General features: G+C 60.4%; 53 protein-coding genes and 1 pseudogene (2 of these 54 cut by a window edge). 47 read left to right on the top strand and 7 right to left on the bottom strand.

The features are described 5' to 3' along the window. Positions 1–441, top strand: the 3' portion of a protein-coding gene (locus tag LGQ10_RS13265; protein ID WP_226525807.1) for a Na+/H+ antiporter. Its footprint begins 1206 nt before the window's first position; the window shows 441 of its 1647 coding nt (coding positions 1207–1647); its start codon lies off the left edge, out of view; the stop codon is at positions 439–441. A 121-nt stretch (positions 442–562) separates the two neighbouring features. Here LGQ10_RS13265 and dapC read toward each other — a convergent pair whose 3' ends face one another. The 3 genes from dapC to map are packed head-to-tail and all read right to left on the bottom strand — an operon-like array spanning position 563 to position 5335. Continuing rightward, positions 563–1762 carry a succinyldiaminopimelate transaminase gene (dapC, locus tag LGQ10_RS13260; protein WP_226525806.1) on the bottom strand — a complete coding sequence of 400 codons (1200 nt, stop codon included), beginning with the start codon at positions 1760–1762 and terminating at the stop codon, positions 563–565. A gap of 39 nt (positions 1763–1801) precedes the next feature. Continuing rightward, entirely contained in the window at positions 1802–4504 is a 2703-nt protein-coding gene (locus LGQ10_RS13255; protein WP_058434570.1) for a [protein-PII] uridylyltransferase, read from the bottom strand. Between the two features lie 48 nt (positions 4505–4552). Then, entirely contained in the window at positions 4553–5335 is a 783-nt protein-coding gene (map, locus tag LGQ10_RS13250; RefSeq protein ID WP_058434569.1) for a type I methionyl aminopeptidase, read from the bottom strand. 407 nt (positions 5336–5742) lie between these two features. Between map and rpsB the strand changes: the two genes are divergently transcribed. The 23 genes from rpsB (at position 5743) to ispD (ending at position 32019) form a co-directional block, all read left to right on the top strand. Beyond that, positions 5743–6480 (top strand): 30S ribosomal protein S2, encoded by a 738-nt coding sequence (gene rpsB / locus LGQ10_RS13245; protein ID WP_058434568.1) that lies wholly within the window; start codon positions 5743–5745, stop codon positions 6478–6480. 203 nt (positions 6481–6683) lie between these two features. Next, positions 6684–7550, top strand: coding sequence for a translation elongation factor Ts (gene tsf / locus LGQ10_RS13240; RefSeq protein WP_058434567.1), 867 nt, complete (start codon positions 6684–6686; stop codon positions 7548–7550). 207 nt (positions 7551–7757) lie between these two features. Further along, positions 7758–8501 (top strand): UMP kinase, encoded by a 744-nt coding sequence (pyrH, locus tag LGQ10_RS13235; protein WP_007924076.1) that lies wholly within the window; start codon positions 7758–7760, stop codon positions 8499–8501. Then, positions 8498–9055, top strand: coding sequence for a ribosome recycling factor (gene frr / locus LGQ10_RS13230; RefSeq protein ID WP_226525805.1), 558 nt, complete (start codon positions 8498–8500; stop codon positions 9053–9055). Before pyrH ends, frr begins: the two co-directional genes overlap by 4 nt. A 16-nt stretch (positions 9056–9071) precedes the next feature. Beyond that, entirely contained in the window at positions 9072–9827 is a 756-nt protein-coding gene (gene uppS / locus LGQ10_RS13225; RefSeq protein ID WP_058434565.1) for a polyprenyl diphosphate synthase, read from the top strand. Further along, entirely contained in the window at positions 9827–10633 is an 807-nt protein-coding gene (locus LGQ10_RS13220; RefSeq protein WP_226525804.1) for a phosphatidate cytidylyltransferase, read from the top strand. Before uppS ends, LGQ10_RS13220 begins: the two co-directional genes overlap by 1 nt. Then, positions 10630–11820: a 1-deoxy-D-xylulose-5-phosphate reductoisomerase gene (gene ispC / locus LGQ10_RS13215; RefSeq protein ID WP_226525803.1), complete on the top strand. Its 1191-nt coding sequence runs from the start codon at positions 10630–10632 to the stop codon at positions 11818–11820. Before LGQ10_RS13220 ends, ispC begins: the two co-directional genes overlap by 4 nt. Before the next feature lie 49 nt (positions 11821–11869). Further along, the gene (rseP, locus tag LGQ10_RS13210; RefSeq protein WP_058434562.1) at positions 11870–13222 is read left to right on the top strand and encodes a sigma E protease regulator RseP; all 1353 of its coding nucleotides are present in this window, start codon (positions 11870–11872) and stop codon (positions 13220–13222) included. Between the two features lie 74 nt (positions 13223–13296). Next, positions 13297–15687 carry an outer membrane protein assembly factor BamA gene (gene bamA / locus LGQ10_RS13205; protein ID WP_058434561.1) on the top strand — a complete coding sequence of 797 codons (2391 nt, stop codon included), beginning with the start codon at positions 13297–13299 and terminating at the stop codon, positions 15685–15687. A gap of 45 nt (positions 15688–15732) precedes the next feature. Next, complete coding sequence (locus tag LGQ10_RS13200) at positions 15733–16236, top strand: OmpH family outer membrane protein (RefSeq protein ID WP_058434560.1); 504 nt, start codon at positions 15733–15735, stop codon at positions 16234–16236. A gap of 3 nt (positions 16237–16239) precedes the next feature. Next, positions 16240–17295: a UDP-3-O-(3-hydroxymyristoyl)glucosamine N-acyltransferase gene (gene lpxD, locus LGQ10_RS13195; RefSeq protein WP_058434559.1), complete on the top strand. Its 1056-nt coding sequence runs from the start codon at positions 16240–16242 to the stop codon at positions 17293–17295. Between the two features lie 109 nt (positions 17296–17404). Next, complete coding sequence (gene fabZ, locus LGQ10_RS13190; protein ID WP_007924058.1) at positions 17405–17845, top strand: 3-hydroxyacyl-ACP dehydratase FabZ; 441 nt, start codon at positions 17405–17407, stop codon at positions 17843–17845. Next, positions 17842–18618 (top strand): acyl-ACP--UDP-N-acetylglucosamine O-acyltransferase, encoded by a 777-nt coding sequence (gene lpxA / locus LGQ10_RS13185; RefSeq protein WP_226525802.1) that lies wholly within the window; start codon positions 17842–17844, stop codon positions 18616–18618. The genes fabZ and lpxA overlap by 4 nt, the downstream gene beginning before the upstream one ends. Next, positions 18618–19751 (top strand): lipid-A-disaccharide synthase, encoded by a 1134-nt coding sequence (gene lpxB / locus LGQ10_RS13180; protein ID WP_226526136.1) that lies wholly within the window; start codon positions 18618–18620, stop codon positions 19749–19751. Before lpxA ends, lpxB begins: the two co-directional genes overlap by 1 nt. 11 nt (positions 19752–19762) lie before the next feature. Beyond that, the gene (rnhB, locus tag LGQ10_RS13175; RefSeq protein WP_058436715.1) at positions 19763–20395 is read left to right on the top strand and encodes a ribonuclease HII; all 633 of its coding nucleotides are present in this window, start codon (positions 19763–19765) and stop codon (positions 20393–20395) included. Between the two features lie 210 nt (positions 20396–20605). Further along, on the top strand, positions 20606–24130 hold the full coding sequence (dnaE, locus tag LGQ10_RS13170; protein WP_058436711.1) for a DNA polymerase III subunit alpha: 3525 nt from the start codon (positions 20606–20608) through the stop codon (positions 24128–24130). A gap of 139 nt (positions 24131–24269) precedes the next feature. After that, complete coding sequence (locus LGQ10_RS13165) at positions 24270–25217, top strand: acetyl-CoA carboxylase carboxyltransferase subunit alpha (protein ID WP_058436710.1); 948 nt, start codon at positions 24270–24272, stop codon at positions 25215–25217. Positions 25218–25348: 131 nt separating this feature from the next. Beyond that, positions 25349–26665 carry a tRNA lysidine(34) synthetase TilS gene (gene tilS, locus LGQ10_RS13160; RefSeq protein WP_226525801.1) on the top strand — a complete coding sequence of 439 codons (1317 nt, stop codon included), beginning with the start codon at positions 25349–25351 and terminating at the stop codon, positions 26663–26665. Positions 26666–26939: 274 nt separating this feature from the next. After that, positions 26940–28571, top strand: coding sequence for a CTP synthase (locus LGQ10_RS13155; RefSeq protein WP_058436708.1), 1632 nt, complete (start codon positions 26940–26942; stop codon positions 28569–28571). Positions 28572–28576: 5 nt separating this feature from the next. Further along, complete coding sequence (gene kdsA, locus LGQ10_RS13150; RefSeq protein WP_226525800.1) at positions 28577–29422, top strand: 3-deoxy-8-phosphooctulonate synthase; 846 nt, start codon at positions 28577–28579, stop codon at positions 29420–29422. A 152-nt stretch (positions 29423–29574) separates the two neighbouring features. Beyond that, on the top strand, positions 29575–30864 hold the full coding sequence (gene eno / locus LGQ10_RS13145; protein ID WP_058436707.1) for a phosphopyruvate hydratase: 1290 nt from the start codon (positions 29575–29577) through the stop codon (positions 30862–30864). A gap of 172 nt (positions 30865–31036) precedes the next feature. Beyond that, on the top strand, positions 31037–31315 hold the full coding sequence (gene ftsB, locus LGQ10_RS13140; protein ID WP_022642593.1) for a cell division protein FtsB: 279 nt from the start codon (positions 31037–31039) through the stop codon (positions 31313–31315). Then, positions 31312–32019, top strand: a complete 708-nt coding sequence (gene ispD / locus LGQ10_RS13135; protein ID WP_226525799.1) for a 2-C-methyl-D-erythritol 4-phosphate cytidylyltransferase — start codon at positions 31312–31314, stop codon at positions 32017–32019. The genes ftsB and ispD overlap by 4 nt, the downstream gene beginning before the upstream one ends. Positions 32020–32072: 53 nt before the next feature. Here ispD and LGQ10_RS13130 read toward each other — a convergent pair whose 3' ends face one another. Continuing rightward, positions 32073–32972 carry a LysR family transcriptional regulator gene (locus tag LGQ10_RS13130; protein WP_226525798.1) on the bottom strand — a complete coding sequence of 300 codons (900 nt, stop codon included), beginning with the start codon at positions 32970–32972 and terminating at the stop codon, positions 32073–32075. 106 nt (positions 32973–33078) lie between these two features. Between LGQ10_RS13130 and LGQ10_RS13125 the strand changes: the two genes are divergently transcribed. The 8 genes from LGQ10_RS13125 to rpoS all read left to right on the top strand — a co-directional run bounded on the left by LGQ10_RS13125 (position 33079) and on the right by rpoS (position 40364). Beyond that, on the top strand, positions 33079–34191 hold the full coding sequence (locus LGQ10_RS13125; RefSeq protein WP_226525797.1) for an S-(hydroxymethyl)glutathione dehydrogenase/class III alcohol dehydrogenase: 1113 nt from the start codon (positions 33079–33081) through the stop codon (positions 34189–34191). A gap of 89 nt (positions 34192–34280) precedes the next feature. Next, positions 34281–35126 (top strand): S-formylglutathione hydrolase, encoded by an 846-nt coding sequence (gene fghA / locus LGQ10_RS13120; protein ID WP_226525796.1) that lies wholly within the window; start codon positions 34281–34283, stop codon positions 35124–35126. A gap of 102 nt (positions 35127–35228) precedes the next feature. Further along, positions 35229–35702 (top strand): 2-C-methyl-D-erythritol 2,4-cyclodiphosphate synthase, encoded by a 474-nt coding sequence (gene ispF / locus LGQ10_RS13115; protein WP_058436688.1) that lies wholly within the window; start codon positions 35229–35231, stop codon positions 35700–35702. Next, entirely contained in the window at positions 35699–36757 is a 1059-nt protein-coding gene (gene truD, locus LGQ10_RS13110; RefSeq protein ID WP_226525795.1) for a tRNA pseudouridine(13) synthase TruD, read from the top strand. The genes ispF and truD overlap by 4 nt, the downstream gene beginning before the upstream one ends. Beyond that, the gene (surE, locus tag LGQ10_RS13105) at positions 36745–37494 is read left to right on the top strand and encodes a 5'/3'-nucleotidase SurE (protein ID WP_058435389.1); all 750 of its coding nucleotides are present in this window, start codon (positions 36745–36747) and stop codon (positions 37492–37494) included. The genes truD and surE overlap by 13 nt, the downstream gene beginning before the upstream one ends. A 41-nt stretch (positions 37495–37535) precedes the next feature. Beyond that, entirely contained in the window at positions 37536–38171 is a 636-nt protein-coding gene (locus LGQ10_RS13100; protein ID WP_226526135.1) for a protein-L-isoaspartate(D-aspartate) O-methyltransferase, read from the top strand. A 206-nt stretch (positions 38172–38377) separates the two neighbouring features. Next, complete coding sequence (locus tag LGQ10_RS13095) at positions 38378–39250, top strand: peptidoglycan DD-metalloendopeptidase family protein (RefSeq protein ID WP_226525794.1); 873 nt, start codon at positions 38378–38380, stop codon at positions 39248–39250. A 106-nt stretch (positions 39251–39356) separates the two neighbouring features. Then, a complete protein-coding gene (gene rpoS, locus LGQ10_RS13090; RefSeq protein ID WP_058435387.1) occupies positions 39357–40364 on the top strand; it encodes an RNA polymerase sigma factor RpoS in 1008 nt (335 codons plus the stop codon). A gap of 514 nt (positions 40365–40878) precedes the next feature. Here rpoS and fdxA read toward each other — a convergent pair. The 3 genes and pseudogenes from fdxA to LGQ10_RS13075 form a co-directional block, all read right to left on the bottom strand. Continuing rightward, on the bottom strand, positions 40879–41202 hold the full coding sequence (gene fdxA / locus LGQ10_RS13085; RefSeq protein WP_058435386.1) for a ferredoxin FdxA: 324 nt from the start codon (positions 41200–41202) through the stop codon (positions 40879–40881). A 142-nt stretch (positions 41203–41344) separates the two neighbouring features. After that, positions 41345–43912 carry a DNA mismatch repair protein MutS gene (gene mutS / locus LGQ10_RS13080; protein ID WP_226526134.1) on the bottom strand — a complete coding sequence of 856 codons (2568 nt, stop codon included), beginning with the start codon at positions 43910–43912 and terminating at the stop codon, positions 41345–41347. 335 nt (positions 43913–44247) lie between these two features. Then, positions 44248–44430, bottom strand: a pseudogene (locus tag LGQ10_RS13075) (transcriptional regulator); the annotation flags it as partial. A 454-nt stretch (positions 44431–44884) separates the two neighbouring features. Here LGQ10_RS13075 and LGQ10_RS13070 point away from each other — a divergent pair. The 15 genes from LGQ10_RS13070 to LGQ10_RS13000 all read left to right on the top strand — a co-directional run. After that, a complete protein-coding gene (locus LGQ10_RS13070; protein WP_226525793.1) occupies positions 44885–45916 on the top strand; it encodes a methyltransferase in 1032 nt (343 codons plus the stop codon). Positions 45917–46563: 647 nt separating this feature from the next. Continuing rightward, entirely contained in the window at positions 46564–47307 is a 744-nt protein-coding gene (locus tag LGQ10_RS13065; protein WP_226525792.1) for a helix-turn-helix transcriptional regulator, read from the top strand. Between the two features lie 521 nt (positions 47308–47828). Then, positions 47829–48179 carry a phage holin family protein gene (locus LGQ10_RS13060; RefSeq protein ID WP_058433501.1) on the top strand — a complete coding sequence of 117 codons (351 nt, stop codon included), beginning with the start codon at positions 47829–47831 and terminating at the stop codon, positions 48177–48179. 185 nt (positions 48180–48364) lie between these two features. Beyond that, positions 48365–48886: a hypothetical protein gene (locus tag LGQ10_RS13055; RefSeq protein ID WP_226525791.1), complete on the top strand. Its 522-nt coding sequence runs from the start codon at positions 48365–48367 to the stop codon at positions 48884–48886. Further along, positions 48883–49473: a phage baseplate assembly protein V gene (locus LGQ10_RS13050; RefSeq protein WP_226525790.1), complete on the top strand. Its 591-nt coding sequence runs from the start codon at positions 48883–48885 to the stop codon at positions 49471–49473. Before LGQ10_RS13055 ends, LGQ10_RS13050 begins: the two co-directional genes overlap by 4 nt. Positions 49474–49514: 41 nt before the next feature. Then, entirely contained in the window at positions 49515–49700 is a 186-nt protein-coding gene (locus LGQ10_RS13045) for a hypothetical protein (RefSeq protein WP_226525789.1), read from the top strand. A 4-nt stretch (positions 49701–49704) separates the two neighbouring features. Next, a complete protein-coding gene (locus tag LGQ10_RS13040; protein ID WP_058438786.1) occupies positions 49705–50031 on the top strand; it encodes a GPW/gp25 family protein in 327 nt (108 codons plus the stop codon). After that, positions 50028–50909, top strand: coding sequence for a baseplate J/gp47 family protein (locus LGQ10_RS13035; protein WP_058438784.1), 882 nt, complete (start codon positions 50028–50030; stop codon positions 50907–50909). Before LGQ10_RS13040 ends, LGQ10_RS13035 begins: the two co-directional genes overlap by 4 nt. A gap of 1 nt (position 50910) precedes the next feature. Further along, positions 50911–51516 (top strand): phage tail protein I, encoded by a 606-nt coding sequence (locus LGQ10_RS13030; RefSeq protein WP_226525788.1) that lies wholly within the window; start codon positions 50911–50913, stop codon positions 51514–51516. Beyond that, positions 51513–53054 (top strand): phage tail protein, encoded by a 1542-nt coding sequence (locus LGQ10_RS13025; RefSeq protein WP_226525787.1) that lies wholly within the window; start codon positions 51513–51515, stop codon positions 53052–53054. Before LGQ10_RS13030 ends, LGQ10_RS13025 begins: the two co-directional genes overlap by 4 nt. A 9-nt stretch (positions 53055–53063) precedes the next feature. Then, positions 53064–53489, top strand: coding sequence for a phage tail assembly chaperone (locus LGQ10_RS13020; protein ID WP_226525786.1), 426 nt, complete (start codon positions 53064–53066; stop codon positions 53487–53489). Positions 53490–53588: 99 nt separating this feature from the next. Beyond that, on the top strand, positions 53589–54755 hold the full coding sequence (locus tag LGQ10_RS13015; protein WP_226525785.1) for a phage tail sheath family protein: 1167 nt from the start codon (positions 53589–53591) through the stop codon (positions 54753–54755). Between the two features lie 12 nt (positions 54756–54767). Continuing rightward, complete coding sequence (locus LGQ10_RS13010) at positions 54768–55277, top strand: phage major tail tube protein (RefSeq protein ID WP_058436790.1); 510 nt, start codon at positions 54768–54770, stop codon at positions 55275–55277. A gap of 12 nt (positions 55278–55289) precedes the next feature. Beyond that, on the top strand, positions 55290–55595 hold the full coding sequence (locus tag LGQ10_RS13005; protein WP_058436791.1) for a phage tail assembly protein: 306 nt from the start codon (positions 55290–55292) through the stop codon (positions 55593–55595). Between the two features lie 135 nt (positions 55596–55730). Beyond that, positions 55731–57671, top strand: the 5' portion of a protein-coding gene (locus LGQ10_RS13000; RefSeq protein WP_226525784.1) for a phage tail tape measure protein. It continues 639 nt past the right edge of the window; the window shows 1941 of its 2580 coding nt (coding positions 1–1941); its start codon is at positions 55731–55733; the stop codon falls past the right edge of the window.

Here is a 57671-nt window from a genome sequence, read left to right as displayed (position 1 = left end):
CTGTCCCTGGTAGCGGCCTGCATCGCCTTGCCGCTGTTGCTGCGTGGCATCGTCAAGAGCCCTGACGACAAGCGCCGAGGGGAGGTTCGGGATGCGTGGCGCAAGACCGCCGAGGCGGCGATTCATGCCCTGGAGGCCGAAGATGTGGCCGAAGCCAGCGAGGCTCCGGATGCGGCCCAGGCTGCACTGAGCAGCGAGCTCAAGGGGCGCTTGATGGCCGAGTACCGGCATCAGTTGGAGGTCTACAACGATTCTGCCGAGGCCCAGGCACTGGCCCAGCAGATGGACCTGCTGGAGCGTCACCTGCGGCTCAAGGCCCTGCGGGCGCAGCGGCTGGAGTTGTACCGCCTGAGCCGCCAGCATCAGATCGGCGACGATGTGCTGCGTGAAGTCCTGGCGGAACTGGACTTGAGCGAGGCGAACCTGGGGCAGGTGAAGTGACGCTGGTGTAGGAGCGAGCGGGCGGCGATCCGACTTGCCCGCGATTCAGACGACGCAGTGCACCTGATGCACCGCGTTATCGTTCATCGCGAGCAAGCTTCGCGCCTACAGGTTTGCGAGCTTATTGACGGCGCAACACGAAATCGCGAATCCGCTCGGCGGCCTCGACGCATTCGGCCAGTGGTGCCACCAGGGCCATGCGCACGCGACCGGCGCCGGGGTTGGTGCCGTCCACATCCCGCGACAGATAAGAGCCGGGGACCACGGTCACGTGTTCTTGTTCGAACAGGTCGCGGCAGAACGCTGCGTCGTCACCAGCCACGTTCGGCCACAGGTAGAAACTGCCGTCCGGGCGCTGCACGTCCATGACTGGCGAGAGGATTGCCAGCACCGCATCGAACTTCTCCCGGTACAGCGCGCGGTTGGCCCGAACATGGACTTCGTCGTTCCAGGCGGCGACGCTGGCCAGCTGGGTCTGCACCGGCATGGCGCAGCCGTGGTAGGTGCGGTACAGCAAGAAGCCCTTGAGGATCTCGGCATCACCGGCGACGAAACCCGAGCGCAGGCCTGGCAGGTTGGAGCGCTTGGACAGGCTGTGGAACACCACGCAGCGCTTGAAGTCCTTGCGGCCCAGCTCGGCGCAGGCGCTGAGCAGGCCGGGCGGGGGAGTCTGTTCGTCGAAATACAGCTCGCTGTAGCACTCGTCGGCGGCAATCACGAAGTCATGCTCGTCGGCCAGGGCGATCAGCTTCTTCAGGGTCGCCAGTGGAATCAGTGCGCCGGTAGGGTTGCCCGGTGAGCACAGGAACAGGATCTGGCAGCGCTGCCAGATCTCGGTCGGCACGGCATCGAAGTCCGGGTTGAAGCCGTTTTCGTCCAGGCACGGCAGGTAGTGCGGCTTGGCGCCAGCCAGGAACGCTGCACCCTCGTAGATCTGGTAGAACGGGTTGGGGCTGACGACCAGGGCGTCCTCGCCGCGATTGACCACGGTCTGGGTGAAGGCGAACAGGGCCTCGCGGGTGCCATTCACCGGCAGCACGTTACGTGCCGGGTCGATCCAGCCTTCCGGCACGCCGAAGCGCCGCTCGCACCAGGCGCCGATGGCTTCGCGCAGGGCCGGGATGCCCAGTGTGGTGGGGTACACCGCCATCTGGTCGAGGTTGCTGGCCAGGGCCTCGGCGACAAAGCTCGGCGAACGGTGCTTGGGTTCGCCGATGGACAAGGCGATGGGGCGCTTGTCCGGATTGGGTGTGACGGTGCCGAGCAAGGCGCGAAGCTTTTCGAACGGGTAGGGTTGCAGCTGGTTCAGAGCGTTGTTCATCGATGCAGGATCTCACTCAAAGCGTCGGTTCGTGCCCCGTCAGATGCTCAGACGGGTCATTTCGATAGTCGGTTCGTGGCTGACGCTCAACTGGCGGACGATCGCATCCTGCAGGCGACTGCACAGCTGGGGGTCGGAAAGGGGCTGGTTGTGCGCGTCGGTAATGAAGAACACGTCTTCCACGCGCTCGCCCAGGGTGGCGATCTTGGCGTTCTGCAGCGACAGGTCGAACTCCAGAAAGATCTTGCCGATACGGGCCAGCAGCCCAGGGCGGTCCGGGGCGCTGAGCTCGAGCACCGTGACCGGGCGCTGGGCGTCGGTGTGGATGGTCACCTCGGGGGCGAAAGCGAAATGCTTGAGCTGGCGCGGCACCCGGCGCTGGATGATGGTCGGGTAGTCGTCGGGGTTACGCAGGGCGTCGGTCAGGCCCTTGCGGATCTTCTCGACTCGCTGGGGGTTGTTGCCGATGGATTCGCCGTCGTTGTCCAGGACGATATAGGTGTCGAGGGTGAACTGGCTGCTGGAGGTGATGATCCGGGCGTCATGGATGTTCAGGTTGAGCTGGTCCATGGCGGCTACCGTCACCGCGAAGAAGTCGTGCTGGTCGGGGGCGTAGATGAAGATCTGGGTGCCGCCCTCGAACTCGCGCTGGGTGATTTCCTTGATCAGCACCAGCGGGCCGCCGTCGGCTGGCTGCTGGAGAATGGCGTCGCTGTGCCAGGCTACGTCGCCGGCGGTGTGACGCAGGAAGTAGTCGTCCCCTAGCTGTGACCACAGTTGCTCGACCTCGTCCGGATCGGTGCCGTTGCGCACCAGGATGTCCAGGGCCGCGCTCTGGGTCTGGCGGATCTGTTCTTCGCGATCCACCGGGTTTTCCAGGCCGCGGCGCAGGGCGCGCTTGGTCTCGGTGTAGAGCTGGCGCAGCAGGCTGGCGCGCCAGGAGTTCCACAGGCTGGGATTGGTGGCGTAGATATCGGCCACGGTCATCACATAGAGGTAGTCCAGGCGAGTCTGGTCGACGACGAACTGGGCGAAGTCGTGGATCACCTGCGGGTCGGACAGGTCCTTGCGCTGGGCCGTCGTGGACATCACCAGGTGGTTTTGCACCAGCCAGACGATCAGCCGGGTGTCCCACTGTGGTAGCTGGTGACGAATGCAGAATGCCTCGGCGTCCACCGCGCCGATTTCCGAATGGTCGCCCTGGCGACCCTTGCCGATGTCGTGGTACAGGCCGGCGAGGTAGATCAGCTCCGGCTTGGGCAGCTTGCCCATGAGCTTGCTGGCCAGCGGGAATTTTTCGGAGATCGGCGTGTACTGCAGTTTGCGCAGGTGCTTGATCAGGTTCAGCGTGTGGGCATCCACGGTATAGATGTGGAACAGGTCGTGCTGCATCTGCCCGACGATGAAGCCGAATTCCGGCAGATAGCGCCCGAGGATGCCGTAGCGATTCATTCGTCGCAGGTTGCGGTGGATGCCGATCTCGCACTTGAACAGCTCGATGAACAGGCTGGTGTTGCGGATGTCGTGGCGAAAGTCGTCGTCGATCAGGTACCTGTGCTCGCGCAGCAGGCGAATGGTGTCGGCCCGCACGCCCTTGATCTCCGGGTGCTGGGCCATCAGCACGAAGATCTCCAGCATGGCGAACGGCGTGCGCTTGAACACGTTGTCGTTGATGGCCTCGATGTAGCCATCGTGCAACTGGAAGCGGGTGTTGATCGGCTGGGGCGGTGCTTCGTCTTCGGGGGCGAGGATCACCTCTTCGAAGTGCTGGATGATCAGGTCGCTCAATTGGGCGATGCTCATCACCACGCGGTAGTACTGCTGCATGAAGCTTTCGATGCTCTGCTTGGCATCTTCGCCTTCGAAGCCCAGCAGGGTGGCAATGGAGCGCTGGTGGTCGAGCAGCAGGCGGTCTTCGGCGCGCCCGGCGAGCATGTGCAGGGCATAACGCACGCGCCAGAGGAACTCCTGGGAGGAGGCCAGCAGGGCGTTCTCGTTTTCCAGCAGAAAAGCCTCGCCCGCCAGGGCGCGCAGATTCAGGGTGCCGTACTGGCGGCGAGCGACCCAGAGAATGGTCTGGATATCCCGCAGGCCGCCGGGGGAGCCCTTGACGTTTGGTTCGAGGTTGTACTCGGTGTCGTTGTACTTGTGGTGGCGGGCCTTCTGCTCGGTGCGCTTGGCCAGGAAAAAATCCTTGCTTGGCCACATGTGCTCGGTGCTGGTGACTTCCAGCATGCGCTGGCGCAGGCGCTCCGGGCCGCAGATGGTACGGCTCTCCATCAGGTTGGTGACCACCGTCAGGTCGGCGCGTGCCTCTTCGGCGCACTCATCTACCGAACGCACGCTCTGTCCGACTTCCAGGCCGATATCCCATAGCAGCGTGAGAAAACGCTCGATGGAATCACGAAATATCTCGTGATCGGCATTGTTCAACAGTATCAGCAGGTCGATGTCGGAGTAGGGATGCAGCTCGCCGCGTCCGTAGCCGCCGACCGCCACCAGGGCGATGTCGGCTTCGTCGCTCCAGCTGAACTGGTCCCAGGCCTTCTGCAGGATGTTGTCGATGAACCAGGCGCGGTCCTCGATGAGCCGGCGGATTTCCCGTCCGCTGCGAAAGCGGTTGTCGAGCACTTCCCGTGCCTGGCGGATGGCTTTCTTGAAGGCGGCGATAGGGCTGGCCTTCAATGCCAGTTCCGCCTGGAACTGGCCGCGGTCGAAGAGTTCGGGGTCCACCTGCGGCATCGATTGGCTTTCCTTTCTATCTATAAGGTCGGGACGCGCCGTTGTGGATCAGGCGGACACTCGGGCAATGGTGTCATCGCTGCGCAGCGTGAAGATCTCGTAGCCGGTCTCGGTCACCAGCAGGGTGTGCTCCCACTGCGCCGACAGCTTGCGATCCTTGGTGATGGCGGTCCAGCCGTCGCCCAGGACCTTGGTGTCGGCCTTGCCCTGGTTGATCATCGGCTCGATGGTGAAGGTCATGCCGGCCTTGAGCTCCATGCCGGTGCCCGCGCGGCCGTAGTGCAGGATCTGCGGTTCCTCGTGGAATACCTTGCCGATGCCGTGGCCGCAGAACTCGCGGACCACCGAGAAACCGTTCTTTTCCGCGTGTTTCTGGATTACTTCGCCGATATCGCCCAGGCGGCAGCCTGGCTTGACCAGTTCGATGGCCTTGTACATGCATTCCTGGGTGATCTGCGACAAGCGTTCGGCCCAGACCGGCACGGTGCCGACGTGGAACATGCGGCTGGTGTCGCCGTGGTAGCCGTCCTTGATGACGGTGACGTCGATGTTCAGGGTGTCGCCATCCTTCAGCGGCTTCTCGTTGGGAATGCCGTGGCACACCACGTGGTTGATCGAGGTGCAGATGGACTTGGGGAAGCCCTTGTAGTTCAGCGGGGCCGGGATCGCGCCTTGCACGTTGACGATGTAGTCATGGCAGATGCGGTCCAGTTCTTCGGTGGTGACGCCGGGTTTGACATGCTCGGCAATCATTTCCAGCACTTCGGCGGCCAGTTTGCCGGCGACACGCATTTGAGCGATGTCCTCGGGGGTTTTGAGGGTGACGGTCATACAGGCTCTCTTGACGCTCAGGGGCGCGATAAACACGGAATGGCTCGAAAACCCGCATGCACAAGGCTTGGCCTGCGATGGGCCAGCGAGGTTTTCAGCAGCCGCAAAGGTGCGATTCTAACAGAGGCTCAGTGCAAATCTGAGGTTCTGCTGGCGCTTCTCTCTATACAATGGTGCATTCTGGACCGATTCCAAGAGGTGGGCAAAAAAGGTGGCGGATTGGCGGATGTGAATCCGGGTTCCGTTTTTGCCCTTGCTGTGGTATAAAATGCGCCGCTTTCCGGGGATGCCCCGAAAAGCTCAAACCCACACACGTGTCGACACGATGACCTGGGTGCCCTCAGCACAAGCTGTTGGTTGGTCATTGGGATACGTGGAGGCCTAACCCGACTTATTAAGGAACTATCATGTCCCAAGTCAACATGCGCGATATGCTGAAGGCCGGTGTGCACTTCGGTCACCAAACTCGTTACTGGAATCCGAAAATGGGCAAGTACATTTTCGGCGCGCGTAACAAGATTCACATCATCAACCTTGAAAAAACCCTGCCAATGTTCAACGAAGCTCTGACTTTCGTAGAGCGTCTGGCCCAGGGCAAAAACAAGATTCTGTTCGTCGGCACCAAGCGTTCCGCTGGCAAGATCGTTGCTGAAGAAGCAGCACGTTGCGGTTCGCCGTACGTCGATCACCGCTGGTTGGGCGGCATGCTGACCAACTACAAGACCATCCGTGCCTCGATCAAGCGTCTGCGCGATCTGGAAGTTCAGGCTGAAGACGGTACTTTCGCCAAGCTGACCAAGAAAGAGGCGCTGATGCGCTCTCGCGACCTGGAAAAGCTGGATCGCTCCCTGGGTGGTATCAAGGACATGGGCGGTCTGCCTGACGCACTGTTCGTCATCGACGTTGATCACGAGCGCATCGCGATCACCGAAGCCAACAAGCTGGGCATCCCGGTCATCGGCGTTGTCGATACCAACAGCAGCCCGGAAGGCGTTGACTACATCATCCCAGGCAACGATGACGCCATTCGCGCCATCCAGCTGTACATGGGTTCGATGGCTGATGCCGTGATCCGTGGTCGCAACAACGTTGCTGGCGGCACCGAAGTGTTCGAAGAAGCTGCAGCACCGGCGGCTGAAGCCTGAGTAACTGACGCGTAGCGTTTACTCAGCACGCAAAAAGGGGGCTTGGCCCCCTTTTTGCCAACTCGAAAATCATTTCGTCGTGGCGGCCCGACAGTTTTTGTAATGCGCGGCTGCTATGAAATGGATTCGGGGTAGTGCCCAAGAATTGAGCGCCCGTTCGATCGGGTGGAATGGTTGAAAACCTATCCAAGAGGATTTTGAAAATGGCAGAGATTACTGCAGCGCTGGTCAAAGAACTGCGCGAGCGTACCGGCGAAGGCATGATGGACTGCAAGAAGGCCCTGACCAAGGCCGGCGGCGACATCGAAAAAGCCATTGATGACATGCGTGCCTCCGGCGCGATCAAGGCTGCCAAGAAAGCAGGCAACGTTGCTGCTGAAGGCGCCATCGCCATCAAGGACGACGGCAAAGTCGCCGTTCTGCTGGAAGTCAACTCGCAGACCGACTTCCTGGCTCTGCAGGACGACTTCAAGGCATTCGTTGCTGCCAGCGTTGAAAAAGCCTTCGCTGACAAGCTGACCGATGTAGCTCCGCTGATCGAGGCTCAAGAAGCTGATCGCCTGGTTCTGGTCGGCAAGACTGGCGAAAACGTCAACATCCGTCGCCTGGCTCGCGTTGAAGGTGACGTGGTCGGTACTTACCTGCACGGTAACAAGATCGGTGTTGCGGTTGTCCTGAAAGGCGGTTCGGTTGAGCTGGCCAAGGACATCGCCATGCACGTGGCTGCCAGCAACCCTGAGTTCCTGCTGCCAACGCAAGTTTCCGCTGAGGCCATCGAGCGCGAGAAAGCCGTGTTCCTGCAGCTGAACGAAGACAAGATGAAAGGCAAGCCAGCCGAAATCGTTGAGAAGATGATCGCTGGCCGTATCAGCAAGTTCCTGGCCGAAGCCAGCCTGGTTGAGCAAGCCTTCGTCAAGGATCCAGAAACCACCGTTGGTGCTCTGGCCAAGAAAGGCGGCGCTGAAATCGTTTCCTTCACTCGCTTCGCCGTAGGCGAAGGCATCGAGAAGAAAGAAGACAACTTCGCCGAAGAAGTTGCTGCACAACTGGCTGCTGCCAAGCAACAGTAAGACGGTTCTTCAACTGTCGCCCGAAAGAGGCTGCCCGCTCACGCGCGCAGCCTCTTTTCAAATGGGCAGGGCACTTTAGTTGCCTGCTTCGGAACCTGCTTACAAAGTCGTGTTCTGATGGCGCTGTGACAGCGTCAAGCTAGAGTGAACGCAAGCTGAAAACAGCTCGCAGAGAATTTTTAAAATACGCCGCAGGAGAGATTCGCAATGGCTCAGCAGGGCAGTGGTTATCAAGCTCGCTATAAACGCATTCTACTCAAGCTTAGCGGCGAGGCCCTGATGGGCTCGGAAGAGTTCGGGATCGATCCCAAGGTGCTGGATCGCATGGCGCTGGAAGTCGGCCAATTGGTCGGTATCGGTGTCCAGGTAGGCCTGGTGATCGGTGGCGGCAACCTGTTCCGTGGTGCTGCGTTGAGCGCGGCCGGGATGGATCGGGTCACAGGTGACCACATGGGCATGCTGGCCACGGTGATGAATGGCCTGGCCATGCGTGACGCGCTGGAACGTGCCAATATCTCGGCCATCGTGATGTCGGCTATTTCCATGGTCGGCGTGACCGATCACTATGACCGCCGCAAGGCCATGCGCCACCTGAACTCCAAGGAAGTGGTGATCTTCGCGGCCGGTACCGGTAACCCGTTCTTCACCACCGACTCCGCAGCGTGCCTGCGGGCGATCGAGATCGACGCTGACGTCGTTCTCAAGGCGACCAAGGTCGATGGTGTTTACACTGCAGATCCGTTCAAGGACCCGCATGCCGAGAAGTTCGATCATCTGACTTACGATGAAGTGCTGGATCGCAAGCTGGGGGTGATGGACCTGACGGCTATCTGCCTGTGCCGCGACCACAAGATGCCGCTGCGGGTATTTAACATGAACAAGCCCGGCGCCCTGCTGAACATCGTGCATGGTGGCGCTGAAGGAACCCTGATCGAGGAAGGCGAACAATGATCAACGAAATCAAGAAAGACGCTCAGGAACGCATGAAGAAGAGCCTGGAGTCCCTGGCCCATGCATTCGGCCAGATCCGTACTGGCAAGGCGCACCCCAGCATTCTGGGTAGCGTGATGGTGCCTTACTACGGTACCGATACTCCGTTGAGCGGCGTCGCCAACGTGACGGTAAAGGACTCCCAGACCCTGCAGGTCGTGCCATTCGAGCGCAATATGCTGGGGGCAATCGACAAGGCCATTGGCAGTGCCGGCCTGAACCTCAACCCGACCAACCTGGGTGAGCTGCTGCTGATCAAGATGGCCCCGCTGACCGAGGAAACCCGCAAGGGCTTTACCAAGCAGGCGCGTGCCGCGGCAGAGGATGCACGGGTTGCGGTGCGCAATATTCGTCGCGACGCTCTGGGCGAGTTGAAGAAGCTGAGCAAGGACAAAGCCATCAGCGAAGATGAAGAGCGCCGTGGTGGTGCCGAAATCGACAAGCTGATCAAGGAGTTCGAAGGTCAGATTGCCAAGGCGACCGAGGAAAAAGAAAAGGACCTGATGGCCGTATAAGGATCAGGACGTTTTCATGGAAAAGATCAAACAGCCTGTGCCGTCTTCGGTTCCGCGTCATGTCGCGATCATCATGGACGGGAACAACCGTTGGGCAAAAAAACGCTTTTTGCCGGGTGTCGCCGGGCATAAGGCGGGTGTTGATGCGGTGCGTGCCGTCATTGAAGTGTGTGCCGAGGCCAAGGTTGAAGTTCTGACCCTGTTTGCCTTTTCCAGTGAAAACTGGCAGCGCCCGGCTGATGAGGTCAGCGCTTTGATGGACCTGTTCTTCAAGGCGCTGCGTCGTGAGGCAAAGCGCCTCAATGACAACAACATCAGCCTGCGGATCATTGGCGACCGTTCGCGCTTCCATCCCGAGTTGCAGGCGGCGATGCGTGAAGCGGAAGCCATTACCGCTGGCAGTGATCGTTTCATCCTGCAGATCGCCGCCAACTACGGCGGCCAGTGGGATATCGCTCAGGCTGCCCAGCGCCTGGCGCGAGAAGTGCAGGCCGGGCACTTGCGGCCCGAAGACATCACGCCGGACCTGTTGCAGACCTGCCTGGCGACGGGCGACCTGCCGTTGCCGGACCTGTGCATTCGTACGGGGGGCGAGCACCGCATCAGCAATTTCCTGTTGTGGCAGCTGGCTTATGCCGAGCTGTATTTCTCCGACCTGTTCTGGCCGGACTTCAAACACGATGCCATGCGCCATGCGCTGGCCGATTACGCATCTCGCCAGCGGCGCTTCGGTAAGACGAGCGAGCAGGTCGAGGCTGGAGCCCGGGTTTAATGCTCAAACAACGAATCATTACTGCGCTGATCCTGTTGCCGATTGCCTTGTGCGGGTTTTTCCTGCTCGAGGGATCGAGTTTCGCCCTGTTCATCGGCCTGGTGGTTGTCCTGGGTGGTTGGGAGTGGGCTCGCCTGGCAGGTTTCAGCGCGCAGCCGGCACGGATCGCTTATGCGTTGGTCGTGGCGGCGCTGTTGTTCCTGATGCACCTGGTTCCAGGTGTCGCCCCCTGGGTCCTGGGGGCGGCGATGCTGTGGTGGGCGCTGGCGACATTCCTGGTGCTCACCTATCCCCGTACCCATGAGCAGTGGTCCGGGGCCGCGCCCAAGCTGCTGATTGGCCTTTTGATCCTGCTGCCGGCCTGGCAGGGCCTGGTATTCATCAAGCAGCTGCCGCTGGGCAACTGGTTGATCATGGCGGTGATGGTGCTGGTCTGGGGCGCGGATATCGGTGCCTACTTTTCTGGCAGGGCTTTTGGCAAGCGCAAGCTGGCGCCTCAGGTCAGTCCAGGCAAGAGCTGGGAAGGCGTGTATGGCGGCCTGGCATTGAGCCTGGTGATTACCGCGGTGGTAGGGCTGGTGCGCGACTGGAGCTTCGGCCAGTTGGTCATGGGGCTGCTGGGTGCGGCCATCGTGGTTTTCATCTCGGTGGTTGGCGACCTGACCGAAAGCATGTTCAAGCGTCAGGCCGGCATCAAGGACAGCAGCAACCTGCTGCCTGGTCATGGTGGTGTTCTCGATCGAATTGACAGCCTGACTGCCGCGATCCCGGTATTTGCGGTGCTGCTGTGGATGGCTGCACCGTGAGTGGCGTGCAGCAGATCACGGTCCTGGGGGCTACTGGCTCCATTGGCCTGAGCACGTTGGATGTCATCGCTCGGCATCCGGATCGTTATAAGGTGTTCGCACTCACAGGTTTCAGTCGTCTGGCCGAGCTGTTGGCCCTGTGTGTACGCCATGTCCCGCGCTTTGCCGTCGTGCCGCAGGAGGTTGCCGCCAGGCGTCTGCAGGAAGACCTGCAAGCTGCCGGGTTGCCGACACGGGTGCTGGTAGGGGAGCAGGGTCTATGCGAGGTCGCGTCGGCTCCCGAGGTCGATGCGGTGATGGCGGCGATTGTCGGTGCTGCGGGCCTGCGCCCCACCCTGGCAGCGGTGCATGCCGGCAAGAAGATCCTGCTGGCCAACAAGGAAGCGCTGGTGATGTCCGGCGCCCTGTTCATGCAGGCGGTGGGCAGTAGCGGCTCGGTGTTGCTGCCTATCGACAGCGAGCACAACGCGATATTCCAGTGCATGCCGGGTGATTTTTCCCGGGGTCTGAGCCAGGTTGGGGTACGCAGGATTCTGCTGACCGCTTCGGGTGGCCCGTTCCGGCAGACGCCTCTGGCTGAGTTGGAGCATGTCACGCCGGAACAGGCCTGCGCTCATCCGAACTGGTCCATGGGTCGCAAGATCTCGGTGGATTCGGCGAGCATGATGAACAAGGGCCTGGAACTGATAGAGGCATGCTGGTTGTTCGATGCCAAGCCTGCCCAGGTCGAGGTGGTCGTGCATCCGCAAAGTGTGATCCACTCGCTGGTGGACTACGTTGACGGTTCGGTACTGGCGCAACTGGGAAATCCCGACATGCGCACGCCTATCGCCAACGCCCTGGCCTGGCCTGAGCGGATAGATTCCGGTGTGGCGCCATTGGACCTGTTTGCCATCGCTCGCCTGGACTTCCAGGCGCCCGATGAGCAGCGGTTCCCATGCTTGCGGCTGGCTCGCCAGGCGGCGGAGGCGGGTGACAGTGCCCCGGCGATGTTGAATGCAGCGAATGAAGTGGCGGTTTCGGCATTTCTCGAACGGCGCATCCGCTACCTGGAGATCCCTAGTATCATCGACGAAGTTTTGTGTCGTGAGCCTGTGGTTGCGGTCAACGAGCTGGATGCCGTATTTGCGGCGGATACTCAGGCCCGAAACCTGGCAAACCAATGGTTGCAGCGTAACGGGCGATAGAATTCGCGACCCGCGTGAGTGACGACGAATAGGATTGCGGAGAAAGCAGATGAGCGCGCTCTATATGATTGTCGGCACCCTGGTAGCCCTGGGAGTGCTGGTCACCTTCCATGAATTCGGTCATTTCTGGGTCGCGCGCCGTTGTGGCGTCAAGGTGCTGCGCTTTTCCGTGGGCTTCGGAATGCCCCTGGTGCGCTGGCACGATCGTCGAGGCACCGAGTTCGTGATCGCCGCCATTCCGCTGGGCGGCTACGTGAAGATGCTCGATGAGCGTGAAGGTGAAGTAGCGCCTGAAGAGCTCGATCAATCCTTCAATCGCAAGTCTGTTCGTCAGCGTATTGCCATTGTTGCGGCGGGCCCGGTTGCCAACTTCCTCCTGGCCCTGGTTTTTTTCTGGGGGCTGGCGATGCTGGGCAGCCAGCAGGTGCGCCCGGTCATCGGTGAGGTAGAAGCCGGCAGCATCGCTGACAAGGCTGGCTTGAACTCTGGTCAGGAAATCATTTCCATCGATGGCGAGCCGACCTCCGGCTGGGCTGCGGTGAACCTTCAACTGGTACGCCGTCTGGGTGAGAGCGGCACCGTGCAGGTGCAGGTCCGAGAGCAGGGCGCCACGGTGGATTCACCGCGCCAGCTGATTCTGGACAAGTGGCTCAAGGGGGCCGACGAGCCTGATCCGATCCGCTCCCTGGGCATTCGCCCCTGGCGTCCTGCCCTGCCGCCGGTACTGGCTGAGCTCGATCCGAAAGGCCCGGCTCAGGCGGCGGGCCTGAAGACCGGCGACCACCTGCTGGCCCTGGATGGCCAGGCGGTCAATGATTGGCAGCAGGTGGTCGACTGGGTACGCGTACGCCCCGCGGCCACGATCGTACTGCGGGTCGAGCGCGACGGTGCTCGGATCGATGTTCCCGTGACCCTGGCGAGCCGAGGCGAAAGCAAGGCGCCGAGTGGTTATCTGGGGGCGGGAGTCAAGGCTGTCGATTGGCCGCCGCAGATGCTCCGTGAAGTCAGGTATGGCCCGCTGGAGGCGATAGGCGAAGGCGCCCGGCGCACTTGGACCATGAGCGTCCTGACCCTCGAATCGCTGAAGAAAATGTTGTTCGGCGAGCTCTCGGTAAAAAACTTGAGCGGACCGATAACCATTGCTAAAGTGGCGGGCGCTTCTGCCCAGTCGGGCATTGCCGATTTCTTGAATTTCCTTGCTTATCTGAGTATTAGCCTGGGCGTTCTGAATTTGTTGCCCATTCCGGTGTTGGATGGGGGGCATTTGTTGTTTTATCTGATCGAGTGGGTGCGTGGTCGCCCCTTGTCGGATCGGGTGCAAGGTTGGGGGATACAGATCGGTATCAGCTTGGTGGTCGGAGTCATGCTGCTTGCTCTGGTCAACGATCTGGGTCGTCTGTAACGCTTCGCTGAATTGCGAATCTGCCGCATTTTGCGGCAGTTTGTTTATTGCCAGTTGGAATAAGAAAGGACTTCATGAAACGTCTGCTGCTAACTGCGGTTCTCTCCGTATTGATGATCGCCGAAGTTCACGCCGAGTCCTTCACTATCTCCGATATCCGTGTCAACGGCCTCCAGCGCGTTTCCGCGGGTAGCGTCTTTGGTGCCTTGCCGTTGAACGTCGGCGAGCAGGCGGACGACCGTCGCCTGGTGGAATCCACTCGTGCGCTGTTCAAAACCGGTTTCTTTCAAGACATCCAGCTCGGCCGCGATGGCAACGTCCTGGTCATCACGGTGGTCGAGCGGCCGTCGGTTGCCAGCATCGAGATCGAAGGCAACAAGGCGATCTCCACTGACGACCTGATGAAAGGTCTGAAGCAGTCCGGTCTGGCCGAAGGCGAAATCTTCCAGCGAGCGACCCTTGAAGGGGTGCGTAACGAGCTGCAGCGCCAATATGTCGCGCAGGGCCGTTACTCGGCTTCCGTCGAGACCGAAGTGGTTCCGCAGCCGCGCAACCGTGTCGGGCTGAAGGTGAAGATCAACGAGGGTACGGTTGCGGCGATCCAGCACATCAACGTGGTAGGCAACACCGTCTTCCCGGATGATGACCTGATTGGCCTGTTCGAACTCAAGACCACCAACTGGCTTTCGTTCTTCAAGAATGACGACAAGTACGCCCGTGAAAAACTTTCCGGTGACCTGGAGCGCCTGCGTTCCTACTACCTGGATCGTGGTTATATCAACATGGATATCGCTTCGACCCAGGTGTCCATCACTCCGGACAAGAAACACGTCTATATCACTGTCAATATCAACGAAGGCGAGAAGTACAGCGTTCGCGACGTCAAGCTCAGCGGCGACTTGAAAGTGCCTGAAGATCAGGTCAAGGCCCTGTTGCTGGTCGAGAAAGGCCAGGTGTTCTCGCGCAAGCTGATGACCACGACTTCCGAGCTGATCACGCGTCGCCTCGGTAACGATGGCTACACCTTCGCCAACGTCAACGGCGTGCCTCAGCCCCACGACGATGATCACACCGTCGACATCACGTTCGTGGTGGATCCGGGCAAGCGTGCCTATGTCAATCGCATCAACTTCCGTGGCAACACCAAGTCCGAGGACGAAGTGTTGCGCCGTGAAATGCGCCAGATGGAAGGCGGCTGGGCCTCGACCTACCTGATCGACCAGTCCAAGACTCGTCTTGAGCGCCTGGGGTTCTTCAAGGAAGTCAACGTCGAGACTCCGGCTGTACCGGGTGTCGATGACCAGGTCGATGTCAACTACGCCGTTGAAGAGCAGGCTTCGGGCTCGATCACCGCCAGTGTCGGTTTCGCCCAGAGCGCCGGCCTGATCCTCGGTGGCTCGATCACCCAGAACAACTTCCTGGGTACCGGCAACAAGGTCAGCATCGGCCTGACCCGCAGCGAATACCAGAGCCGCTACAACTTCGGCTACGTAGACCCCTACTGGACTGCCGATGGCGTGAGCCTGGGCTATAACGCCTTCTATCGCACCACTGACTACAAGGACCTCGATGTCGATGTAGCCAGCTATGCGGTGGACAGCCTGGGTGCTGGTGTCAGCGTGGGTTACCCGATCAGCGAGACTTCGCGCCTGACGTTCGGCTTGACCGCCCAACAGGACAAGATCAAGACCGGTCGCTACACCGTCGACGAAATCTTCGACTTCGTGAACAAGCAGGGCAAGAGCTACCTGAACTTCAAGGCCTCTGCCGGCTGGTCCGAATCGACGCTGAACAAAGGTGTTCTGGCGACGCGCGGTCATTCGCAAAGCCTGGTGCTGGAAACCACGACTCCGGGCAGCGACCTGTCGTTCTTCAAGCTTGATTACCGTGGCCAGTTGTTCACTCCGCTGACTGACAACTACACCATGCGGTTCCATACCGAGCTGGGTTATGGCGACGGTTTTGGCGATACCAAGGGCCTGCCGTTCTACGAGAACTACTATGCCGGCGGCTTCAACTCGGTTCGTGGTTTCAAGGACAGCACCCTGGGTCCGCGCAGTACGCCTAGTCGTGGTGTGGGTGTGACAGGTAACGTGGGCACATCCAGCGACCCTGACCAGGATCCGCTGCCGTTCGGTGGTAACGTGTTGATCCAGGGTGGTGCGGAATTGCTGTTCCCTCTGCCATTCGTCAAGGACCAGCGTTCCTTGCGTACCTCCCTGTTCTGGGATGTCGGTAACGTCTTCAGCTCTCGTTGTGAAAAGACGTCCAACACCATTGCGGCGTCGAACGTGAAGCCGGAATGCAACGATGTCAGTCTCAGCAACCTGGCCAGTTCGGTGGGTGTCGGCGTGACGTGGGTCACCGCTCTGGGTCCATTGAGCTTCGCCCTGGCGATGCCGATCAAGAAACCGAATGACGCTGAAACTCAGGTGTTCCAATTCTCTCTCGGCCAGACTTTCTAAGCCTCTGGCCCAAGACAACGACAATGGATTTTGTAGGAGTGCATCGTGCGTAAGTTGACTCAATTGGTTCTCCTGGCCTCTGTACTGGTCGCGAGCCCGGCATTTGCCGATATGAAGATCGCCGTCCTGAACTATCAGATGGCCCTGCTGGAATCGGATGCAGCGAAGAAGTATGCCGTGGATGCCGAGAAGAAGTTCGGCCCACAACTGAACAAGCTCAAGACCCTGGAAAGCAGCGCCAAGGGCATCCAGGACCGCCTGGTCGCCGGTGGCGACAAGATGCAGCAGGGCGAGCGTGAGCGTCTGGAGCTCGAGTTCAAGCAAAAGGCCCGTGACTTCCAGTTCCAATCCAAGGAACTGAACGAAGCCAAGGCCGTGGCTGACCGCGAGATGCTCAAGCAACTCAAGCCAAAGCTGGATAGCGCCGTTGAAGAAGTCATCAAGAAAGGTGCTTTCGACCTGGTCTTCGAGCGTGGCGCAGTGATTGATGTCAAGCCACAGTACGACATCACTCGCCAGGTTATCGAGCGCATGAATCAGCTGAAGTAAGCCATGACCGCAATTATGAAACTCGGCCAGCTGGCCGAGTTCCTCGGCGCCACCTTGCGTGGCGACGCGGAGAAGCAAATCAGTGGGCTGGCCACCTTGCAGGAGGCCGGCCCATCTCAGTTGAGCTTTTTGGCAAATCCGCAATACCGCAAGTACCTGGTTGATAGCCAGGCTGGCGCAGTATTGTTGAAGGCTGCCGAAGCCCAGACCTATACCGGCGATGCATTGGTGGTGGCTGATCCTTACCTGGCCTACGCCCGTGTGTCCCATTTCTTCGACCCCAAGCCCAAGGCCCCGGCTGGCATCCACCCGTCCGCGGTGATCGCCGCTGATGCACAGGTGGACCCGACGGCCAGTATCGGCGCCTTCGTGGTGGTCGAAAGTGAGGCCCGGGTCGAAGCCGGCGTGACCGTCGGTGCCCATTGCGTCATTGGCGCTCGTAGCGTCGTGGGCGAGGGCGGTTGGTTGGCGCCACGAGTGACCCTGTACCACGATGTGCGCATCGGCAAGCGGGTGGTGATCCAGTCCGGTGCCGTGCTGGGTGCGGAAGGGTTCGGTTTCGCCAACTCGAAGGGCGTCTGGCACAAGATTGCCCAGGTAGGTGGCGTGACTATCGGTGATGATGTGGAGATTGGCGTGAACACGGCAATCGATCGTGGGGCGTTGGCCGACACCATCATTGGTAACGGTGTGAAGCTCGACAACCAGATCCAGATCGCCCATAACGTCCAGGTGGGTGATCACACCGCGATGGCTGCTTGCGTGGGGATTTCCGGCAGCACCAAGATCGGCAAGCATTGCATGCTCGCTGGCGGTGTTGGCCTGGTGGGCCATATCGAGATTTGTGACAACGTATTCCTCACCGGGATGACCATGGTGACCCACTCGATTACCGAGGCGGGTGCCTATTCTTCCGGTACGGCCATGCAACCGGCTGCCGAGTGGCGCAAAAGCGCGGCCCGCATCCGCCAGCTCGATGATATCGCGCGGCGTTTGCGCCAGTTGGAAAAGCGCGTTGGGGACGTGACCCCCGACGGCAATGCTTCATCAGATGGCTGATACCATTTCCATATCAAGTGTGCACAGCCGCTAGACTGCCTCCTTGATTTGCTAGAGGAGCGTGCGTTGAGCGTACGCTCCCAATCTTTACTACAGGCTTCCTCCCGAAATGATGGACATCAACGAGATTCGCGAATACCTGCCTCACCGTTACCCTTTCCTGCTGGTGGATCGGGTAGTGGATCTGGATGTCGAGGGCAAGTGCATTCGTGCCTACAAGAATGTCAGCATCAACGAGCCGTTCTTCAATGGCCACTTCCCTGCGCATCCGATCATGCCAGGCGTGCTGATCATCGAGGCCATGGCCCAGGCTGCAGGCATTCTTGGTTTCAAGATGCTCGACGTGAAGCCGGCCGACGGTACCCTCTACTACTTCGTCGGCTCCGACAAGCTGCGCTTCCGCCAGCCGGTGCTGCCGGGCGACCAGTTGATCCTCGAGGCCAAGTTCATCAGCTGCAAGCGGCAGATCTGGAAGTTCGAATGCCAGGCTTCGGTCGACGGCAAGCCAGTATGCTCCGCTGAAATCATCTGCGCGGAACGCAAACTATGAGTTTGATTGACCCTCGCGCAATCATCGATCCGACGGCCGTCCTGGCCGACGACGTTGAGGTTGGCCCGTGGTCGATCATCGGCGCTGGTGTGGAAATCGGCGAGGGTACAGTGATCGGGCCCCATGTGATTCTCAAGGGCCCGACCCGCATTGGTCGGCACAACCGCATCTACCAGTTTTCGTCGATCGGCGAGGACACGCCTGACCTCAAGTACAAGGGCGAGGAAACCCGCCTGGTGATCGGTGACCACAACGTGATCCGCGAAGGCGTGACCATTCACCGTGGCACGGTCCAGGATCGTTCCGAAACCACCCTCGGCGATCACAACCTGATCATGGCCTATGCCCACATCGGCCACGACAGCGTGATCGGCAATCACTGCATCCTGGTCAACAACACCGCGTTGGCTGGCCATGTGCATGTGGAAGACTGGGCGATTCTTTCCGGTTTTACCCTGGTACATCAGTACTGCCATATTGGCGCCCACAGCTTTTCCGGCATGGGCACCGCCATCGGCAAGGATGTGCCGGCGTTCGTCACGGTGTTCGGCAACCCTGCCGAAGCCCGCAGCATGAACTTCGAAGGCATGCGCCGTCGTGGTTTCAGCGATGATTCGATCCATGCCCTGCGCCGTGCCTACAAAGTGGTTTACCGCCAGGGGTTGACGGTGGACCAGGCCTTGGCCGAATTAAGCGAAGCGGCCGAGCAGTACCCTGAGGTCGCGCTGTTTCGCGATTCTATCCAGTCGTCGACTCGTGGCATCACCCGCTAATCATGGACACTCTGCGTATTGCGCTGGTGGCTGGCGAAGCTTCCGGCGACATTCTCGGTGCCGGTCTGATGCGAGCCCTGAAGGCCCAGCATCCAGCCGTCGAATTCATGGGTGTCGGTGGGCCGTTGATGGAGGCCGAGGGCCTGACCTCCTATTTCCCCATGGAGCGCCTGGCGGTCATGGGGCTGGTGGAAGTCCTCGGGCGCCTGCGTGAGCTGCTGGCCCGGCGCAAGAAGTTGGTCCAGACCCTGATCGCCGAGAAACCGGACGTTTTCATCGGAATCGATGCGCCGGACTTCACCCTTAATATCGAACTCAAGCTGCGTCAGGCCGGGATCAAGACCGTGCACTACGTCAGCCCTTCGGTATGGGCCTGGCGGCAGAAGCGGGTACTGAAAATCCGCGAAGGTTGCGACCTGATGCTGACCCTGTTTCCGTTCGAAGCCAGGTTCTACGAAGAAAAGAGCGTGCCGGTGAAATTCGTCGGCCATTCGCTGGCCGATGCCATTCCTCTGCAAGCCGACCGGGCGGCGGCTCGCGCCGAGCTTGGCTTGCCCGACGGGCCGTTGGTGGCGTTGATGCCAGGCAGTCGTGGCGGCGAAGTCGGGCGTCTGGGCTGCCTGTTCCTGGATGCGGCCGAGCGCCTGCGCGGCATGTGTCCGGGCGTGCGTTTCATCCTGCCTTGCGCCAATGCCCAGCGCCGTACCCAGTTGGAGGAAATGCTGACGGGGCGCGATCTGCCGCTGACTCTGCTCGATGGCCAGTCCCACAAGGCCCTGGCGGCCTGCGATGCGGTACTGATCGCCTCGGGCACGGCGACGCTGGAGGCCTTGCTCTACAAGCGGCCGATGGTTGTGGCCTACCGCTTGGCGCCGCTGACGTTCTGGATTCTCAAGCGCATGGTCAAGAGTCCGTATGTTTCCCTGCCCAACCTGCTGGCCCAGCGTTTGCTGGTGCCTGAGTTGCTGCAGGACGACGCGACTGCCGAAGCGCTGGCGGCGACCTTGCTGCCCTTGATCCATGGTGGTGAAGAGCAGACCAGCGGTTTCGACCAGATCCATCGCACCTTGCGTCGTGACGCCTCCAACCAGGCCGCGCAAGCAGTGCTTGAACTGATAGGTAAAGCCCGATGAGCAATTCCAAGATGCAGATGGGCCTGGATTTCACCTTGGTGGCCGATGCCGAGGACCTGGTGGCCGGCGTTGATGAAGTCGGTCGCGGCCCTCTGTGCGGCGCGGTCGTCACTGCTGCGGTAATCCTTGACCCAAAACGGCCGATCCTTGGTCTCAACGACTCCAAGAAACTGACCGAGGCCCGTCGCGAGAAACTGTTCGACGAGATCTGCGAGAAGGCCCTGAGCTGGTGCATTGCTCGGGCGGAAGTCGAGGAAATCGATGAGCTGAACATTCTTCACGCCACCATGCTGGCCATGCAGCGGGCGGTGGAAGGCTTGAGCGTGACGCCGAAGCTGGCAATGATCGATGGCAATCGCTGCCCCAAGCTGGGGATGCCAGCCGAAGCGGTGGTCAAGGGTGATAGCAAGGTTCCGGCGATTGCTGCGGCTTCGATCCTGGCCAAAGTCAGTCGCGATCGCGAGATGGCCGCTTTCGACTTGATCTATCCGGGCTACGGCCTCGGTGGCCACAAGGGTTATCCGACTCCGGTTCACCTTGAAGCCCTGGCACGTCTTGGGCCGACCCCAATTCACCGGCGCTCTTTCGCTCCAGTCCGCCAGGCCTATGAAGCGCGTGAAGCGCTGAGCCTGGTTCAGCCTTGAGGCTGATGTTTTAACCAAGGCCCGGTACAATCCGGCTGCTTTAAAGCTCCAGGAACGACGGCAACAGCTGGCTGGCGATGGCGACAACTCGCCGTCGACCGTGACCGGCGAGCGTTGGCGACAGCTGCTCTGCGCTGTAACGCCGAGTTCGAGTCTTTAAATCGCCCGACGTCCGGGCCTCGTTGTTTTTGCGCTATTTACAGGATCACTATGCCGGCTTCATTCGTTCACCTGCGCCTGCACACTGAATTTTCCCTGGTCGACGGTCTGGTGCGGATCAAGCCGCTGGTCAAGGCGTTGGCCGGCATGGGCATGCCGGCTGTGGCGGTTACCGACCAGAGCAACATGTGTTCTTTGGTCAAGTTCTATAAAACCAGCATGGGCGCCGGGATCAAGCCGATCTGTGGCGCCGACCTGTGGTTGTCGAACAAGGATCCTGACGGCCCCTTGAGTCGTATCAGCCTGCTGGCCATGAACGCCTTGGGCTATCGCAACCTGACCGAGCTGATTTCCCGCGCTTTTACCGAGGGGCAGCGCAACGGCTTGACCATCATCGAGCGCGAGTGGGTGGTGCAGGCTGCCGAAGGTCTGATCATGCTTTCGGCGGCCAAGGAGGGCGAGATCGGCATGGCCCTGGTGGATGGCGACCTGGAGGTGGCCGAGGCCCTGGCCCTGGAATGGATGGCAGTCTTTCCGGACCGCTTCTACCTGGAAGTGCAGCGCACCAACCGGCCCAATGACGAAGAGCAATTGCACGGTGCGGTGGCCCTGGCCGACAAGATCGGTGCGCCGCTGGTGGCGACCAATGACGTGCGTTTCATCAAGCAGGACGACTTCGAGGCCCACGAGACCCGGGTATGCATCGGTGAAGGCCGGGCCCTGGATGACCCGCGCCGCTCGAAGAACTACAGCGACCAGCAGTACCTCAAGAGCGCCGAGGAAATGGCGGAACTGTTCAGCGATCTGCCCGAGGCGCTGGAAAACACCGTGGAGATTGCCAAGCGCTGCAATATCACGGTGCAGTTGGGCAAGTACTTCCTCCCCGACTTCCCCACGCCCAATGGCATGGGCATCGACGATTACCTGCGCCACGTGTCCCACGAAGGCCTCGAAGAGCGCCTGGCGGTGCTCTGGCCCAAGGACACCACCCCCGACTACGAAGAGAAGCGCCAGATCTACCTGGATCGCCTGAAGTTCGAGCTGGACATCATCATCCAGATGGGCTTCCCCGGTTACTTCCTGATCGTTATGGACTTCATCAAGTGGGCCAAGAACAACGGCGTGCCGGTAGGTCCGGGCCGGGGGTCGGGTGCGGGCTCGTTGGTGGCCTATGTCCTGAAGATCACCGACCTCGATCCGCTGGCCTATGACCTGCTGTTCGAACGTTTCCTCAATCCCGAACGTGTTTCCATGCCCGACTTCGACGTCGACTTCTGCATGGATGGGCGCGACCGGGTGATCGACTACGTGGCCGAAGCCTATGGCCGCAACGCGGTCAGCCAGATCATCACCTTCGGCACCATGGCCGCCAAGGCGGTGGTGCGTGACGTGGCGCGGGTCCAGGGCAAGTCCTATGGCCTGGCCGATCGGCTGTCGAAGATGATCCCCTTCGAAGTCGGCATGACCCTGGAGAAAGCCTACGAGCAGGAAGAGATGCTGCGTGACTTCCTCAAGGTCGACGAGGATGGCCGCGAGATCTGGGACATGGCCCTCAAGCTTGAAGGGGTCACTCGTGGTACCGGCAAGCACGCCGGTGGTGTGGTGATCGCGCCGACCAAGCTCACCGACTTCTCGCCGATCGCCTGTGACGAAGAAGGTGGCGGCCTGGTGACCCAGTTCGACAAGGACGACGTCGAGGCCGCGGGCCTGGTCAAGTTCGACTTCCTCGGCCTGCGGACCCTGACCATCATCAAGTGGGCGATGGAGACCATCAACCGTGAGCAGGTCAAGCTGGGCCTGCCTGATGTGAACATCGACTTCATCCCGCTGGATGACAAGAAGACCTACGACCTGTTGCAGAGGGCCGAGACCACGGCGGTATTCCAGCTTGAATCCCGTGGCATGAAGGAGCTGATCAAGAAGCTCAAGCCCGACTGCCTGGAAGACCTCATCGCACTGGTGGCGTTGTTCCGCCCTGGCCCGCTGCAGTCGGGCATGGTGGATGACTTCATCAACCGCAAGCACGGTCGTGCCGAGTTGGCCTACCCCCACGCGGATTACCAGTACGAAGGTCTCAAGCCGGTACTGGCGCCCACCTACGGCATCATCCTGTATCAGGAACAGGTGATGCAGATTGCCCAGGTGATGGCCGGTTACACCCTCGGCGGCGCGGACATGCTGCGCCGGGCCATGGGCAAGAAGAAGCCCGAGGAGATGGCCAAGCAGCGCGGTGGTTTCATCGAAGGCTGTGTGGCCAACAATATCGAGGCCGACCTTGCCGGTAACATCTTTGACCTGGTAGAAAAATTCGCGGGTTACGGCTTCAACAAATCCCACTCCGCAGCCTACGGTCTGGTTTCCTATCAGACGGCATGGCTCAAGACTCACTATCCGGCGCCTTTCATGGCTGCGGTCCTGTCGGCGGATATGCATAACACCGACAAGGTGGTGGTGTTGATCGAGGAGGTGCGCAGCATGAAGCTGCGCCTCGATGCGCCGGATGTGAACAGCTCCGACTTCAAGTTCACGGTCAACGATGATGGTCGTATCGTCTACGGCCTGGGTGCGATCAAGGGGGTGGGCGAGGGCCCGGTGGAAGCAATCGCCGAGGCCCGTACCGAAGGTGGTCCGTTCAAGGATCTGTTCGACTTCTGCAGCCGGGTGGACCTCAAGCGCATCAACAAGCGTACCCTCGATGCGTTGATCCGTAGCGGTGCCCTGGACCGCCTGGGGCCGCACTTCCATGACGAGATAAAGGCCTACCAGGCCAACATCGACCGTAACCGTGCGGTGTTGCTATCGGCTCTGGAGGAGGCGATCAAGGCGGCCGAACAGACCGCCCGGACCGCAGACAGCGGTCACGCCGACCTGTTCGGGGGGCTGTTCGTCGAGGAAGATGCCGACGTCTATGGCAACCACCGCAAGGCTCGCGAGTTGACCCTCAAGGAGCGCCTGCGTGGTGAGAAGGACACCCTGGGGCTGTACCTGACTGGCCACCCGATCGACGAATACGAAGGCGAGATCCGTCGTTTCGCCCGCCAGCGCATCATCGACCTGAAGCCGGCACGCGATACCCAGACGGTAGCGGGAATGATCATTGCCCTGCGGGTCATGAAGAACAAGAAGGGCGACAAGATGGGGTTCATTACCCTTGACGACCGCTCCGGGCGCATCGAGGCTTCTTTGTTCGCCGACGCTTTCATGGCTGCCCAGCCCCTGCTGCAGACCGACGCGATGGTGGTGGTGGAGGGGGAAGTCAGCAATGATGATTTCTCCGGTGGCCTGCGCCTGCGGGTCAAGCGGGTAATGAGCATGGAGGATGCACGGACCAACCTGGCCGAAAGCCTGCGCCTGAAAATCCACAGCGATGCCCTGAAGGGCGATCAGCTACGCTGGCTGGGCGAACTGTTCAAGCGTCACCGTGGCGCATGCCCCATTTCCATGGAGTACACCCGGGATGACGCCAAGGCGCTGCTGCAGTTCGGCGAGGACTGGCGCATCGATCCGGCGGACAGCTTGATTCAGGCCCTGCGTGACCAGTTCGGGAAAGACAACGTCTTCCTGCAATACCGTTGAGGGTGATGCGCCATTACTGCGCCCCATCGTCACCAGAATCTTTACTATCGACCTCATCGCGCCTGTCCCTTAAGGTAGGGCGCGAACAGACAACCGGCCGGCCCCAGCTTCCCTGGAAGTCGACCCCAGACGGACGCCTATGAACCCGAATTTTCTTGATTTCGAACAGCCGATCGCCGACCTGCAAGCCAAGATCGAAGAGTTGCGCTTGGTCGGTAATGACAATTCGCTGAATATCGGCGATGAAATCTCCCGCCTGCAGGACAAGAGCAAGACCCTGACCGAGGACATCTTCGGCAAGCTCACCAGCTGGCAGATCGCACGTCTGGCGCGTCACCCGCGTCGCCCCTACACCCTGGATTACATCCAGCATATCTTCACCGAGTTCGACGAGTTGCATGGCGATCGCCACTTCTCCGACGACGCAGCGATCGTCGGCGGCGTGGCTCGCCTGGACGAGCAGCCGGTGATGATCATCGGTCACCAGAAGGGCCGCGAGGTGCGCGAGAAGGTGCGTCGCAACTTCGGCATGCCGCGTCCGGAAGGTTATCGCAAGGCGTGCCGCCTGATGGAAATGGCCGAGCGCTTCAAGATGCCGATCCTGACCTTCATCGACACCCCGGGCGCCTACCCGGGTATCGATGCCGAAGAGCGCAACCAGAGCGAAGCCATTGCCTGGAACCTGCGGGTCATGTCGCGCCTGAAGACGCCGATCATCGCTACCGTGATCGGTGAGGGCGGTTCGGGCGGTGCGTTGGCTATCGGTGTCTGCGACCAGTTGAACATGCTGCAGTACTCCACCTACGCGGTGATCTCGCCAGAAGGTTGTGCCTCGATCCTGTGGAAAACCGCGGAAAAGGCTCCTGATGCCGCCGAGGCCATGGGCATCACTGCCGAGCGCCTCAAGGGCCTGGGTATCGTCGATAAAGTGATCGCCGAGCCACTGGGCGGTGCCCATCGCGACCCGGCTGCCGCTGCTGTTCTGATCCGTGCCGAGCTCAGTTCGCAACTGGCGATGCTCAAGGACATGGATAACGACGCTCTGCTGGCCCGTCGTTATGAGCGCCTGATGAGCTACGGTCTCTGACCGAACGCTGCTGCTCCTTGCCGGATCGGGCTTGCCCGTGAACCTGACGCCGTTGATCGATCCGATCACGGCGTCAGGTTCATTCTGGGCAGTCGCAAGGCTGCCTGATCGCTCCTGCGGGTCCTGACTCAATGATTTCTCTTTCCGCTGCCCTGTTGCACTCCCTGGCTCCGTGGCGTGATGTCGCCTCCTGGCGCGTTGCCTTCTCCGGTGGGCTCGATTCCACTGTCTTGCTGCACCTGCTCGCCGACCTGGCGCGAAAACATGCCCTTCCAGCGCTTTCGGCGATCCATGTCCATCATGGCCTGCAGCCGGTAGCGGATGCCTGGCCGCAGCATTGCAAAGCGGTGTGCGATGCCCTGAGGGTGCCCCTGCAGGTGGTTCATGTCCAGGTGCCGGCTGGTGCCAGCCTCGAGCGTGCTGCCAGGGAGGCGCGCTATGGTGCTTTCGAAGGGCTGATGGCCGGTAATGAGTTGTTGTTAATGGCACAACATCGCGACGACCAGGCGGAAACCTTGCTGTTTCGCCTGTTGCGCGGTGGCGGAGTGCGTGGCCTGGCCGCCATGCCACAACACCGGCCGCTGGGGCGTGGACACCTGCTCAGGCCCTTGCTGGGTGTGCCTCGTGCCGAGCTTGAACGTTATGCCGATGAACACCGCCTGGGCTGGGTCGAGGACCCGTCCAATGCCGACCACCGATATTCGCGCAACTATCTGCGCCATCAGGTCATGCCGGTGCTTCAGGCACGCTGGCCCCAGGCCGCAGCCAGTATTGCCCGCAGTGCCGCGCACCTGAGCGAGGCCCAGGGCTTGCTCGATGAACTGGCCCTGATGGACCTGGCCGACGCCGAGCAGGGCCAGGACCTGCCGTGGCTCGCCTTGCCGGCCTTGACCCTGGCGCCCTTGCGGCAGTTGTCTGCGGCGCGCCAGCGCAATGCCCTGGCCCACTGGCTGGCCAGGCTTACCCGTTTGCCGGATACCGATCACTGGGTGGGCTGGGAAAACCTGCGCGATGCCCGGGACGAAGCTCGGCCAGTCTGGCGCCTGGCCGATGGCGAGTTGCATCGGGCTGGACGGTGCCTGTGGTGGTTGTCCGGAGCCTGGCTGCGGCCGGTCGGGGAGGGGGGCGAGTGGCATGATCCAGGACTGCCCTTTTCTTTGCCGGATAATGGCCAGGTGTCTTTCAGTGGACCGGCGCCCGACGGGCCGCTGAGTATCCGCTATCGCCAGGGAGGAGAGGTCATGCAATTGGCCGGTCGTGGGCGCCGTGATCTCAAGCGTTTGCTGAACGAAGCGGGGGTCCCGGGTTTCGTCCGTGGCAGATTGCCGCTGCTGTATTGCCAGGATCGACTGCTGGCGGTGGCGAACCTGTCGCTGGGTGGCATAAACGCCCGGGACGGCTGGCAATTGCACTGGCGACCACCGGCTAGCGATCAAGGTTTGAGCTGAAAGGGGCTTTCCGGTAGACTACGCTCCCTTCTTGATACAACTTCTGTGGATTCGCCTGAATTGCAGGAGTTGCCGATTACCAAGCAGTCTTTGCTGGGCGATTCCAAAAAATGTGTAGCGAGCAACGTACCGGTGTTCTTGCATCCGGTCTGTCACAACGCGGCGGTTTTTTTGAAAGGTGCACTGTGATTAATGCAGGTGATCGGGGGCTTCGGCCTTCCTTCGCTTTCCCCGGCGGCACTGACCGCTTTAACGCAGACTTCTAGGGTTTTTCATGACGCGCTACATATTCGTCACGGGCGGTGTTGTTTCTTCATTGGGGAAAGGCATTGCCTCGGCTTCATTGGCGGCCATCCTGGAGGCGCGGGGACTTAAGGTCACCATGCTCAAGCTGGACCCGTACATCAACGTCGACCCGGGCACGATGAGCCCGTTCCAGCACGGTGAGGTGTTCGTCACCCACGACGGCGCCGAGACCGACCTGGACCTGGGGCATTACGAGCGGTTCATCCGCACGACCATGACCCAGAACAACAACTTCACCACCGGTCGCGTCTACGAGCACGTGCTGCGCAAAGAGCGCCGTGGCGACTACCTGGGTGCCACCATCCAGGTGATTCCGCACATCACCGACGAGATCAAGCGTCGCATCATCAAGGGTGCCGGCGATGCCGATGTGGCCCTGGTGGAAATCGGCGGGACCGTGGGTGACATCGAGTCGCAACCGTTCCTCGAAGCCATCCGCCAACTGCGGGTCGAAGTCGGCTCCAAGCGCGCGATGCTGATGCACCTGACCCTGGTTCCGTACATCGCCACCGCTGGCGAGACCAAGACCAAGCCGACCCAGCACTCGGTGAAGGAACTGCGCTCCATCGGCCTGCAGCCTGACGTGCTGATCTGCCGTTCCGACCATCCGGTGGATGTGTCCTCGCGTCGCAAGATCGCCTTGTTCACCAACGTTGAAGAGCGTGCGGTGATTTCCCTGGAAGACGTCGACACCATCTACAAGATCCCGGCCGTGCTCCACGCCCAGGGCCTGGATGATTTCGTCGTCGAGCGCTTTGGCCTGCAGTGCAACGGCGCTGACCTGTCCGAGTGGGAAAAGGTGGTGGACGCCAAGCTCAACCCAGAGCACGAAGTCACCATCGCCATGGTCGGCAAGTACATGGAACTGCTGGACGCCTACAAGTCGCTGATCGAAGCGATGAGTCACGCTGGCATCACCAACCGTACCAAGGTCAACCTGCGCTACATCGATTCCGAAGACATCGAGAACCAGGGCACCGCACTGCTGGAAGGCGTCGACGCCATCCTGGTGCCGGGCGGCTTCGGTCTGCGCGGCGTGGAAGGCAAGATCACCGCGGTGCAATACGCTCGCGAGAACAAGGTGCCGTACCTGGGTATCTGCCTGGGCATGCAGGTGGCGGTCATCGAGTTCGCCCGTAACGTCATGGGCTGGAAAGACGCCAACTCCACCGAGTTCGATCGCGCCAGCGGTCACCCGGTCGTCGGCCTGATCACCGAGTGGGAAGACGCCACCGGTGCCGTTGAAGTGCGTACCGAAGCTTCCGACCTCGGCGGCACCATGCGCCTGGGCGCCCAGGAATGCCTGCTGGAATCCGGCTCCAAGGTCCATGACTGCTACGCCAAGGACGTGATCATCGAGCGTCACCGTCACCGTTACGAAGTGAACAACAAGCTGCTGCCGCAATTGATCGAGGCGGGCCTGAAGGTCTCCGGTCGCTCGGGCGACGGCGCGCTGGTTGAAGTGGTCGAGGCCCAGGAGCATCCCTGGTTCGTCGCTTGCCAGTTCCACCCCGAGTTCACCTCGACGCCACGTGACGGTCATCCGCTGTTCAGCGGTTTCGTCAAGGCAGCATTGGCTCAACACCAGAAGAAGGCGTGACCCTGATGGCGCAGAAGATCATCCGCGTAGGCAGCATCGAGATCGCCAACGACAAGCCGATGGTGCTGTTCGGCGGCATGAACGTGCTTGAAAGCCGCGACATGGCGATGCAGGTCTGTGAGGAGTACGTGCGGGTCACCGAGAAGCTCGGTATCCCCTACGTGTTCAAGGCCAGCTTCGACAAGGCCAATCGTTCGTCGGTGACTTCCTACCGTGGCCCGGGCCTGGAAGAGGGCATGCGGATTTTCGAAGACGTGAAGCAGGCCTTTGGCATGCCGATCATCACCGACGTCCACGAGCCGGCCCAGGCCGCCGTGGTCGCCGAAGTCTGCGACATCATCCAGCTGCCGGCCTTTCTTTCGCGGCAGACCGACCTGGTGGTGGCCATGGCCAAGACCGGCGCGGTGATCAACATCAAGAAAGCCCAGTTCCTCGCGCCCCAGGAAATGAAACACATCCTGAGCAAGTGCGAAGAAGCGGGCAACGATCAGTTGATCCTCTGCGAGCGCGGTTCCAGCTTCGGTTACAACAACCTGGTGGTGGACATGCTCGGCTTCGGCATCATGAAGCAGTTCGAGTACCCGGTATTCTTCGATGTCACCCACGCCCTGCAGATGCCGGGCGGTCGTGCCGACTCCGCCGGCGGTCGCCGTGCCCAGGTCACCGACCTGGCCAAGGCGGGCATGAGCCAGTCCCTGGCCGGCCTGTTCCTCGAGGCCCATCCTGATCCGGACAACGCCAAGTGCGACGGTCCTTGTGCCTTGCGCCTGGACAAGCTCGAGCCGTTCCTGGCCCAGCTCAAGGCCCTGGATGAACTGGTGAAGAGTTTTCCGACGGTAGAAACCGCGTAAGCCTCGTTTCTCCGTGTAGGAGCAGAGCTTGCTCGCGATGAGGCCCGAGAGTGCGCCATCGCTGGTAAGTCTGTTCCAAATATTGCAATGTGCGCCACAAGTTAAATCGAGCGGTATAGAGCGTTTTCGTCAACTTTGGAGTGTTTACAACAATGGCAAAAATCGTCGACATCAAAGGTCGTGAAGTTCTCGACTCCCGGGGCAACCCCACTGTCGAAGCGGACGTGCTTCTCGACAACGGCATCATCGGCAGCGCATGCGCGCCGTCCGGTGCCTCCACCGGTTCCCGTGAAGCTCTGGAACTGCGTGATGGCGACAAGAGCCGCTACCTGGGCAAAGGTGTGCTCAAGGCGGTAGCCAACATCAACGGTCCGATCCGCGACCTGTTGCTGGGTAAAGACCCGATCGACCAGAAGGCTCTGGATCAGGCGATGATCAAGCTGGACGGTACCGAGAACAAGGCAACCCTGGGTGCCAACGCGATCCTCGCCGTGTCCCTGGCCGCTGCCAAGGCCGCCGCACAGGACCAGGACCTGCCGCTGTACGCCCACATCGCCAACCTCAATGGCACTCCAGGCGTCTACTCGATGCCGGTACCGATGATGAACATCATCAACGGTGGTGAGCACGCTGATAACAACGTCGACATCCAGGAGTTCATGGTGCAGCCGGTTGGCGCCAAGTCCTTCTCGGAAGGTCTGCGCATGGGCACCGAGATTTTCCATCACCTCAAGGCCGTGCTGAAGGCCCGTGGCCTGAACACCGCAGTGGGTGACGAGGGTGGTTTCGCGCCGAACCTGGCTTCCAACGAAGATGCGCTGAAAGTGATCTCCGAAGCCGTGGCCAATGCCGGTTACACCCTGGGCACCGACGTGACCCTGGCTCTGGACTGCGCCGCCAGCGAATTCTATGAAGATGGCAAGTACAACTTGTCCGGCGAAGGCCAGGTGTTCACCGCCGAAGGTTTCGCCGAGTACCTGAAGGGCCTGACTCAGCGCTACCCGATCATCTCCATCGAAGACGGCCTGGACGAGTCCGACTGGGCTGGCTGGAAAGTCCTTACCGACAAGATCGGCGAGAAGGTGCAACTGGTGGGTGACGACCTGTTCGTGACCAACACCAAGATCCTGAAAGAAGGCATCGACAAGAAGATCGCCAACTCGATCCTGATCAAGTTCAACCAGATCGGCACCCTGACCGAAACCCTGGAAGCCATCCAGATGGCCAAGGCAGCCGGCTACACCGCCGTGATCTCCCACCGTTCCGGTGAAACCGAAGATTCGACCATCGCCGACCTGGCCGTGGGCACCTCGGCTGGCCAGATCAAGACCGGTTCCCTGTGCCGTTCCGATCGCGTATCCAAGTACAACCAATTGCTGCGTATCGAAGAGCAATTGAACGGCAAGGCCAAGTACAACGGTCGTGGCGAGTTTCGCGGCTAAGCAGTAGATGGTAAAAAGACACCGGATTGTGTCGGGAAAATCGCTACAGCGAGTTTTTTGCCACTAATCTGATGCCTTAAGAGCACAAGCCTGGGTCTTCCAGGCTTCGTGCTATCAGTAGGTCCGAAGTTGTTGGCATGGCTGTCTTTTTTCACTGGATACCCGATATTCGATGCGCAGTCCCAATTGGTTGTTCCTGGTCTTGCTCCTGCTGCTGGCTGGCTTGCAGTACCGCCTCTGGGTGGGAAATGGCAGCTTGGCCCAGGTAGCGGACCTGACTCAGCAGATTGCCGACCAACAGGCTGAAAACGAGCGTCTGCTGGAGCGCAATCGCGTACTCGATGCGGAAGTCATGGAATTGAAGAAGGGCATGGAGACCGTTGAAGAACGGGCTCGCCATGAGCTGGGCATGGTCAAGGAGGGCGAGACCCTCTACCAGTTGGCCCAATGAGCGATCAGTTGCCGGCCTTCTGGGCCGTGATTCCTGCCGCGGGTGTAGGCGCCCGCATGGCCGCGGACCGTCCCAAGCAGTATCTGCAGTTGGGTGGACGCACTATTCTCGAACACAGCCTTGGCTGTTTCCTCGATCACCCCGGCCTCAAGGGGCTGGTGGTCAGCGTTGCGCCGGATGATCCCTATTGGTCAACCCTGGCTTGTGCCCACGATGGGCGAATCCAGCGGGTGGACGGTGGTGCGCAGCGTTCCGACTCGGTGCTCAACGCCTTGCTCCATCTGCATGCCCAGGGGGCTGCCGACGAGGATTGGGTGCTGGTGCACGATGCTGCGCGCCCCAACTTGGCCCGGGATGACCTGGACAAACTGCTGATCGAGCTGGCGAATGACCCCGTAGGCGGCTTGCTGGCGGTGCCTGCCCGGGACACTCTCAAGCGTATCGACACCCAGGGGCGGGTCCAGGAAACCGTCGACCGCAGCCTGATCTGGCAAGCCTATACCCCGCAGATGTTCCGCCTTGGCGCCTTGCATCGAGCCCTGGCCGATAGCCTGGTGGCCGATGTGGCGATCACCGACGAGGCTTCGGCGATGGAATGGGCCGGCCAGGCACCCCGTTTGATCGAAGGGCGCTCGGACAACCTCAAGGTGACCCGCCCCGAGGACCTGGAATGGTTGCGCCAGCGCTGGTCCAACCGCCGCTGACTTGCGCTGAACCTTGTAGATACCGTCTTGCCCGGTAACGGGCAAGACGGTATCTACAAATCCTGGTATTCCGGGCGTTGCGCCAACCCTTCCTTGAGAAAGTCCACCAGCTTGCGCACTTTGGGCGACAGGTGTCTTTGTTGCGGGTAAAGCGCCCACACCGCGGTATTCGGCGGCTGATGGGATTCCAGCAACGAGCTCAACGCGCCACTTTGCAGGTGTTCCAGGACGTAGTAGTCCGGCAGTTGGCACAGTCCCACACCCTGCAGCGCGGCATCCAGCACCGCCTGCCCGCTGTTGCAGCGCCAGTTGCCTTGTACCCGCTGGGCGAACTCGCGGCCATCCTGTTCCAGTTGCCAGATATCCGAGCTGCCAATCAGGCAATTGTGCCGGCTCAATTCCGAAAGGCTGTGGGGGCGACCATAACGCTCCAGGTAGGACGGCGATGCACACAAGTACATGCGTCGAGGGGCCAGGCGCGTCGCCACCAGCCGCGAGTCTTGCAAGCGTCCCAGGCGCACGGCCAGGTCCAGGCCCTCGTGCACCAGATCCAGGGGACGGTTGCTCAGCTCGATATCGACCCGAAGCTGCGGGTACAAGCTCATGAAACGGGTCACCAGCGGCACGATGAAGCGCTCGCCATAGGCTACGGCGCAGGTCATGCGCAGCATGCCCTTGGGCTCGCTGGCCAGGTCGCCGACGGCGCGTAACGCTTCCTCTCGTCCGTCCTGCAGGCGCTGGCAATGCTGGAGAAAGGTCTGTCCGGCTTCGGTCAGTGTCACCCGGCGAGTGCTGCGGTACAGCAGGCGGGTCTGCAGCCGTTCTTCCAGGCGGGCGATCTGCCGGCTGATATGAGAGGAGGACACGCCAAGGCGCTCCGCTGCTGCGGTGAATTGACTGCACTCGGCGACCGCTACGAACTCGTCGATGCCTTCCCAGCGGTTGTCACTCATGTGGATTATCCCTGTACAGCAATAATGTTTTGCTTTGTCTCGGATTATTCATCGTGGGGCTCTGTTTTACACTCCCTGTCTCGTTTTTATTCGCTGGAGACCCAGGATGATCAAGTCGCGCGCTGCCGTTGCCTTCGAGGCCAAGAAACCCCTTGAAATCGTTGAAGTCGATGTTGCCCTGCCCAAGGCCGGCGAGGTGCTGTTGCGGGTAGTGGCTTCCGGTGTCTGCCACACCGACGCCTACACCCTGTCGGGCGCTGACCCGGAGGGTATCTTCCCGGCGATCCTCGGCCATGAAGGCGGAGCTGTGGTGGAAGCGGTGGGTGAGGGCGTGACGTCGGTGGCCGTGGGTGACCACGTGATCCCGCTGTACACCCCTGAATGTGGCAAGTGCAAATTCTGCCTGTCGGGCAAGACCAACCTGTGCCAGGCAATCCGCGCCACGCAAGGCAAGGGCCTGATGCCGGATGGCACCCCCCGTTTCTCCTACAAGGGCCAGCCGATTTTCCACTACATGGGAACCTCGACCTTTTCCGAGTACACCGTGCTCCCGGAAATCTCCGTGGCCAAGATCCAGAAAGAAGCACCGCTGGAGAAGGTCTGCCTGCTGGGCTGCGGTGTCACGACCGGCATCGGGGCGGTGATCAACACGGCCAAGGTCAAGCCCGGCGACACCGTGGCGATCTTCGGCCTGGGCGGTATCGGCCTGTCGGCGGTGATCGGTGCGGTCAAGGCCAAGGCCTCGCGCATCATCGCCATCGATATCAATCCGGCCAAGTTCGAGATCGCCCGCCAGCTGGGGGCCACCGACTGCATAAACCCCAAAGAGTACGATCGCCCGATCCAGGAAGTGATCGTCGATCTCACCGATGGCGGCGTGGACTTCTCCTTCGAATGCATCGGCAACGTACAACTGATGCGCGCTGCCCTGGAGTGCTGCCACAAAGGCTGGGGTGAGTCGGTGATCATCGGCGTGGCCGGTGCCGGCCAGGAAATTGCCACCCGTCCGTTCCAGCTGGTGACGGGCCGCGTCTGGCGCGGTTCGGCCTTCGGCGGGGTGCGCGGCCGCTCCGAGCTGCCAAGCTATGTGGAAATGTCCCAGACCGGCGAAATTCCGCTGGATACCTTCATCACCCACACCATGGGCCTGGAGGACATCAACAAGGCATTCGACCTGATGCACGAAGGCAAGAGCATCCGTTCGGTCATTCATTTCTAAGAGCAGCGCCAAGCTGCAAGCCATGAGCTGCAAGTAGGGGCAACCGCTCTTGCAGCTTGACGCTTGCGGCTTGTGGCTGGAGGTCCGCCATGAGTCTGGAAAACCTTTCCTGTCAGAAAAGCTTCGGTGGCTGGCATAAACGCTACAAGCATCATTCCCAGGTACTGGGCTGCGACATGGTGTTCGCGGTCTATCTTCCACCCCAGGCCGAGCAGGGCAGCAAGTTGCCGGTGCTGTACTGGCTGTCCGGACTGACCTGCACCGACGAGAACTTCATGCACAAGGCCGGTGCCCAGCGCATGGCGGCCGAGCTGGGACTGATCATCATCGCCCCGGACACCAGCCCGCGTGGCGCCGGTGTACCCGGTGATCCGGACGGGGCCTGGGATTTCGGCCTGGGCGCGGGGTTCTACCTCAACGCCACTCAGGAGCCCTGGGCCCAGCACTATCGAATGCACGACTATGTGGTCCATGAATTGCCGGCGCTGGTGGAGACCCACTTCCCGGCCTCCGACAAGCGTGGCATCAGCGGTCACTCCATGGGCGGGCACGGAGCGTTGGTCTGTGCCTTGCGCAACCCCGGGCGCTACCAGTCGGTATCGGCTTTCGCGCCGATCGGCAACCCGATGGATTGCCCATGGGGGCAGAAGGCATTTTCCCGCTACCTGGGGGAGGAACGTTCACGGTGGCGCGAGTGGGATGCCAGTGTCCTGATCGCCGAGGCCAGTGAAAAATTGCCGTTGCTGGTGGACCAGGGTGATCGCGACGATTTCCTCGCCACCCAGCTCAAGCCCGAAGTCTTGCAGCAGGCGGCGAAGAATGCCGGTCATGAGCTGACGCTGCGCTTGCAGCCGGGCTATGACCACAGCTACTTCTTCATCGCCAGTTTTATCGACGATCACCTGCGGCATCACGCACGGGTCCTGAACGCCTAGGCTGGGCATGCCTCCACGCCCGTCCAGCGGGACGCTCGTGCCGGCCCTAAGGGCCAGCAAAGCAGGTAGAATCACGCCCTGACTTTTTCGGGGCGTTTTTTTATGCGTATTGGCCACGGCTACGATGTGCACCGTTTCGCTGAGGGCGACTTCATCACCTTGGGTGGTGTGCGTATTGCCCATCATTCCGGGCTGCTGGCCCATTCCGACGGCGACGTGCTGCTGCACGCGCTCAGCGATGCCCTGCTGGGTGCCGCGGCGTTGGGGGATATCGGCAAGCATTTCCCGGACACCGATCCGCAGTTCAAGGGTGCCGATAGCCGTGCATTGCTGCGTCATGTTGTCGCGCTGATCCATGCCAAGGGCTGGAAGGTTGGCAATGTCGACAGCACCATCGTGGCCCAGGCGCCAAAGATGGCGCCCCATATCGACACCATGCGGGCCCTGGTCGCCGAGGACCTGCAGGTCGAACTCGACCAGGTGAATGTCAAGGCTACCACCACCGAGAAACTCGGTTTCACTGGACGTGAGGAAGGTATTGCGGTGCATTCCGTGGCCTTGTTGTTGCGCGCATGAACGAACTGCAACTGTTGGGCCCGCGGGCCTATGGCGATGCCCTGGGCAGCGCGGTGCTCAAGGCCACGGCCGAGGATTTCCAGGTCGATGAGGTGCTCGACATTCCCCTGAGCGGCGATGGCGAGCATTTGTGGCTGTGGGTAGAAAAACGTGGCCTGAATACCGAGGAAGCCGCTCGGCGGATCGCCAAGGCAGCCGGGGTACCCTTGCGCACGGTGAGCTATGCCGGCCTCAAGGATCGACAGGCCCTGACCCGCCAGTGGTTTAGCGTCCAGCTGCCCGGCAAGGCCGACCCGGACATGGCCGCCGCCGAGAACCACACCTTGAAGATCCTCCAGGCCACCCGCCACAGGCGCAAGTTGCAACGCGGAGCCCATGCGGCCAATGGCTTCACCCTGCGCCTGACGGAGCTCAAGGCAGATCATGGAAGTGTCGACGAACGCCTGGGGCTGATCGCCCGACAAGGGATTCCCAATTACTTCGGGGCCCAGCGTTTCGGTCATGACGGCGGCAACCTGGTGGATGCCCGTGACTGGGCTGCACGCGAGGCCCTGCCGGAGCAGCGCAACGTGCGTTCGCGCCTGCTGTCTGCGGCCCGCAGTTATCTGTTCAATCAGGTGCTGGGGGCCCGGGTGGCTGACGGTAGCTGGCAGCGGGCCCAGGTCGGAGACCTGCTGGCGTTTACCGACAGCCGCAGCTTCTTCATGGCTGGCCCCGACGAATGCAGCGACCCGCGCCTGGGGATTCTCGATCTGCATCCCACCGGGCCGTTGTGGGGTGAGGGCGACTCGCCCGCCGCAGGTGTCACCCACGCGCTGGAGCAGGACATCGCCGCCCGCGAACCGGCGCTGTGCAATTGGTTGATAAAAGCCGGCATGGACCAGGAACGACGCATCCTGCGGCTGCCCATTGGCGGTTTGACGTGGCATTATCCCGAGCCTGACATTCTGCAATTGGAATTCGTCCTGCCGGCCGGATGTTTCGCCACCGCATTGGTGCGCGAACTCGTCGATCTGGTGCCGGTGGGGCAGACGGACAGCCCATGCGTATTCTGATTTCTAACGATGATGGGGTAACCGCACCCGGTATCGCCGCGCTGCATGCTGCGCTGGTCGATCATGCCGAGTGTGTGGTTATCGCACCGGATCAAGACAAAAGCGGCGCCAGCAGCTCGCTGACGCTCGACCGTCCGTTGCATCCGCATACTCTTGCCAACGGCTACATCAGTATCAACGGCACGCCGACCGACTGTGTGCATCTGGGGCTCAATGGCCTGCTGGAGCATGAACCGGACCTGGTGGTGTCGGGCATCAATCTGGGTGCTAACCTCGGAGACGACGTACTGTATTCCGGGACCGTTGCTGCAGCCTTGGAAGGGCGTTTCCTGCAACGCCCGGCGATGGCCTTTTCACTGGTATCGCGGCAGGTGGAAAACCTCGCGACCGCAGCCTATTTCGCCCGCAAGCTGGTCGAGGCACAAGGCTTGCTGGATTTACCACCACGGACGGTGTTGAACGTGAATATTCCCAATCTGCCGCTTGATCATGTTCGGGGTATCCAGCTGACTCGCCTGGGCCATCGCGCCCGTGCTGCCGCCCCCATGAAAGTGGTGGACCCGCGTGGCAAGGCAGGCTACTGGATCGCCGCTGCCGGCGACGCCGAGGATGGCGGCCCCGGTACCGATTTCCATGCGGTCATGCAGGGCTATGTATCCATTACGCCATTGCAGCTGGACCGCACCTTCAATGACGCGTTCAGGAACCTGAATGGCTGGCTGGAGGGGCTGCGCTGATGGCTCGCGAGCAAGACGACCTGCTGCGCCGGGGAATCGGCATGACCTCCCAGCGTACCCGCGAACGCCTGATCCAGCGGCTTTATGATGAGGGTTTGTCCAACCCTCAGGTACTGGAAGTGATTCGGCGCACGCCACGCCACCTGTTCGTCGACGAAGCCTTGGCCCATCGTGCCTATGAAGACACGGCACTGCCCATTGGCCACAACCAGACCATCTCGCAGCCCTACATGGTGGCTCGCATGAGCGAACTGCTGCTGGAGGCCGGTCCGCTGGACAAGGTGCTGGAGATCGGCACCGGATCCGGCTACCAGACTGCGGTGTTGTCGCAACTGGTGGAGCGAGTGTTCTCGGTGGAGCGGATCAAGGTCCTGCAGGACCGGGCCAAGGAGCGTCTGCAGGAGCTGAATCTGCGCAACGTTGTATTTCGCTGGGGCGATGGTTGGGAGGGCTGGCCGGCACTGGCGCCCTACAACGGTATTATCGTGACTGCCGTGGCCACCGATATTCCCCAGGCGTTGCTCGACCAGCTGGCGCCTGGCGGGCGCCTGGTGATTCCGGTGGGGGCCGGCGAAGTCCAGCAACTGATGCTGATAGTTCGCGAAGAACATGGGTTTGCCCGGCATGTCCTGGGTGCGGTGCGTTTCGTGCCCCTGCTCAACGGCCCGCTGGCCTGAGCATTTCTCGGGCCTGGGTGAATTCTGTTCGTTTGGCTGTGTCTTAGTGGCGTATTGATCGTCAATGAGTGGGGCAACGACCCGTGACAAATCCCAGCGGCCCCATGCCGTGCCGGCGGTAAAGCGCCGGCACCCGGTTATACTTGCGTCATTTCACGCCTTAGCCAGGCAATCTATATCGTCAACCACCAGAAAGGGAGCGGCGGGTGAGTCTCACAGTCATTGCGCAGCGTATGGGTACAACTAGCTTTCAGCGACTGATGATTGGCCTTGTCTTGAGTTCCTTGTTGGTCGGTTGCTCCAGTACCAGGACCAGCAGTGTTGGAGTGGTTGATCGCAACAGCAATGCGGCGCCGCAGCGTCCCACTGTTACCACCGGTCAATATGTAGTGCGTCGCGGGGATACGCTGTTTTCCATCGCCTTCCGTTATGGCTGGGACTACAAGGCCTTGGCCGCTCGCAACAATATCGCCGAGCCCTATACCATCCATCCGGGGCAGACCATCCGGTTTGACGGCCGTACCGGTACTGCACCGGCCACGGTGGTGACCAGCACCCAGACGGGGGCTTCTTCCTCCAGCAAGACGACGGTCATTCGTCGCCCTGCGACGACCACGACATCTCCGGCAACAGCTGTCACGACCAGTCCGGCAAACAAGCCCAGCCCAGCTCCGACGCCGGTTCCAAGCCCGCCGCCAGGCCCTGCGCCGACGGGTTGGGGATGGCCTTCGAACGGCGTTCTCATTGGGAAATTTTCTTCAAACGGTAGTTTGAATAAAGGCATTGATATCGCCGGGGATTTGGGACAGCCTGTTTTAGCTGCGTCTGATGGGACGGTGGTTTACGCCGGGAGTGGCTTAAGGGGCTACGGCGAATTGGTCATCATCAAACACAGCGAAACCTACGTCAGCGCTTACGGTCATAACCGTAAGCTTCTGGTTCGGGAGGGGCAGCAGGTCAAAGTCGGACAGACAATTGCCGAGATGGGATCAACTGGTACAGACCGGGTGAAACTGCACTTTGAGATTCGCCGACAAGGTAAACCTGTAGATCCGCTGCAATTCCTGCCACGTCGTTGATCCGTTACCAACCTGTTCCACTCACGTAGAGGGAACAGGTTCCAGTGTTGCCAGGGATATAGGCGACGCTCGAGCCTGAGGTCGAACTCACCAAAGGACTATAACAATGGCTCTCAGTAAAGAAGTGCCGGAGTTTGACATCGACGATGAAGTTCTCCTTATGGAGAGCGGTATCGATATGGATTCGATGTCGAATAATGAGGGGGCAACTCCACCTTCCGTTCGCACCAAATCCAAAAGCTCCGCTTCAATCAAGCAACACAAGTACATTGATTACACCCGCGCGCTCGACGCGACGCAGTTGTATCTCAATGAAATCGGTTTTTCTCCATTGCTCTCTCCCGAAGAGGAAGTGCACTTTGCGCGTTTGTCGCAGAGTGGCGACCCAGCCGGGCGTAAACGCATGATTGAAAGCAACTTGCGACTGGTGGTGAAAATCGCCCGGCGCTATGTCAATCGTGGGTTATCGCTGCTGGACCTGATCGAAGAGGGCAACCTCGGTCTGATCCGTGCGGTGGAGAAATTCGATCCTGAACGCGGTTTCCGTTTCTCGACCTACGCCACCTGGTGGATTCGTCAGACCATCGAGCGCGCGATCATGAATCAGACCCGGACCATCCGGCTGCCGATTCACGTGGTCAAGGAACTCAACGTCTACTTGCGGGCCGCCCGTGAGCTGACACAGAAGCTCGACCATGAGCCATCTCCCGAAGAAATCGCCAACCTGCTGGAGAAGCCGGTAGCGGAAGTCAAACGCATGCTCGGCCTGAACGAGCGCGTTTCTTCGGTGGATGTCTCGTTGGGGCCCGATTCGGACAAAACCTTGCTGGATACCCTGACCGACGAGCGGCCAACAGATCCGTGTGAATTGCTGCAGGATGACGATCTTTCGCAAAGTATCGATCAATGGCTTTCCGAGCTGACCGAGAAGCAACGCGAGGTAGTGGTACGTCGTTTTGGCCTGCGAGGGCACGAGAGCAGCACGCTGGAGGACGTCGGCCTGGAAATTGGCCTGACCCGTGAACGGGTCAGGCAGATCCAGGTGGAAGGACTCAAGCGCCTGCGTGAGATTCTCGAGAAGAATGGGCTGTCCAGTGAGTCGCTGTTTCAGTAGCCGCTGAACTGGCCGGTAGAAAGCCCCGACTCGTTCGGGGCTTTTTCATGGATGACATAAAGCGATTGCGTGGCGGGAGGGGGAAGAGAAGGGGAACTGTTCTTAGTTAGTGTGTAAGCCAAAGATTACTTTTTCGTAATCCTTTGGGGTTTCACTACTTCTAAGTTACCTAAATCGACTTAAGTTATTTTTTATCTTTTTGATTTAAAAGGATTTTTATTTTAGGTATGAACAGGTTGGACAAAATTTCCCGCTGATAGTGCGATTGCCGTTGTCTGGGAAGTCTCTAATATCAACCCTGTGTCGACGGATAGACACAGCCATCAAGGATGATGGTCAGGACATCGCAAGAAGCGATTCATCAGGATGATGACAAGGAACACAGGGACTAGGGAAAAAATGTGGGCGGGTCATACCGCCCCTTTTTTTGCCTGTCGAAAAGTACTGACTGAAATCCTGGTCCCCTAAACGCAAAAAGGCCCGCAAGGGGCCTTTTCCAGGAGCGCGCTGGCAATCAGCGTGCAAGATCCTTGATCTTGCCTTTGACGCCATCCCACTCTTCAGCATCAGGCAACGAATCTTTCTTTTCAGTGATGTTCGGCCAGATCTCTGCCAGCTCGACGTTCAACTGAATGAATTCTTGCATCTCTTCCGGGACTTCATCCTCGGAGAAGATGGCCACAGCAGGGCATTCAGGCTCGCACAGCGCGCAATCGATGCACTCATCCGGGTGAATGACCAGGAAGTTCGGGCCTTCGTAAAAGCAGTCCACCGGACAGACTTCTACGCAGTCGGTGTACTTGCACTTGATGCAGTTGTCGGTGACGACGAAGGTCATTTCTAATTCTCTCCTCAGGCGGCGGCAGCGGAGCCCCTACAGGACGGGGTCGCCAGGTTTGGGAGCGATAGTCTGTGGACCAGGCTAATAGTTCACAGCATCCCAAACCGCGCGAGATTCTAACAGCTTGAAGGCGTTCGCGTTAGATGCGTGTCTTCAATGTGTAAAGCATTTCCAGTGCCCGACGGGGTGTCATGTCGTCCAGATCCAGCTTGGCCAGTTCGTCCAGCACGGGATGCGGCAGGCTGGCGAAGAGGTCGCTCTGCTGCGGAACCGAGGCTTTTCCCTGCACCGTTTTCGGTGCCTCATGGGGCAGGCTGGTGGTTTCCAGGCGGCTCAAATGTTCCCGAGCACGCACGATCACATTGCTCGGAACCCCGGCCAGCTGGGCTACGGCCAGGCCATAGCTCTGGCTGGCAGGCCCGGGCAGCACGTGGTGCAGGAAGACGATCCGCTCGTTGTGCTCGGTGGCGTTGAGGTGGACGTTGGCCACCAGCGGTTCGTTTTCCGGCAGTACCGTCAGCTCGAAATAGTGGGTAGCGAACAGGGTGTAGGCCCGCAGATGGGCGAGACGTTCTGCCGCAGCCCAGGCCAGAGAAAGACCGTCGAACGTACTGGTCCCGCGCCCCACTTCATCCATCAGCACCAGGCTGCGATCAGTGGCGTTGTGCAGGATGTTCGCGGTTTCACTCATTTCCACCATGAAGGTCGAGCGTCCGCCGGCCAGGTCGTCGCTGGAACCGATCCGGGTGAAGATCCGATCCACCAGGGATAGCTCGCAGCTGGCCGCCGGCACGAAGCTGCCGATATGGGCCAGCAGCACGATCAGCGCGGTTTGCCGCATGTAAGTGGACTTACCACCCATGTTCGGACCGGTGATCACCAGCATCCGCGTATTGTCGTCCAGGCTCAGGTCGTTGGCCACGAACGGCGTGGTCAGCACCTGTTCCACTACCGGGTGGCGGCCTTGAGTGATACGCATGCAGGGTTCGCTGACGAAGCGTGGGCAGTTGAGGTCCAGGTTCAGTGCTCGTTCCGCCAGGTTGCTCAGCACGTCCAGCTCAGCCAGTGCGCCGGCGGTGTCCTGCAGTGGCGGCAGATGGCTGATCAGCGTTTCCAGCAGCGCATCGTAGAGCATCTTCTCCCGTGCCAGGGCACGGCTCTTGGCCGACAGCGCCTTGTCTTCGAAGGCCTTGAGCTCGGGCGTGATGAAGCGCTCGGCGCCCTTGAGGGTCTGGCGACGGATGTAGTCGGCTGGCGCCTGTTCGGCTTGCTTGCTCGGCAGCTCGATGAAATAGCCGTGGATTCGGTTGTAGCCGACCTTGAGGTTGGCCAGGCCGGTCCTCGCCTTCTCCCGCGCCTCCAGGTCGATCAGGAACTGGCCGGCGTTCTCGCTCAGTGACTGCAGCTCGTCCAGTTCGGCGTCGTAGCCGGTCTTGAGCACGCCGCCATCACGGATGACCGCTGGCGGGTTGTCGATGATGGCTTTCTCCAGCAGCGCCGCCAGCTCCGGATAGGTGCTGGTGGTTGTCGCCAGCTGGTTGAGGTGTGTCGCCTCCAGCTCGGTCATTGCCAGCTGCAGTTCGGGCAGGGCGGCAAGGGCGTCGCGCAAGCGGGCCAGATCTCGTGGACGGGCGTTGCGCAGGCCGATCCGCGCGAGAATCCGCTCGATATCACCGATTTCCTTCAACTGCGGCTGCAAATGTTCGAAACGGTAGCCATCGAGCAGACAGGTGATCGAGGACTGGCGCGCCTCCAGGACCTTGAGGTCGCGCAGTGGCCGGTTCAGCCAGCGAGTCAGCAGCCGGCTGCCCATGGCGGTCTGGCAGCGATCGACTACCGACTGCAGGGTGTTGTCGCGCCCACCTGCCAGGTTGGTGTCCAGCTCCAGGTTGCGACGGCTGGCGCCGTCCAGCACCACGGTGTCGTCCAGGCGTTCGTGACGAAGGCTGCGCAGGTGGGGCAGGGCAGTGCGCTGGGTTTCCTTGGCATAGGCGAGCAGGCAGCCCGCAGCGCCGATGGCCAGCGTCAGGTTCTCGCAGCCGAAACCCTTGAGGTCCTGGGTGGAGAATTGCTGGCAGAGGCTCTTGTGGGCCGAGTCGCGCTCGAAGTCCCAGGGAGCCCGACGCCTTGCACCGCGGCGTTTTTCCGCCGGCAGGCCCTGTGGCCAATCGTCCGGGAACAGCAGTTCCACGGGGTTGATTCGTTCCAGCTCGGCCAGCAGGTTTTCCCAGCCCTTGATTTCCAGGACGCTGAAGTTGCCGCTGGTGATGTCCAGCACCGCCAGGCCGAACAGGCGCTCGTCGCCCAGTACCGCAGCGATCAGGTTGTCCCGACGCTCGTCCAGCAACGCTTCGTCACTGACCGTGCCGGGCGTGATGATCCGCACTACCTGGCGTTCCACCGGGCCTTTGCTGGTGGCGGGATCGCCCACCTGCTCGCAGATCACCACCGACTCGCCGAGCTTGACCAGCTTGGCCAGGTAACCTTCGGCCGCGTGGTAAGGGATGCCGCACATGGGAATCGCTTGACCCGCCGACTGGCCCCGTGCCGTGAGGGTGATGTCCAGCAGCTTGGCGGCCTTCTTCGCATCCTCATAGAAGATCTCGTAGAAGTCACCCATGCGGTAGAACATCAGTTGGTCGGGGTGTTGGTTCTTGAGGCGCCAGTACTGCTGCATCATCGGCGTATGGCTGGATAAATCTGAAATTGTTCTATTCATCAAGGGCTTAATTCTGAGTTTGCATTTTGTTGAGGCAAAAATGGGGCGTTACGAAGCTTGGCTGATTGATGCCTGTCATGCCCGTCGGTAGGTATGGAAGCCTACCATGAACTGTTTGAGAAGGTTCCTCGGGAGAGGCATGGAAGTGCACTCAAAAAAAGATCACATTTTGTCGAAGGAACATCATGAGAAGTGAGTTCTCAGGTGCTTGTTCTCATGGAATTGGAGCTATTGGGTGCTTTGGAGTGAGGTGAAAGTCATTTTTGATGTGTATGCTCTTTTGGGTGTTACTTGACTGTTCAGATACAGTTCGTGCTGCATTACACCGGCAACATTTTTTTGCCGCGTACCGTCACACACTTTGCATGGTCGAACTGCATACTGTTGTGCCGCAGGCTGCGCTTGCCGAAACACAGACTGGAGCGCTCGCTTTCCTCGATGACGAATCTTCCTGATCCAGCAGCCAATTCAACCTCACGCAGAAAGTGAACCGAGACCTCGTCATCTCAGCTGAAATGTTGTGAAAGTTAACTACTACAGTGGTTAACTCTCATGTGTAATGTTAAGTTTCCGGGTCTGCCTTGAGGAAGACTCCATTGTTGAGTTAATGCGCTTGAATATGATTACGAAGGTGCACCAGTTAGCATATTGAATGTAATTTATTCCTCGCTTCGTTATTTATTAAGTTTGACGCGGCGAAGGATCTTCTCTTTCGGTGAATCGTTTCAGCAGCCTTCACGTCGGCTCATACTCTGAGCCGAGAGTGCTTAACGTGGGATTTTTTTGAGGCGGCTGGAGGTAAACATTACATGGTTTTCTTCGAAAAAATTCTGTAATCTACCGATTACGCCCGCCTTGTAAGATGGTGAGGTTAGTAAGTGAATTTGCTTAAGAGGAACAAATTTTCTGTTCCGTTAATTTTTGTTATTGATAATAACCCAAAGCTCAGGGAGAAACTTAATGGCTAAATCTATACTTAGTGATCTTAATTGCTATGAGCTGATTCAGGCATCTTATGCGGCACATGCATTACATTTTTTGACAAAAGTCAAGATTTTTGAATTTTTAGTTACTGGCCCTAAAACTCTCGATGAACTGAATAGCCTCAGCAATGCGCAATCAGATATTCTCGATGACTTGCTGAGCTTGGCTGTTGAACTGAAATTCATCCACAAAAATAACGAGAAGTACGTAATTGCTCGAAAGGGTCTGCAACTTTCTAAGGCCTCTAAATCTTGGTTTAGAGGTTATTTGTTTGTTTGGGCAGAACAGATAGTTCCAGGAGTTCTTAAGCTTGAGGATCATTTCTTGACAGGTGAAAATGCATTCAAGCTAGCTCACCAAGATACGATATGGGACTATTACAGCAAAAACTCTGAAGCCAATGAGGTGTTTGTGGAGTTTATGCATGGTGTAACCAATCAATCGCTTATACCAGATATTGTCGATGAGTTGGTTGTCGGTAGTGCAAGAAGCCTTGTCGATGTGGCCGGTGGGATTGGTAGCCTTGCAGGTGCACTGGCCTCAAAATATGAGGAATTATTATGTATTATCTGTGATCAACCAGCGAATAAAAGTAATGCCGATCGACATATTAGCGCGCTTGGCTTAAAAAACTGTCAATTCATGGGTGTCAATATCTTCGATGCGATTCCAGCTGGGCATGATCTCTATACAATCAAGCACGTACTACATGACTGGGATGACACTAACGTCATTCGAATATTGACCTCCATTGCAGAAGCAATGCGTCCTGACTCCCGGCTTGTGATTATTGAAGGATTGATCGATCGAGAGTTTCCTGAAACATTCGACAACCCCGAGTTTATTCATACGCGAAACTTTGAGCAACGAGTGTGGACGCCCGGCAAGGTAAGAAGTACCAAGCACTTTCAATCCTTGTGTGCTCAGGCAGGCCTTCATATAGAAAGTGTCAGCCCATCGCGCGGATTCGATATGAACTATATCGAGTGTCATCGTAATTCTAACTAAATGCTATAAGCTCTGAGCAACTTAGTGTTCAAGTGCTCAGAGCTTTTCGCGTAACTAGTCCATCTCGCTCGTTACACGTGGACTCTAATTTTGCGGTGCTATCAATTCAAGCAGTTTGAGTTTGGCGACCTTCTCGCTAAATCAATCATTAACATGGGGCCGGGCGGGCCTGTGTTGGCCCCCAATTTGTTGATTTATCAGGTCTGGCTAGCCCTTCCAACGATTCCCTCATCATCTGCGGCGAGTCCCAATCCTCGCTATCCTGGTTTTCATACAGCAATCCAAGAATTCGGGAAGAGGCAAACCGTACGCCAATCAATTCCATTTGGCATCAAACTGCACCATTAATTCTTTCGTCAATCATGCCTTACAGTTTCTGCTGTTCGAGGCGGTAGGACCTCTTCTGTTAATACCCGAGCATCATCGGCGTATAGGAGACAGGTCGGAGGTATTTTTACTCATTGGGATATAGGCGGATTCGTTGAATGGCTGACGCAAAGGGGCGCTGGGGCCCGGCTTTTTACTGATGGCGGCAAGGTTACCACGGGTACTGGCGGCCCCGCAGGCACCCTGGGCAACCTGCCGAGGCGGGAAAATGCATTAAATATGCAAAACAGCATTTGTCTTCCCTTGAAAGTTCACGCAATATGCGCTTTATGCAAATACGCAACGTTTCTACCGTCTTAAGAGAGCTACTGGATCGCGATGCCATCTCCCCCACGGAGCTTCATCGCCGCACCGGTGTGCCTCAATCCACCCTCTCGCGGATTCTCAGCGGGAAGATCGTCGATCCTTCGGACAAGCACATCTCCAAGATCGCCGAATACTTCCAGGTGAGCACCGATCAACTGCGCGGGCGCGTGGGTATCGCGCCCGCCCGCAGTGCGGGTCGCGACGAGATTCATTCGGAACTCAAGGACATAAGCCTGTGGGATGACGATACCCCCGTCGACGATGACGAGGTCTCGGTTCCCTTTCTGCGTGAGGTTGAATTGGCTGCTGGATCAGGAAGATTCGTCATCGAGGAAAGCGAGCGCTCCAGCCTGCGTTTCGGCAAGCGCAGCCTGCGGCACAACGGTGTGCAGTTCGACCAGGCCAAGTGCGTGACGGTACGCGGCAACAGCATGTTGCCGGTGCTCCGCGACGGCGCCACGGTTGGTGTCAACGCTGGCAAGTGCGCCATTGGCGATATCGTCGACGGCGACCTGTATGCGATCAACCACAACGGCCAGCTGCGAGTGAAACAGCTGTATCGCCTGCCTACCGGCATCCGCCTGCGCAGCTTCAATCGCGATGAGCACCCGGATGAGGACTACAGCTTCCAGGACATCCAGGAAGAGCAGATCAGCATCCTTGGCCACGTCTTCTGGTGGGGCATGTACGCCCGCTAGCCCGTCACCCGCAAACCAAGCCCGCCTCTGAGCGGGCTTTTTTTTGTCCCGTAAAACCCTTTCATCCCCAATGCCTATGCGGCTTTCATGCATGGGAGCAAAAAACTCGCATAAATAAATGCATTTACGCATTGACTGCATATGCATTAATGCATAATATTCGTCTCAAGCCGCTCGAAAGCGGCTGCAACAACGCTCTTTAGTGGCAAAAGCAAAGGCAGCGATGAACCGGCCTCGACGGTTCAGAGGGTTGGCAACTGACCCAGGTGTGCAGCGTAAAGCACCAGAAGCAGTTATCCGGCGGACAGGGGTCGCGGTCGGAGGAACAATTTGAATGGGTCCGTACCGCACCAGTAGTGCCGAAAGACCAAGGATTGCATTACTGAAAAGCCCGGGCGACCGGGCTTTTTGGAATGCCTGCCTGACGTGGGCCGCCAATAGACAGGGACCCCTTGAACCATCGTTTTGAGTTTTTCATCAACCGGCCGTTTCACCGGCCCCAATCCACACGGGAGACCTGAATGACAAACGAGCAACAAGCGTTGCTGGACATGCCGATCTGGATGGTCATCGTCCTGGCCCTGGTGGGCGGCGTTTCCGGCGAAATGTGGCGTGCCGACAAGGAGGGGGCCCGCGGCTGGGCGCTCCTGCGTCGCCTGGCGCTGCGCTCCGGGGCCTGTGTGGTCTGCGGTGTCTCGGCGATCATGCTGCTGTATGCCGCCGGCGTCTCGATCTGGACCGCCTGCGCTTTTGGCTGCTTGACCGCCATGGCCGGCGCCGACGTCGCCATCGGTCTTTACGAGCGTTGGGCGGCCAAGCGCATCGGTGTTTGCGAGGTAGCCGAGCGTGACTCGCATTCCGATCGCTCCTGAGCAGCCATTCTTCAACCCTGGGCGAACCTGCCGGCAAATTCGGTTTGGTTCGCCTTGCCCGTGGCCGGCCTGTCGAGCGCCGGCCAGTACTTTTCATGCGTCTTGATCGACAGTGGTACCAGCGTGCAGGCCAGCGAGGCGGCTCGTCATCGGTGCCGTCATCGACCCTATTGCAGGACTGGATAATGAGCGAACTGACGATATTGCACGACGCGATCGCCGCCACGATCAAGGCGGCGATGCCCGCAGTCCAGGCCGTCGAGGCATTTCCCGAGGCACCCGATGGCATGCCCCGGCCGGCGATTGTCTTTGCCATCACGGCCATGGACCCGGCCACCGACCCGGGCGATGGTCGCAGCTGCGTGAAAGCGACGTTCGAGGCCAGCATGTTGGTGGACGCCAGTCTGCCAGGAGCGGCCTTGCAGGCCGTCGAACTGGCGGCGCAGATGGCGGACTTGCTGCATTGCCAGCACTGGAACCTCGATTTCGTCGAAGGCACCACCAGCGTGCGGGCCAAGCCTGCCGACGCCACCAGCGAGTCGTGGCGCAAGAAGGCCTGGACCGTGCAGTGGCAACAGCAGGTGTTCCTCGGGCAGGAACAGTGGCCCTGGGCCAATCAGGGGCCAGAGTCGCTGTTGCTCGGTTTCGGCCCTGATACTGGCCCTGGCCACAATGACGACTATTTCTCACCGGGGCAGCAGGCATGAGTTTTGTTGCCGCGACCCACGACCGCATGCTCGCTGGCCTGATCATCCCCTGCAGTGTGGTTGGGGTCGACCTGGCCGCCGCCAAGGTGCGGGTTTCCGACGGTGCCGGTTGGACCAGCGCCTGGGTGCGCTGGCACGGCCAGGCCGCCGGCAAGGCCCGGCACTGGCGGGCGCCGAGCCTGGGCGAGCAGGGCGTTCTGATCAGCCCCAGCGGCGAGCCGGCCCAGGGCACTTTTATCCCGGGCCTGTATGGCAATGCCGGCGCCCCGCCAGACAACCGCGATCACGTCGAGGTCTGGCGCTTCGACGATGGCGGCTCGCTCATCTACGACTGGCAGGCCAGGAGCTACAGCATCAACCTGCCCAGCGGCACCGTGACCATCGAGGTCGGCGACAGCTCGGCGGTGATCACCGATAGCGCGATAACGGCCAAGGCCGACACCATCAACCTGACCGGGCAAATCACCTTGAACGGTGACGTGCAGATCAACGGCGCCAGCTTGAAGCACAACGGCGTGAATGTCGGTTCGACGCACATCCATCCGGGCGTGATGCCCGGTGGCGGCTCAACTGCGACGCCGCAATGACCCCGCCCGCCACCGCGGGCTTTTTTTCGCCTGGAGCAACCATGAGCAGCAAGAAAAAGAACACCGGCCCGGTCGTGTTCCTCGACACGGTCTACACCTCCCGCGTCCTGGTCCTGCCCGATGGCCGGATGTTGAACGTCGCCAACGGCCAGGTTTCGGTCGAGGCCAACGACAGCACCGCCCGGGACTACCTTGGCCAGCACCCGGATCTGCAAGCGCAGGAGTGACCCGATGATCGGAATGGATCGCCGCACCGGCCAGCCGTTGTCGGGTATCGCGCATGTGCGCCAGTCCATCGAGGACATCCTGGGCACGCCCCTGGGCAGCCGGCGCATGCGCCCGGAGTACGGCAGCAACCTGCGGCGCTTTGTCGACCTGCCAGTGACTGGTGGTTGGAAGAGCGCCGTCCAGGCCGAAGTGGCCCGGGCGCTGTTGCGCTGGGAACCGCGGCTGAAGCTGCAACAAGTCCAGGTGGTGGCAGTGGTGGCGGGTCAGATCAGCTTTCAACTGACGGGCCAATACCTGGGCAACAGTGCAATTTTGGAGGTAACGGCATGAGCACCCTGGACTTATCGGCGCTGCCGGCGCCGCAGGTGCTGGAAGCCCTGGATTTCGAAGCGCTGTACCAGGACAAGCTGGCGAGCTTTCGCCAGCACATGGGCGGCAACTGGAGCGCCAGCCTGGAGAGTGATCCGGTGGTCAAGCTCCTGGAGCTGGCGGCCTACCGCGACCTGCAACTGCGGGCCCGGGTCAATGATGCCGCCAAGGCCCTGCTCTTGGCCCACGCCCAGGGCAGCGACCTGGACCAGCTGGCGGCCAACGTCAAGCTCAAGCGCCTGGTCATCCACCCGGCCGATCCGCAAGCGCTGCCGCCCACACTGGAGGTCAAGGAGGCCGACGATGCCCTGCGTGAACGCATCCAGTTGGCTTACGAAGGCCTGACCACCGCCGGGCCGCGCAACAGTTACATCCTGCACGCCCGCAACGCCTCGGCCCTGGTGGCTGATGCGGCGGCCCAGAGCCCATCCCCGGCTTGCGTGACCGTCACTGTGCTGGGCCTGGACGGGGACGGCAGCGCTGCCCCGGATCTGCTGGCGACAGTCGCCGCCGCCCTCAACGACGAGGACGTGCGGCCCCTGGGCGACCGGGTCACGGTGCAGAGCGCCCAGGTGCTGCCCTACCGCATCGATGCGGTGCTGCACATGAAGGGCCCGGGGCCGGAAAGCGATGCCGCGCTGGCCGAGGCCCGACGCAGACTGGCGGCCTGGATCAACCCGCGCCGGCGCCTCGGGCTGGAAGTGCCACGTTCGGCCATCGATGCCCAGCTGCACGTCGCCGGCGTATCCCGGGTCGACCTGGCTCACTGGCAGGACATCGCCCCGACCCCGGCCCAGGCCGCGTATTGCACCGGCTACAGCATCACGCTGGGAGGTTGACATGAGCAGCCTGCTGCCGATCAACGCGACCCCGCTGGAACGGGCCTTGGCGGCCGTCAGCACCGGCGACACAGCCATTGTCCTGCGCACCCTGTACAACCCCGATACCTGCCCGGCGCACCTGCTTTCGCAACTGGCCTGGGCCTGGTCCGTGGATCGCTGGGACCCGAGCTGGTCCGAGACGGTCAAGCGCAACGCCATCAAGGCCTCGTTCTTCATCCATGCACGCAAGGGCACCATTGGTGCGTTGCGCCGGGTGGTGGAGCCCCTGGGCTACCTGATCGAAGTGCTCGAGTGGTGGCAGATGATGCCCCAAGGCGAGCCGGGCACCTTTGCCCTGAAAGTCGGTGTGATGGAGACCGGTATCACCGAAGAAATGTATGCGGAGCTGGAGCGGCTGATCGACGATGCCAAACCAGCCAGCCGCCACCTGAAAGGCCTGGCCATCAGCCTGGAAAGCACCGGCGCGATGAACCTCTGCGCCGGTGTTTATGAGGGCGATGAAATTGATGTTTACCCGCCTGTGTTGAACGACATCGTCACTACCGGCGTCATCGGCAACTCTGGCCGAGAACATTCCATCGACACACTGGACATCTACCCATGATCGATCCAAACACTCAGTTCTTTGCGATTCTTACCGCCGTTGGCGAGGCCAAGCAGGCCAATGCCGATGCGTTGGGTATCCCCTGGAAACTCACGGAAATGGGGGTAGGCGATGCCAACGGCACCGACCCTATCCCTGATCGTGCGCAAACCCGGCTGCTCAACGAGCGTCGGCGCCGACCGCTGAACAAGCTGTCGGTCGACCCGGCCAACTCCAATATTCTGGTAGCCGAACAGATCATCCCTGCCGATGAGGGCGGCTGGTGGATTCGCGAAATCGGTCTGTATGACGCCGACGGCGCCCTGGTTGCGGTGGCCAACTGCGCTCCTAGCTACAAGCCATTGATGTCCCAGGGCTCTGGCCGCACACAAGTAGTGCGCATGAACTTCATCGTCTCCAGCGCGGCCAACGTGACGCTGAAGATCGATCCAGCCGTGGTGCTGGCGACTCGGCAATATGTCGATGATTCGATTGCCGATGCAGCCAACCGGCAAGATGCCAAGGCTTCGGTATTGGTAGCCACCTCGGGCCCGATCCAACTGGTCGGAGCCCAAACGATTGACGGGGTGGCGGTGCCGCTGGGCTCGCGGGTACTGGTTAAGGACCAGGCTCAGGCTCGAGACAACGGAATTTATCTCACGGGCGAGATCTGGAAACGGGCAACCGATGCAGACAGCAGCGCGAAGGCCACCCCCGGCCTGCTGGTCGCTGTCGAACAGGGCACAGCCAGTGCCGATACCTTGTGGCTGCTGGCCACGGATGGGCCGATTGTCCTGGGCACCACGCCGCTAACCTTCAAGTGCGTGACTCAGGGCCTGGCGCCGATCAACTCGCCGGCGTTTACCGGAGCTCCGACCGGCCCAACTGCAGCGCAGTTCGATACAAGTAAAGGCCTTGCTACAACGGAGTTCGTGCAGCGAGCGCTTGGAAATTTCGCAGGGCAATACGGCGTGGCTTCCAGTCAGACACTGACGCTTGCCCTTGCCGGCTTCATTATCAATGCAGGCGGCACGATAACGCTCACGCTACCAACCGCCACTGCTCAGAACGCTGGCGCAACCTATCAGATCAACAACGCCGGCAACGGGGTAGTGACTGTGCAGGCATCATCGGGACAGACTCTTTATGGGGTAGGTAACTCGATACCAAGGACATTTGTACTAGGGGCTGGCGATACGGTAACAATCTCTTATGTCGGGGGCGGCCAGTGGTATGGGTGGGGTGGAGTCCAGTTGGGTTCCTCGGCTTCATTTGCCGGAGCCTTAGCACCGGCGGGTTATCAGAGGTTGCCGGGAGGCCTAATCTTGCAATGGGGAAGTGCTGTATCGGCAGGAGGTGCAACGGGTAACTGGAATGCTGTTTTTTACATTGCGTTCCCGAATGCGTGCCTCAGCGCGGCAGTACTCGGCAACGGAGGGGCGACAGTGTTTTCTCTTGTGAACAAGGGCACAAACGGGCTCAAAGCCACGGCAATGTTGAGCACAACAGGCGTGCCGACTGCCGAACTTGGCGGTTTTTTCATCGCCCTAGGAAATTGAGGAGGGTCTATGTTCAGTTCAAAATCCACTCGCAGCTTCTACGTCCCAACCATTCACATGTCTATGCCGAATGATGTCGTCGAAATAACCGCTGAAAGGCACGCCGAGTTAATGGCAGGTCAGGCAGCGGGCCTGCTCATTGATTGGGGCAAAGACGGCTTCCCAGTGCTTACCGAGCCACCGCCACCGAGCGCTGAGGACCTTGCCGCCGTTGAACGGGCATGGCGAGATCAGCAGTTGACTGAAACGGATGGCGTTGTAACTCGGCACCGCGACGAACAGGAAGATGCTGCAGCCACGACCCTTGAGGCCGAGCAGTACACCCAACTCCAAGCCTACCGCCGCGCTCTACGTGCCTGGCCCGAGTCCGGCGAATTTCCGCTGAGCCAACATCGTCCATCAGCCCCAGAGTGGCTACCCAGCCTGACCCCATAAACGCCCCGCCATCCGGGGCATTTTCATATCCGCGCCTTGGCGCACCGTTTTCTCTTCCAGCCCCGCCACCCGGGGCTTTTTCATGTCTGGAGTTTATCCATGAGTGGTTTTTTCCACGGCGTCACCGTCACCAATGTGGACACCGGCGCACGCACCATCGCGCTGCCCACGTCCTCGATCATCGGCCTGGTGGACACCTTCACCGAGGGCCCGGGCGTCAGCGCCAAGGCCAACGACTTGCTGCTGATCACCAGCGAGCGCGAAGCCATTGCCGCCTGGGGCCCGAACGCGGCCATCACCAAGGCCTGCCAGGCCATCTACCAGCGGGCCAAGGCGGTGATCGTCGCCTGTGGCGTGGCCAAGGTGGACGATGCCGAACAACAGACCTCGGCGATCATCGGCGGCGTGCTGGCCAACGGCAAGCGCACCGGCCTGCAAGCGCTGCTGGACGGCAAGAGCCGTTTCAACGCCCAGCCACGCCTGCTGGTAACCCCCAAGCACAGTGCCACCCAGGCGGTCGGCACCGCCCTGGTGGCCCTGGCGGACAAGCTGCGCGGCCTGGCCATCATCGACGGCCCCAACACCACCGATGAAGCGGCCATGGCCTACGCCAAGAACTTCGGCGCCAAGCGTGCGTTCATGGTCGACCCGGGCATCCAGCACTGGGACACCGCCGCCAGCGCCACCGTCGATGCCCCGGCCTCGGCCTGGGTTGCCGGCCTGTTTGCCTGGACCGACAACGAGTACGGCTTCTGGGCTTCGCCTTCGAACAAGGAATTCGTCGGCGTCACTGGCACCACCCGGGCCATCGAGTTCCTGGATGGCGACGAGACCTGCCGCGCCAACCTGCTGAACAACGCCAACATCGCCACCGTGATCCGCGACGCCGGCTTCCGCCTGTGGGGCAACCGCACGCTGTCCAGTGATGCGAAATGGGCATTCGTCACCCGCGTGCGAACCATGGACATCGTCATGGACGCGATCCTCTATGGCCACAAATGGGCAGTGGATCGCTCCATCACCGCCACTTACGTCAAGGACGTCACCGAGGGCCTGCAAGCCTTCATGCGCGACCTGAAGAACCAGGGCGCGATCATCAATTTCGAGGTCTATGCCGACCCCGAGCTGAACACCGCCAGCCAGCTGGAGCAGGGCAAGGTGTACTGGAACATCCGCTTTACCGACGTACCCCCCGCCGAGAACCCGAATTTCCGGGTCGAGGTCACCAACCAGTGGCTGGCCGAAGTCCTCGATAAAACTGCTTAAGGAGCCTCAGCAATGGCAATGATTCCCGAAACCCTGGCGAACATGAACCTGTTCGTCGATGGCATCAGCTTTCAAGGCGACGTGCCGAGCCTGACCCTGCCCAAACTCACCCTCAAGACCGAGGAACACCGAGTCGGTGGCATGGACATGCCCATCGAACTGGACATGGGCATGGAAAAACAAGAGGCCGGCTTCACCACCACCGGTGTGCGCCGCGAATCCCTCAAGCTGTTCGGACTGACCGACAGCAGCGCCTTCAATGGTGTGTTCCGTGGCGCCTTCAAAGGCCTCAAGGGCAAGACCACGTCGGTGATCGTGACCCTGCGCGGCCTGCTCAAGGAAGTCGACATGGGCGACTGGAAGTCCGGCGACAAGGCCGAGATCAAGCACAACGTCGCCCTGAGCTACTACAAGCTGGAAGTCGACGGCCGCCTGATCTACGAGATCGATGCCCTGGGCATGAAGCGTGTGATCAACGGTGTCGACCAGCTCGCCGCCCAACGTTCGGCCCTGGGCCTGTAAGGAACTCCCTCGATGTCACAAGCAATCAATGGCACGCCGTCCTGGATGGTGTTGAGCCCCGAGAACGTGGTGATCAGCCTCAGCAAGGCGGTGTCGATGAACGGCGTGCAGTGCGACAAGCTCACCCTGCGAGCCCCCACCGTGCGTGATATCCGCGCCGCCAACAGCGCGGCGGCCGGGGATGACGAACAGCGTGAGCTGATGCTGTTCGCCAGCCTGGCCGAGGTCGGCAGCAAGGACCTGGAGGGCCTGACCCTCAAGGACTACCAGCGCCTGCAGGCCGGTTATTTTCGCCTGGTGCAAGACGACGAGCTTTGACCCGGCGGTGATGAAGGTGGCGGCGAAGCGGCTCGCCAGCGAGCTGCATTTTTGCGCTGAGGAAATCATGACCATGCGCTTTAGCGACATGGTCTGGTGGCTCACGGATTGAGCCTGTCACCACGGGGACGTCAAATGGCGAATAACGAGCGGGTATCGACAGTGATAACGATCGGCGGAGCCCTGGGCTCGACCTGGGATGCCGCGGTCAAGACGGTGGAGGGCCGGATCAAGGAGCTCGAAGCACAGGCCGGCAAGGCCCGGGTACTGGAGAAGGCCATCGGTGAAACCCAGCGCCTGCGCCGGGAGCTGAACCTGGCCCGCAAACAGGGCGCGGCTTCGGCCAGTGACTTGCAGGCCGAGCTCGACACCAGCTTGGACGGGCTGCGCAAACAGGGCATCCAAGTGCACAAGCTGCGCCAGGAGTACCAGGCCCTGGGCCGCGCGGCCCGGGGCCTTGAGCTCAGGGCCAGGGGCCAGCAGCAGATCGAGCAGGGCAAGACGGACCTCAAGTCCAGCTACGAGCTGGCGAAGAAAGCCGTGGGGGCGTTGGCGGTGCCGGTCAAGATCAACGCCGACTACCAGGCGACGATCCGCGACATTGCCATCAAGGCCAATATCGCCAATACCCCGCAAGAGGCGCAGCTGGCCCGCAATGTCCTCCAGGTTTCCCGGGATTCCGGGCTGGGTCGCGGCGAGGTCACCAGCCTCATCGCCGGGATGACCGCCAATGGCACGTCGTTGGACAAGGCCCAGCAGTATGCCGGGCTGGCGGCCAAGTTCGTGGTTGGCCAGGGGGCCGGCGTCGGCGACACCGCGACCCTGATCCGGGCCCTGGAGACGCACGCCGGGATCACCGATCCCAAGACCCTGGAGCGGGCGCTGGAGGCGATGGCCCTGCAAGGCCAGGCGGGCAACTTCGAGGCGGCCGACATGGCTCGCTTGCTGCCCGACCTGCTCAAAGGCGCCAAGGACATGAAGCTCACCGGCATGGATGCGGTGAGCCAGGTGGGGTCGATGCTGCAATTGCAGATGTCGACGGCCAACGGCGCCGATGAGGCGGCCGGCAACCTGAAGAACTGGATGGGCCAGATTCGCTCACCGGCCACCGCAGCGGCTTATGCCAAGGCCGGCATCGACTATGAGGGGTCGCTGCAGACCGGCCTGAACAAGAGCATGTCGACCCTGGAGGCGAGTTTCGCCCTGGCCATGAAGTACATCCAGGTCACCGACCCGGCCAAGGCCGCGAAGATGACCGCGGCCCAGGCGCAGATCAGCCAGCAAACCGATCCGCAGAAAGCCCAGGCGATGCTGGCCGACCTGGCGCAGTCGCTGCGCGGTGGCGACCTGTTCACCAACCTGCAGGTCAACGCGGCTTTGCAGGCCTACGCCCAGGGCCAGGATGGGTACCAGAAGCTCAAGCAGGATTCATCGACGGCCTCCGGTGTGCTGGACAAGAACCAGGCCGAACGCCGGGGGACGTCGGCGCAGATCTGGAACGAAGCCGATGGCGCGGTCGACAACCTGCAGCAGGCGTTCGGACAGGCCCTGATCCCGGCCACGGACCGCTTGGGCCAGAGCATCACCTGGCTGGCGAACGGCATGACCGACCTGACCCACCAGGCCGCTCCGGCGGTATTGGGGGTGACGGTCCTGGCCGGCAGCCTGCTGGCGCTGAAGAAGTTGCAAGCGGCCTATACCCTCGGCAAGGGCCTGTTCAACGTGGCCCGTGGCTCGATGATGGGCAACCCGGACTTCATCCAGAAGGTGCTGGTCACCAACCCGGGAGCCCTGGGTGGCGGTGATTACGACAGCGATATCAGCCGGGATAGGAAAGGCGGCAAGGGGCGCAGAGGGGGGCGAGGTGGAAAAGCCAAGGGCGGCCCTGTCGGCAAGACCGTCCAGAAGCTGAAGGATTTCTTCGGCTCAGGCAATGCGGGCAAGGCAGGCAAGGGTGCCCGGGTCCTGGAGGCAGGAATCTCGGCGGTTAAAAATAGCGGCAACCTGATCAAGCCGCTGATCAAGGGCGGCAGCGTTCTGTCCGTGGCCGGGGCTGTTTTTCAGGCTGCAGACACT

The sequence above is a fragment of the Pseudomonas sp. L5B5 genome, assembly GCF_020520285.1.
In the GTDB taxonomy this organism is placed as follows: Bacteria; Pseudomonadota; Gammaproteobacteria; order Pseudomonadales; family Pseudomonadaceae; genus Aquipseudomonas.
Note: the sequence above shows the minus strand (reverse complement) of the source record. Positions and strands in the feature narration are given on the sequence as shown.

Coding starts and splice junctions, on each gene's coding strand:
- lpxA (WP_226525802.1), top strand. CDS start 17,842: ATGAGTTTGATTGACCCTCGCGCAATCATCGATCCGACGGCCGTCCTG.
- lpxD (WP_058434559.1), top strand. CDS start 16,240: ATGACCGCAATTATGAAACTCGGCCAGCTGGCCGAGTTCCTCGGCGCC.
- LGQ10_RS13040 (WP_058438786.1), top strand. CDS start 49,705: ATGATCGGAATGGATCGCCGCACCGGCCAGCCGTTGTCGGGTATCGCG.
- fghA (WP_226525796.1), top strand. CDS start 34,281: ATGAGTCTGGAAAACCTTTCCTGTCAGAAAAGCTTCGGTGGCTGGCAT.
- LGQ10_RS13100 (WP_226526135.1), top strand. CDS start 37,536: ATGACCTCCCAGCGTACCCGCGAACGCCTGATCCAGCGGCTTTATGAT.
- kdsA (WP_226525800.1), top strand. CDS start 28,577: ATGGCGCAGAAGATCATCCGCGTAGGCAGCATCGAGATCGCCAACGAC.
- tilS (WP_226525801.1), top strand. CDS start 25,349: ATGATTTCTCTTTCCGCTGCCCTGTTGCACTCCCTGGCTCCGTGGCGT.
- bamA (WP_058434561.1), top strand. CDS start 13,297: ATGAAACGTCTGCTGCTAACTGCGGTTCTCTCCGTATTGATGATCGCC.
- map (WP_058434569.1), bottom strand. CDS start 5,335: ATGACCGTCACCCTCAAAACCCCCGAGGACATCGCTCAAATGCGTGTC.
- dapC (WP_226525806.1), bottom strand. CDS start 1,762: ATGAACAACGCTCTGAACCAGCTGCAACCCTACCCGTTCGAAAAGCTT.
- LGQ10_RS13130 (WP_226525798.1), bottom strand. CDS start 32,972: ATGAGTGACAACCGCTGGGAAGGCATCGACGAGTTCGTAGCGGTCGCC.
- fabZ (WP_007924058.1), top strand. CDS start 17,405: ATGATGGACATCAACGAGATTCGCGAATACCTGCCTCACCGTTACCCT.
- LGQ10_RS13155 (WP_058436708.1), top strand. CDS start 26,940: ATGACGCGCTACATATTCGTCACGGGCGGTGTTGTTTCTTCATTGGGG.
- surE (WP_058435389.1), top strand. CDS start 36,745: ATGCGTATTCTGATTTCTAACGATGATGGGGTAACCGCACCCGGTATC.
- ftsB (WP_022642593.1), top strand. CDS start 31,037: ATGCGCAGTCCCAATTGGTTGTTCCTGGTCTTGCTCCTGCTGCTGGCT.
- LGQ10_RS13065 (WP_226525792.1), top strand. CDS start 46,564: ATGCGCTTTATGCAAATACGCAACGTTTCTACCGTCTTAAGAGAGCTA.
- LGQ10_RS13045 (WP_226525789.1), top strand. CDS start 49,515: ATGAGCAGCAAGAAAAAGAACACCGGCCCGGTCGTGTTCCTCGACACG.
- rseP (WP_058434562.1), top strand. CDS start 11,870: ATGAGCGCGCTCTATATGATTGTCGGCACCCTGGTAGCCCTGGGAGTG.
- LGQ10_RS13025 (WP_226525787.1), top strand. CDS start 51,513: ATGATCGATCCAAACACTCAGTTCTTTGCGATTCTTACCGCCGTTGGC.
- LGQ10_RS13220 (WP_226525804.1), top strand. CDS start 9,827: ATGCTCAAACAACGAATCATTACTGCGCTGATCCTGTTGCCGATTGCC.
- LGQ10_RS13070 (WP_226525793.1), top strand. CDS start 44,885: ATGGCTAAATCTATACTTAGTGATCTTAATTGCTATGAGCTGATTCAG.
- dnaE (WP_058436711.1), top strand. CDS start 20,606: ATGCCGGCTTCATTCGTTCACCTGCGCCTGCACACTGAATTTTCCCTG.
- fdxA (WP_058435386.1), bottom strand. CDS start 41,202: ATGACCTTCGTCGTCACCGACAACTGCATCAAGTGCAAGTACACCGAC.
- rpsB (WP_058434568.1), top strand. CDS start 5,743: ATGTCCCAAGTCAACATGCGCGATATGCTGAAGGCCGGTGTGCACTTC.
- ispF (WP_058436688.1), top strand. CDS start 35,229: ATGCGTATTGGCCACGGCTACGATGTGCACCGTTTCGCTGAGGGCGAC.
- truD (WP_226525795.1), top strand. CDS start 35,699: ATGAACGAACTGCAACTGTTGGGCCCGCGGGCCTATGGCGATGCCCTG.
- frr (WP_226525805.1), top strand. CDS start 8,498: ATGATCAACGAAATCAAGAAAGACGCTCAGGAACGCATGAAGAAGAGC.
- ispD (WP_226525799.1), top strand. CDS start 31,312: ATGAGCGATCAGTTGCCGGCCTTCTGGGCCGTGATTCCTGCCGCGGGT.
- LGQ10_RS13015 (WP_226525785.1), top strand. CDS start 53,589: ATGAGTGGTTTTTTCCACGGCGTCACCGTCACCAATGTGGACACCGGC.
- uppS (WP_058434565.1), top strand. CDS start 9,072: ATGGAAAAGATCAAACAGCCTGTGCCGTCTTCGGTTCCGCGTCATGTC.
- LGQ10_RS13055 (WP_226525791.1), top strand. CDS start 48,365: ATGAGCGAACTGACGATATTGCACGACGCGATCGCCGCCACGATCAAG.
- LGQ10_RS13020 (WP_226525786.1), top strand. CDS start 53,064: ATGTTCAGTTCAAAATCCACTCGCAGCTTCTACGTCCCAACCATTCAC.
- tsf (WP_058434567.1), top strand. CDS start 6,684: ATGGCAGAGATTACTGCAGCGCTGGTCAAAGAACTGCGCGAGCGTACC.
- eno (WP_058436707.1), top strand. CDS start 29,575: ATGGCAAAAATCGTCGACATCAAAGGTCGTGAAGTTCTCGACTCCCGG.
- LGQ10_RS13165 (WP_058436710.1), top strand. CDS start 24,270: ATGAACCCGAATTTTCTTGATTTCGAACAGCCGATCGCCGACCTGCAA.
- LGQ10_RS13060 (WP_058433501.1), top strand. CDS start 47,829: ATGACAAACGAGCAACAAGCGTTGCTGGACATGCCGATCTGGATGGTC.
- LGQ10_RS13010 (WP_058436790.1), top strand. CDS start 54,768: ATGGCAATGATTCCCGAAACCCTGGCGAACATGAACCTGTTCGTCGAT.
- rnhB (WP_058436715.1), top strand. CDS start 19,763: ATGCAGATGGGCCTGGATTTCACCTTGGTGGCCGATGCCGAGGACCTG.
- LGQ10_RS13005 (WP_058436791.1), top strand. CDS start 55,290: ATGTCACAAGCAATCAATGGCACGCCGTCCTGGATGGTGTTGAGCCCC.
- LGQ10_RS13125 (WP_226525797.1), top strand. CDS start 33,079: ATGATCAAGTCGCGCGCTGCCGTTGCCTTCGAGGCCAAGAAACCCCTT.
- LGQ10_RS13050 (WP_226525790.1), top strand. CDS start 48,883: ATGAGTTTTGTTGCCGCGACCCACGACCGCATGCTCGCTGGCCTGATC.
- LGQ10_RS13035 (WP_058438784.1), top strand. CDS start 50,028: ATGAGCACCCTGGACTTATCGGCGCTGCCGGCGCCGCAGGTGCTGGAA.
- pyrH (WP_007924076.1), top strand. CDS start 7,758: ATGGCTCAGCAGGGCAGTGGTTATCAAGCTCGCTATAAACGCATTCTA.
- rpoS (WP_058435387.1), top strand. CDS start 39,357: ATGGCTCTCAGTAAAGAAGTGCCGGAGTTTGACATCGACGATGAAGTT.
- LGQ10_RS13255 (WP_058434570.1), bottom strand. CDS start 4,504: ATGCCGCAGGTGGACCCCGAACTCTTCGACCGCGGCCAGTTCCAGGCG.
- LGQ10_RS13030 (WP_226525788.1), top strand. CDS start 50,911: ATGAGCAGCCTGCTGCCGATCAACGCGACCCCGCTGGAACGGGCCTTG.